This is a genomic window from Variovorax paradoxus (assembly GCA_016806145.1).
Lineage (GTDB): Bacteria > Pseudomonadota > Gammaproteobacteria > Burkholderiales > Burkholderiaceae_C > Variovorax.
Map to the genome: position 1 here is coordinate 5,303,233 of CP063166.1, position 55,864 is coordinate 5,359,096.

Below are 55,864 nucleotides of genomic sequence, written 5' to 3' on the forward strand. Positions count from 1 at the left end.
CCCACCAGGGATGCGAGGGATCGATGGCCTGCGGCGTGGCGGTCTTCCACGCACCGTCTTCCTTGTAGGCCGCGGGCAGCTCCATCGAGGGCCGCACGTAGTCGGGGCCGACGGCGCAGCCGGCGAGAAGCAGGGCGGCCAGCGCGATGGCACCGGCCCCGGATACCTTGCGCAATGAGGGAGTGGCGGCGGAAGAATCCATGATGAAGGCACTCTAGGCACCTGCATCGAACCGCTCGCTGTCGACTGGCTGACAGTTCTGACAGTTTCGAGTCGACCCCGGCTCGGCGCCCTCCCCCGCTGGGGGAGGGTTGGGGTGGGGGCACCGGGCCTGGCCGATGGCGTGGCCGTATCGAACGCCCGGAGCCCCCATCCCGGCCTTCCCCCGGCGGGGGAAGGAGAAGGGAGGGAACTCAGCGCGGCGCGTCGCCCTTGCGGTACTCGGCCGTCAGCTCGTCGAGCTTCTGCTTGAGCGCGGGGTCGAGCTTGTACTCGGCCGCCGCGAGCGTCGCGTCGAGCTGCTCGGGCCGGCTCGCGCCGAGCAGCGGCGCGGTGATCAGCGGGTTCGCCATCACCCAGGCCACGGCCAAGGTCGCGAGCGACACGCCCGCCTCGTCGGCCAGCGCATGCAGCTGCGTCACGGTGTTGAAGCTGCGCTCGTTCCAGTAGCGGTCCTGGTACATGTTGCCGGCCGTGCCGAGCGTGAAGCGCGTGTTCGCCTCGGGGCTGGCGCCGGGCTTGTACTTGCCGGTGAGCAGGCCGCCGGCCAGCGGGTTGTAGGGGATCACGCCCAGGCCTTCCTCGCTCGCGAGCGGCAGCAGCTCGCGCTCGATCTCGCGAAACAGCAGGCTGTAGCGCGGCTGCACCGAGACGAAGCGCGTGAGCCGCAGCAGGTCGGCCTTGCCGAGCGCGCGCGCGAGCCGGTAGGCCAGGAAGTTCGACACGCCCACATAGCGCGCGCGGCCCGACTTCACGATGGTGTCGAGCGCCTCGATGCTTTCCTCGAGCGGCGTCTCGCGGTCGTCCATGTGCAGCTGGTAGAGGTCGACGTGGTCGGTCTTCAGCCGCTTGAGCGAGAGGTCGATGGCATCGAGCAGGTGCTTGCGCGAGGCGCCCTGGTCCCAGGGATTGGGGCCGACCTTGTTGACCGCCTTGGTCGCGACCACGAAGCGCCGGCGGCCCGCGGGGCCCTGCTTCTCGAGCCAGTTGCCGATGATCTCCTCGGTGCGGCCCGTGGTCTCGACCGTGCCGCCCAGCGGGTAGACGTCGGCGGTGTCGAGGAAGTTGATGCCGCCCTCGGCGGCCTTGTCGAGGATGCGGTGCGACACGGCCTCGTCGGTCTGCAGGCCGAAGGTCATGGTGCCGAGCGCGAGCCGGGAGACGGTCAGGCCGGTGCGGCCCAGGCGGGTGGTGGGGATGGTCATGGAGATGCCTCGTTCGCTGGATGAAACGCGGATGAAGAAAAGACGAGCGCCTCGGGACAGCGAGGCGCGCGTTCATCTTAGTCACTGGCGCGAAAACGCGCAGGCACGGGTCATCGCCATCGGAGATGGCCCGCTTGGCGCAGGGTTGCCACGGCAGGGATGGGGATAATCGTGCCGCACTCCCCGTGTCCTCCATGTTCCTTCGCATCACCGGCCGCCTCGCGGCATCGCTCGTCCTGCTGCTGTCGGCCGCCTGGGCCTGCCTCGCGCTCTGGTACCAGTTGCCCGTGGGCGAAACGGGCAAGGTCCTCGCCGCCGTGCTGTGGGGCGGCTTCGGCCTCGCGGCCCTGGTGCTGCTGTGGCGCGGTCGGGCCGCGCGCGCGCTGCTGTCCTATGCGGTGGGCTTCGCGCTGCTGCTGGGCTGGTGGAACACCATCGTGCCGCTGCAGCAGCGCGACTGGGCCGACGACGTCGCGCGCCAGCTGGTGGCGCGCGTCGACGGCAACGTGGTCACGCTCGAGAACGTGCGCAACTTCGACTGGCGCAGCGACACCGACTACACGCCGCGCTGGGAAACGCGCCGCTACGACCTCGAGCGCCTGCGCTCGGTCGACGTCGCGGTCTCGTACTGGATGGGCCCGGCGATCGCGCACACGCTGGTGTCCTTCGGCTTCGACGACGGCCGCTTCCTCACCTTCTCGATCGAGATCCGCAAGGAGCGCGGCGAGAGCTTCTCGTCGCTCGGCGGCTTCTTCCGGCGCTTCGAGCTGAGCCTGGTCGCGGCCGAGGAACGCGACGTGCTGCGCGTGCGCACCAACGTGCGCGGCGAGGACGTCCACATGTACCGCGTGCGGCTGCCACAGGCCGAGATGCGCTCGCTGTTCCTGGCCTACCTCGACCAGAGCGCCGCGCTGCTGCGCGCGCCGAGCTTCTACAACACGCTCACGGCCAACTGCACCACCATCGTCTACGACCTCGCCAGGCGCATCGTGCCGGGCCTGCCGATGGACTGGCGGCTGCTGGCCTCGGGCTACCTGCCCGACTACCTGTACGACGTGGGCGGGCTGACGCCGGGCTACGGCCTCGAGGCGCTGCGCACGGCCGGGCGCATCACGCAGCGCGCGATCGCGAGCGATGCCACCCCGGGCATCGATTTCTCGCGCGCGATCCGGCAGGGGCTGCCGGGCGCCGAGGCCCCGTGACGATGCACGCGCGTCTTCCCGGCCTGGCGGCCCTGCTCTGCGCCGCCGCGCTGCTCGCGGGCTGCGCGGGCGTGAAGGTGGGCTCGATCTCGCCCGCCGAATACCTCGCGCAGCGCCGCGGCGACGTGCTCACCACGGGCCGGCTCAGCACCTCGGCCGAGGAGGTGCTGCGCGTGATCGGCTCCGATGCCGAGCTGTGCGGCAACGACGGCCCGGCCTGCCGCAGCGCACTGGCCGACTCGCCGGGCCTGAGCGACGAGCAGCGGCTGTCGGCGCTGTCGGAGGTGTGGCTGCAGGTGGCGATCGCGGCCGACAAGAGCGGCCGCGCCACGCAGCCGGGCTCGGCCGCCGACACGACCGCCATCGAGGCCTGGCTCGAGAGCGCGCGCCACGCCTATGCCTACCTGTTCTTCACCGCGCGCAAGCCGCGCGACCGCGCCTTCGAGGACCGGCAGACGCAGGTGCGCGACTACTACAACTACGCGGTGCAGCAGGCCATCACCGGGCTGTACCGCGGAGCGCGCCGCAACGCCGCGGCCCAGCCGCGGGTACCGCGCGTGGGCGACTGGCGCATCGAGGCCGACGTCTCGGGCCTGCGCCTGCCCGCCGATGCGCCGCTGCCCGACGAGCTGATCCCCGCCGCCTCGCTGACCTTCTCGGGCCTGCGCAACACCTACCGGCGCGACGGCTTCGGCGCCGAGCTGGTGGCGGCCGACAGCCAGCGCACCGACGAGAAGACGCCCGCGCTCGATACCGCCGACCCGCGTCCGCCCTACCGCGAGATGCCCTTCCCCGCCGTCACCGCGCTGCTGCTGTTCGATGGCGGCAACCTCGCCGAGGTGCTGGCCACGCGCACGCTGCGCATCGCGGCCTACGACCCCTACCGCACCGCCAACGTGCAGCTGGCCGGGCAGGAGGTGCCGCTGGCCGCCAACTTCACCTCGGGCTACGGCCTGTGGCTGGCCCGCTCCGACTTCGCGCTGCAGGCGCTGCGCAGCCTGTTCGGCGGCCGCGACGGGCTCACGCAGCCGCGCATCTACCTGATGCAGCCCTACGACCCCGAGCGCCGCACGGTCATCATGCTGCACGGCCTCGCGAGCAGCCCCGAGGCCTGGATCAACGTGGCCAACGAGGTGCTCGGCGACGAGACCCTGCGCCGCCGCTACCAGATCTGGCAGGTCTACTACCCGACCAATGCGCCGCTGCCGCTCAACAACTTCGCGATCCGCGAGGCCGTGACGCAGACGCTGCAGCACTTCGATCCCACGGGCCAGGCCCCGGCCTCGCAGGACATCACGCTGATCGGCCACAGCATGGGCGGCGTGCTGTCGCGGCTGATGGTGTCGTCGTCTGAGGACAAGCTCTGGGACGCGCTGCTGGCCAGCTATCCGATGCAGGGCGCGCAGCAGCGGCGCATTGAGGAGAAGCTCGCGCCCTACCTGCGCTTCGAGCCGCTGCCGCAGGTCAGCGATGCGATCTTCATCGCCTCGCCGCACCGCGGCACCGACTTCGCCAACAACCGCATCTCGCGCTGGGTCGCCAACCTGATCACGCTGCCGGTGGCGATGCTGGGGCAGTTGAGCGACATCTCGCGCGAGCTGATCCGCATCGCGCCGGGCCGGCAGGACGCGGGGCCGCTGCGCATTCCCAACAGCATCGACAACCTCAGCGACCGCGATCCCTTCGTGCGGCTCTCCTCGGGCCTGCCGATGAATCCGCGCGTGCGCTTCCACTCGATCATCGGCAACGACACGCCGGGCCTGGCGCAGGCGCTGTCGAGCGACGGCATCGTGCCCTATGCCAGCGCGCACCTCGACGGCGCGGCCTCGGAGCTGGTGATCCCGTCGGCGCACAGCGTGCAGGAGAACCCGCTCGCGATCCTCGAGATCCGGCGCATCCTGCGCGAGCAGTTGCAGCCGCCGCCGCGCTAGAAAGGAAGCCTCAGCCTTCGCAGGCCGCCACGCGCGGCCGCCGCGCATCGGCGCGCGCGCTCGCCACCGCCCAGCAGAAGACGCCCATGCCCGCGAGCGCGAGCAGCGCGCCGACCCAGCCGGTCGAGGTCCAGCCCAGGCCCGCGGCGATCGCCACGCCGCCGAGCCAGGCGCCGAGCGCATTGGCCATGTTGAAGGCCGAGTGGTTGAGCGCGGCCGCCAGCGTCTGCGCATCGCCGGCCACGTCCATCAGCCGGATCTGCAGCGCCGGGCCGATGGCCACGGTGGTGCCGATCAGGAACACGTTGAAGCCCGCGGTGTAGATGTTGTGGGCCGAGAAGGTGAACAGCGCCAGCACCAGCGCCGCATAGGCCATCAGGCCGCCGATGGTGCGCATCAGCGACTTGTCGGCCAGCCGCGCGCCGACCAGGTTGCCGACCACCATGCCGAGCCCGAACAGCGCGAGCACCAGCGGCACGCCGCCCAGCGGCATGCCGGCCACCTCGATCAGCGTGGGCTTGATGTAGCTGAACACCGAGAACATGCCGCCGAAGCCGATGGCGCCGATGCCCAGCGTGAACCAGACCTGCTTGCGCTTGAGCGCGCCGAGTTCGCGCCAGGGGCTGGCGCCCGCGGGCGCGGCGAGGTCGGGGATGTCGCGGCGCAGCAGCACCACGGCGATGAGCGCGATCACGCCCACGAACACGAAGGCCGCGCGCCAGCCGAACAGCTGGCCGAGCCAGGCCGCGATCGGCACGCCGACCAGCGTGGCGCCCGTGAGCCCCAGCATCACCAGCCCCACGGCGCGCGCGCGGCGCCCGGGCGGCGCGAGCGTGGCGGCCACCAGCGCGGCCACGCCGAAGTAGGTGCCGTGCGGCAGCCCGGTCGCGAAGCGCAGCAGGTTCAGCGAGGTGTAGCCGGGCGCCATCGCGCTCGCGAAGTTGCCGGCGGCGAACACGGCCATCAGCGCGATCAGCAAAGCGCGGCGACGCCAGCCGGCCGCGAGCACCGCGAGCACGGGCGCGCCGATGACCACGCCGAGCGCATAGGCGCTGATCACGTGGCCGGCCTGCGGGATGCTGACGGCGATGTCGTTCGCGACCTCGGGCAAGAGGCCCATGATCACGAACTCGCCGGTGCCGATGGCGAAGCCGCCGACACCGAGGGCGAGCACGGCGCGCAGGAACTGGGCCGACGAGACGGGCGGAATGGCGGGGGTGTCCGCGCCTTCGAGGGCGGATGGTGGGGCGTTCAAGGCCGGAGCTCCTGGGGGGATGCCCGGCGAGCGCGGGCAAAGCCCGATTTTAGGGTAAACCCTTAACGCGCGCTGATGAAGGCTTGCGCCCCGCCCGATACCTTTTTGCCCCTCGCCGCTCAGCGGCGCAGGAAGCGCGGCGCGCGGCGTTCGGCCATGGCCTGCACGCCCTCCTTGAAGTCCTCGCTCGCGAACTGCACCCACTGCAGCTCGCGCTCATGCCGGTTCGCCGCGGCCACCGCCTCGGCCAGGCCGCGCCGCAGGGTCGCGCGCGTCGATTCCACTGCCAGCGGGGCCGACAGCGCGATCTCGGCCGCGAGCGCCAGCGCGCTGGTGCGCACCTCGTCGGCCGGCACCAGCTGGTCGACCAGCCCGATGCGCAGCGCCTCCTCGCCGCCGATGCGGCGCCCGGTGTAGAACAGCAGCGCGGCCTGCTGCGCGCCGACCAAGCGCGGCAGCGTGAGGCTCAGGCCGAAGCCCGGATGGAAGCCGAGGCGATTGAAGTTGGCGCTGAAGCGCGCCTCGGCACAGCCCACGCGGAAGTCGGCCGCCAGCGCGAGGCCGAGCCCGGCGCCGATGGCCGGGCCATGCACCGCGGCCACCAGCGGCTTGGCGTTGCCGAACAGGCGCATGGCCTGCTCGTAGAGCGGCGCGGGGTCGCGCGCATCGTCCTTGCCGCTGAAGTCGGCGCCCGCGCTGAAGGCCCGGCCCTCGGCGGCCAGCACCACGGCGCGGCAATCGGGATCGGCATCGAGCTGCGCGAGCCGGTCGGCGAGTTCGCGCAGCAGCGCCACGTCGAGGTAGTTGAACGGCGCGCGCCGCAGTTCGAGCAGCGCCACGTGCGCATGGCCCGATTCCAGCGAAGCGAGCGCGCTCATTGCACCTCCAGCTTCGCGATGTCGACGTAGCCTTTCCACTTTTCGCGCTCCTGGCGCTCGAAGCTCGCGAGCTCGGCCAGGCTGACCTTCGCGGGCGCGAAGGCGAAACCCTCGAGCCGCGCGCGGATCGGGTCGGTGGTCACGGCCTCGTTGATCCACTGGTTGAGCTGCTGCTGCAGCGCCGCCGGCGTGGCGGCCGGCACCGCGATGCCGAGGAAGCCGCCGCGGATGCTGAAGCCCGGATAGCTCTCGGCGATCAGCGGCAGCTCGGGATAGCGCTTGAGCCGCGCATCGCTGTGCACCGCGAGCGCGCGCAACTGGCCCGAGGCCACGAAGGCATCGCCAGCCACGGTGTCGGTGAACACCACCTGGATCTGGCCCGCGATCAGCTCCGACATCGCCTGGCTCACCTGCTTGTACGGAATCGCCGCGAGCTCGATGCCGGCCTCGTGCGCGAACAGCGCCGCCGTGACCTTGGAGGTGGCGTTGAAGTGGCCGTAGTTGATCGTGCCCGGCGCCTTCTTCGCGGCGGCGACGAAGTCCTGCAGCGTCCTGTAGGGCGCGTCGGGCCGCACCAGCATGTAGGTGGAGCCGGGCCCGAAGGAGCCGACCAGCCGGAAGTCGCGCCCGGGGTCGTAGGGCAGCTTGCGGAACAGGCTGGGATTGGCCAGGTGGGTGGAGGTGGTGGCCAGCAGCAGCACCGAGCCGTCGGCCGGCGCATTGCGCACCGCCTCCACGCCGATGATGCCGTTGCCGCCGGGACGGTTGTCGACCACCACCGCGCGGCCGGTCTTGCGCGTGAGGAACTCGGCCAGCATGCGCGCCGAGATGTCGCCCGAGCCGCCGGGGCCGAAGGGCACGACGATCTGGATCGGCTTGTGGTTGTCCGCCGCCAGCGCGGCCGCGAACGGCAAGGCCGCGAGCGCGGCGAGGCACTGTCTTCTCTGCATGTCGTCTCCTGTTGTTGGTGTCGTTGGAAGGGCGCGCTCAGCCGGGAGCCTTCGCGCCAAGCGCCTCGTTGTGCTCGCCCACGCCGGGCGCGCGGTGCCGCACCCGCGGCCGCTCGCCGTCGAAGGACAGCGGCAGCCCGACGATGCGCAGGTCCTCGCCGGGAATGGTCTGGAAGATGCCGATGGCCTCGGTCTGCGGCTGCGCAAGCACCTGCGCGAAGTCCTGGATCGGCGCGCAGGGAATGCCCAGGGCCTCGAGCGCCTCGAGCCACTGCTGCGTCGAGCGCGTGCGGAACACCGCCTCGAGCGCGGGGATCAGCAGCGCCTTGTGCTGCACGCGCAGCGCATTGCTCGCGAAGCGCTCGTCGCGCGTCCATTCCTCGTGGCCGGCCGCGCGCGCGAGCTTGGCGAACAGCCGGTCGTTGGCCGCGGCCACCACGATCTCGCCGTCCCCGGTCGGCAGCGCCTGGAACACCACCACGTTGGGATTGCCGCTGCGGTGCCGCTCGGGCTGTTTCCCGGTGGCGTGGAAGCCGGCCATCATCACCTGCAGCCAGCCCAGCGCGGTCTCGAACAGCGAGGTGTCGACCACGCAGCCCTGCCCGGTCGAGGCGCGGCGCAGCAGCGCGGCGATGCAGCCCAGCGCGGCCCAGACGCCGGTGCCGAGGTCGAGCACCTGCATGCCCACGCGCGCCGGTGGTCCGCTCTCGGCGCCGTTGATGCTGAAGATGCCCGCGAAGGCCTGCACCATCGGCTCGTAGCCCGGCGCGAGGCGCATCGGCCCCTTGTGGCCGAAGGCCCAGAGCGAGCAGTACACCAGCCGCGGATTGAGCGCGCGCAACGCCTCGGCGCCGAGGCCCAGTTCCTCGAGCGAGCCGGGTCGCATGTTCTGCACGAACACGTCGGCCTCGGCCGCGCGTTCGCGCAGCCATTGCGCCTGCGCCGGGTCCTTGAGGTCGAGCGCGATGCTCTTCTTGCCGTGGTTCATGGCCTGGAAGGTGGTCGCGGTGCCACGCCAGAACGGCGGCCCCCAGCCGCGCGCGTCGTCGCCCGTGCCGGGCCGCTCGATCTTCACCACCTCGGCGCCGAGCGAGGACAGGATCTCGCCCGCGTAGGGCCCGGCGATGTTCTGCCCGAGCTCGATGACCTTGATGCCGGCCAGCGGCAGCGCGGTGCTGCTGTTCGTGTCGTCCGTCATGGTTCAGCGTCCCGTGAAACGGGGTGCGCGCTTCTCGACGAAATGCCGCACGCCCTCTTGGAAATCCTCGGTGTCGCGGCAGGCCGCGATCTCGCGGTCGGCCACGCGCGTGGCCTGCCCGAGGGTCTGGTAGCGGGCCTCGACCAGCTGCCGCTTGATGATGCGCACCGCGCGCGGCGAACTCAGCTCGGCGATCTCGGTGGCGCGTGCGAGCACCGCATCGAGAAAGCCCTCGGCCGGCAGCAGGCAGGCCAGCCCCATGCGATCGGCTTCCTCGGCCTGCAGGGTGCGGCCGGTCAGCAGCAGGTCGGCCGCATGCATCGGCCCGATCAGCCGCGGCAGCAGCCAGGCCGTGCCGTGCTCGGCCACCAGGCCGCGGCGCGCATAGGGCAGCGTGAGCTTGGCACCGGCCGCCACGTAGCGCAGGTCGGCATGCAGCGCGATGCACAGGCCCACGCCCGCGGCCGCGCCATTGATCGCGGCGATCAGTGGCTTGGCGAGCGCGCCGAGGTAGCCGTAGCGCTGCGCCGCGTCGTCGTCGGACTCGGCCTGCGGCACGGCCGGCCGGCCCGGGTCGGACAGCACCGCCATGTCCATGCCGGCGCAGAAGGCGCGGCCCGCGCCGCCGAGCACGATGGCGCGCACCGCGTCGTCGGCTTCGGCCTGCGCGACGGCCGCGCGCAACTCGGCCTCGAGCGTGGGCGTCCAGGCATTGAGCCGGTCGGGCCGGTCGAAGGTGATCGAGGCCACGCGGCCGATCGCCGCGTACCTCAGTTGCGTGAAATCCAAGCGTGTCTCCTGGTCCGTTGCGCCCCGCGATGGGCATGCGGCCAGTATTCCGGCGGGCCCCGGCGGCGACAACCTTAGAATTTCGGAGAACGAAATCATGGCCATGCCCCGCCCTTCCACCGCCGGCTCGACGCGCGCCCGCACGCAGGCCACCGGCACCTTCGTGCGCAGCACGCCCGGCAGCCATTCGCTCGAACGCGGCCTCGCGCTGCTGCGCGCCTTCCGCCATGGCGTGGACGTGCTGACCAACGCCGAGCTGGCCGACCGCACGCAGCTGCCGCGGCCGACGGTCAGCCGGCTCACGCGTTCGCTGGTGGACGCCGGTTTTCTCGCCTACGACATCGAGCAGCGCGGCTACCGCCTCACGGCCGCCTGCCTGAGTCTCGCGCTGTCCTTCCGCAGCTCGGAGGCCACGCTGGCGCGCGCGCTGCCGCTGCCGCTGATGCGCGCGCTGGCCGAGGGCCGGCGCGTCAACGTCGGCCTCGCGGTGGCCGACCAGCTCGAGATGGTCTACCTGGAGTCGGTGCGCCTGAGCCGGCTCGGGATCTTCCGGCGCATCCTCCCGGGCTCGCGGCTCCCGATCGCGAGCACCTCGCTGGGCTGCGCCTTCCTCGCCGGCATGCAGGCCGCGGAGCGCAAGGCCCTGCTGGGCCGGCTGCGGCAGGCGCACGGCGCCGAATGGCGCGTGCTGCAGCCACGGGTGGAGGCCGCGCTCGAGGCGGTGCGCGAACGCGGCTTCTGCCACGCGAGCTGGGCCGCCGGCATGACCGCGGTGGCGCTGCCGCTGCGCGCGCCTTCGGGCAGCCTCTATGCGATGAACGTGAGCTTCCCCACCGCGAAGCAAGTGTCGGCCGACGCCATCGAGGCGCACGCGCAACTGCTGCTGCGCCTCGCGGCCGACCTGCGCCGCGACTGGGCGCGCTGAAGCGTCAGATCGCGACCAACTGGCGCACGCCCTGCGCCTCCATGCCCTTGCCGAGGCCGCGCGCGATCACCTCGCCGCGCTCCATCACGAGGTAGTCGTCGGCCAGCTCCTGCGCGAAGTCGTAGTACTGCTCGCACAGCACGATCGCCATGTCGCCGCGGTCGGCCAGCATGCGGATCACGCGGCCGATGTCCTTGATGATGCTCGGCTGGATGCCCTCGGTGGGCTCGTCGAGGATCAGCAGCTTCGGCTTGGGCGCGAGCGCGCGCGCGATCGCGAGCTGCTGCTGCTGGCCGCCCGAGAGGTCGCCGCCGCGGCGCCCGATCATCTGCTTGAGCACCGGGAACAGCTCGAACAGCTCGGCCGGGATCGGCGTGCCGCCGCGCTTGTAGGCCAGGCCCATGCGCAGGTTCTCTTCCACCGTGAGGCGCGCGAAGATCTCACGCCCCTGCGGCACGAAGCCGATGCCCGCGCGCGCGCGGTCGTAGGGCGTGGCCTTGTGGATCGGCCGGCCCTCGAGCTCGATGCTGCCGCTCTTGATCGGCACCAGGCCCATCAGCGACTTCAGCAGCGTGGTCTTGCCCACGCCGTTGCGGCCCAGCAGCACCGTGACCTTGCCCAGCGTGGCCTCGAAGCTCACGTCGCGCAGGATGTGGGAGCCGCCGTAGTACTGGTGGATGTTCTTGACTGTCAGCATGGCGTGGTTTCCTCAGCGGCCCAGGTAGACCTCGATCACGCGCTCGTCCGCCTGCACCTCGTCGAGCGATCCCTGCGCGAGCACCGAGCCGTCGCACAGCACGGTCACGATCTCGGAGATGGTGCGGATGAAGCTCATGTCGTGCTCCACCACCATCAGCGAATGCTTGCCCTTGAGCGTGAGAAACAGCTCGGCCGTGCGCGCCGTCTCCTCGTCGGTCATGCCGGCCACGGGCTCGTCGAGCAGCAGGAGCTTCGGGTCCTGCATCAGCAGCATGCCGATCTCGAGCCACTGCTTCTGGCCGTGGCTCAGGTTGCCCGCCATGCGCGACACGCTGGCCGCGAGGTGGATGGTCTCGAGCACCTCGGCCAGCCGGTCGCTTTGCGCCGAGTCGAGCCTGAACAGCATCGAGGCGCGCACGCCCTTGTCGGTCTTGAGCGCGAGCTCGAGGTTCTCGAACACCGTGAGGTGCTCGAACACGGTCGGCTTCTGGAACTTGCGGCCGATGCCCAGCTGTGCGATCTCGGCCTCCTTGTGGCGCAGCAGGTCGATGGTGCTGCCGAAGAACACCGTGCCTTCGTCGGGCCGGGTCTTGCCGGTGATGATGTCCATCATCGTGGTCTTGCCCGCGCCGTTGGGGCCGATGATGCAGCGCAGCTCGCCGGGCGCGATGTCGAGCGACAGCTTGTTGATCGCCTTGAAGCCGTCGAAGCTCACGCTCACGTCTTCCAGGTAGAGGATGCGGCCGTGGGTCACGTCGACCTCGCCGGGCGTCGCGATGCGACTGAAGCCCGCCGTGCGGCCGCCCGATTCGGTGGCGCCGGTGTCGTGTGGCTGGCCCTTGGCGCGTGCGGCGCGCTCCGCGCCGGCTTCCATCAGGTCGGGCGTCATGCGCGGGCTCCCTTCGGTTCGGCATGCAGCGGCGCGGCGATCGCTTCCGGCTCCATGCCCTGTTCGGTCGCCAGCGAGCGCTGGGCTTCGGCGCGCGCCGACGATGCCGCAGCGGGCGCCGCCTTCTCGCGCGACAGCCACTGGCGCACCAGCCCCACGATGCCGTTCGGCAGGAACAGCGTGACCGCGATGAACAGCGCGCCGAGGAAGTACAGCCAGTACTCGGGATAGGCCACCGTGAGCCAACTCTTCGCGCCGTTGACGATGAAGGCGCCGATGATCGGCCCGATCAGGCTCGCGCGCCCGCCCACCGCGGCCCAGATCGCGATCTCGATCGAGTTGGCCGCGCTCATCTCGCTCGGGTTGATGATGCCGACCTGCGGCACGTAGAGCGCGCCGGCCACGCCGCACATCACGGCCGAGATGACCCAGATGCTGAGCTTGTAGGGCAGCGGGTTGTAGCCCGAGAACATCACGCGCGACTCGGCGTCGCGGATGGCCTGCAGCACGCGGCCGAACTTGCTCGCGATCAGCCACTTGGCGAACAGGAAGAAGGCCAGCAGGGTCACGCCGGTGAGCGCGAAGATGGTCATGCGCATCTCCTGCGTGGCGATCGGGATGCCGAGGATGCGCTTGAAGTCGGTGAAGCCGTTGTTGCCGCCGAAGCCGGTCTCGTTGCGAAAGAACAGCAGCATGGCCGCGAAGGTCATCGCCTGCGTGATGATCGAGAAATACACGCCCTTGATGCGCGAGCGGAAGGCGAAGAAGCCGAACACGAAGGCGATCAGGCCCGGCACCGCGACGATCAGGATCAAGGTGGCAATGAAGCTGTCGCTGAAGGTCCAGTGCCAGGGCAGCGTCTTCCAGTCGAGGAACACCATGAAGTCGGGCAGGTCGCTCTTGTAGTTGCCGTCGCGGCCGATCTGGCGCATGAGGTACATGCCCATCATGTAGCCGCCGAGCGCGAAGAAGAGGCCGTGGCCCAGCGAGAGGATGCCGGTGTAGCCCCAGATCAGGTCCATGGCCAGCGCGCAGATCGCGTAGCACATGATCTTGCCGACCAGCGCCACCGCGTAGTCGCTCATGTGCAGCGGGCTGTCGGCGGGCACCCACATGTTGAGCACGGGCGCCACCGCGCACACCACGATCAGCGCGACGAAGAAGGCCGTCCAGCCCTTGCCGCTCAGCAGCGGCCCCTTGGTGGGAAGTGCCACCCTACCCGTTCGCACTGAGCTTGTCGAAGTGCCTGCCCCGGCTTCGACAGGCTCAGCCCGAACGGTGATGGCGGTATCGAAAGTTGTTGGGGTCGTCATGCTTCCGCGCTCCGGCCCTTCATCGCGAAGATGCCCTGGGGCCGCTTCTGGATGAAGATGATGATGAAAACCAGCACCGCGATCTTCGCGAGCACCGCGCCCGCCCAGCCTTCGATGAACTTGTTGAGGATGCCCAGTCCCAGCGCCGCGTAGACGGTGCCCGCGAGCTGGCCGACGCCGCCCATCACGACCACCATGAAGCTGTCGACGATGTAGCTCTGGCCCAGGTCGGGGCCGACGTTGCCGATCTGGCTCAGCGCACAGCCCGCGAGGCCGGCGATGCCCGAGCCGAGCGCGAAGGCGTAGGTGTCGATGCGCGCGGTGTTCACGCCCATGCAGGAGGCGATCGGGCGGTTCTGCGTCACGCCGCGCACGAACAGGCCCAGCCGCGTGCGGCCGATCAGCCAGCCCATGGCCAGCAGCACCAGCACCGCGAAGACGATGATGCACAGGCGGTTCCACGGCAGCGTGACGTTCGACAGCAGCGACAGGCCGCCGCTCATCCAGGCCGGGTTCTCCACGCCGACGTTCTGCGCGCCGAACAGCGAGCGCACCAGCTGCTGCAGCATCAGGCTGATGCCCCAGGTGGCCAGCAGGGTCTCGAGCGGACGGCCGTAGAGGAAGCGGATCACGCCGCGCTCGAGCACCGCGCCCACCAGCGCCGAGGCCAGGAACGAGACCGGAATGGCGGCCACCAGGTACCAGCCGAAGGCGGCCTCGGGCAGGTACTTCTGGAAGATGCCCTGCATCACGTAGGTGGCGTAGGCGCCGATCATCATCAGCTCGCCATGGGCCATGTTGATGACGCCCATCAGGCCGTAGGTGATGGCCAGGCCCAGCGCGGCCAGCAGCAGCACCGAGCCCAGGCTGATGCCGCTGAACACGGCATTGAGGCGGTCGCCCCACACCAGCGAGCCGTCGATGCTGGCGATCGAGGCCACGATCGCGGCCTTCACGTCGGCCTCGGTCTCGTCGGCCAGGCGCTGGTTGAGCAGCAGCTTGGTGTCGGGGCTGCGGCTCTCGCCGAGCTCGCGCGCGGCCACGAGGCGCTTGGCCTTGTCGGCGCTGCTGAGCATGCTGGCGGCACGCACGAGTTCGAGCTGCGCCTTGATCTTCGGGTGGGTCTCGGCGGCCAGCGCCTTCTCGACCAGCGGCAGCCGCGATTCGTCGGGCTCCTTGAACAGCGCCTGCGCGGCCTCGGCGCGCACCGCGTCGTCCTTGCTGCCGAGCTTGAGCGCGGCCTGCGCGGCCTCGAGCGCGCCGCGCATCAGGTTGTTGTTGACCACGTCCTCGGCCGTGTCGGGCACCTTGAGCTCGGCACCGGTCACGGGGTCGTAGCCCTTGTCTTCCTTCATCACGAAGACCTTGTCTTCGGTGTACTTGACCGCATCGTCCGACATCGCCTGGATGAAGGCGGCGGTCTTGTCGTCGGCGCTGGTGACGGCCTTGTTGAGCGCCGCGATGCGGGCCTCGGAATCGCCGGCGGCGATGGCCCGGGCTTCGTCGGCGGTCAGCGCCTGGGCGGCCGTTGCCATGAACAGCATGGCGGCGAATGCGCAGTGGAGGGTTCGTCGAAGCATCTTGAGAAGGTGTTGGCATGACGCCCTCCCCCGCTGGGGGAGGGTTGGGGTGGGGGCATGCGGCGCCCGAACGGGCGCAAGGATCGAATCGACCGCCGTCGGCCCCCACCCCGGCCCTCCCCCAGAGGGGGAGGGGGATGACACTTACATCGACTTGCCAGCCGGATAGTCGGGCTTCTTGTCGTTGCCTTCGATGTACGGGCTCCACGGCTTGGCCTTGACCGGGCCCGGCGTCTTCCACACGACGTTGAACTGGCCGTCGGCCTTGATCTCACCGATGAACACGCTCTTGTGCAGGTGGTGGTTCTTCTCGTCCATCTTCGAGACGATGCCCGAGGGCGCGGTGAAGGTCTGGCCGGCCATGGCGGCGATCACCTTGTCCGTGTCGGTCGACTTGGCCTTCTCGACCGCCTGCTTCCACATGTGGATGCCGATCCAGGTGGCTTCCATCGGGTCGTTGGTCAGCGGCTTGTCCTTGTGGCCGGCGATGTTCTTGGCCTTGGCGTAGTCGCTCCACTGCTTGATGAAGGCGGTGTTGGTCGGGTTCTTGATCGACATGAAGTAGTTCCACGCGGCCAGGTGGCCGACCAGCGGCTTGGTGTCCACGCCGCGCAGTTCTTCCTCGCCGACCGAGAAGGCCACCACCGGCACGTCCTTGGCCTTCAGGCCGGCGTTGCCGAGTTCCTTGTAGAAGGGCACGTTGGAGTCGCCGTTGATGGTCGACACCACGGCGGTCTTGCCGCCGGCCGAGAACTTCTTGATGTCGGCGACGATGGTCTGGTAGTCGCTGTGGCCGAAGGGGGTGTACTTCTCGTCGATGTCGGTGTCCTTCACGCCCTTGCTCTTGAGGTAGGCGCGCAGGATCTTGTTGGTGGTGCGCGGATAGACGTAGTCGGTGCCCAGCAGCACCCAGCGCTTGGCGGCGCCGCCTTCCTTGCTCATCAGGTAGTCGACGGCCGGAATGGCCTGCTGGTTGGGCGCGGCACCCGTGTAGAACACGTTCTTCGAGAGCTCTTCGCCTTCGTACTGCACGGGGTAGAACAGCAGGCCGTTCATTTCCTCGACCACCGGCAGCACCGACTTGCGCGACACCGAGGTCCAGCAGCCGAAGATCACCGAGACCTTGTCCTGGCCGAGCAGCTGCTTGGTCTTCTCGGCGAACAGCGGCCAGTTCGAGGCCGGGTCGACCACCACGGGCTCGAGCTTCTTGCCGAGCACGCCGCCCTTGGCGTTGATGTCGTCGATGGCCATCAGCACCGTGTCCTTCAACACGGTTTCCGAGATGGCCATCGTGCCCGACAGCGAGTGCAGCACGCCGACCTTGATGGTGTCGGCGGCGAATGCGGGCACAGCGGAGATGCTGGCCAGCGCGACGGCGGCGGTGAGCGCCTTGAGAGTGAAACGACGTTGCATGTGGACTCCTGCTCCGGTGGGTTGAAACCTGTTCGCCGGCGCGGTGCCGAGCGATGGGAGGGAGTCTGCGGAATGCACCAGGAAGGAGAAATACGCCGGGTGGCGTACACGGAGGTACTCAGCCGCGTCAACGGCGCGCAGGGCTACGGCGCCGGGTACTTGCGCGCGTTCGCGACCATCTTGCTGCGCGCGGCCTCGACGGGGTCGATGCCGAGCTGGTCGGCCAGTTGCAGCAGGTAGAGCAGCACGTCGGCGATCTCGGTGCCGACCTCGGCGCGCTTGTCGGCCGGCAGCTCGCGGCTCTGTGCCTCGGTCAGCCACTGGAAATGCTCGAGCAGCTCGGCGGCTTCGACCGAGAGCGCCGCGGCGAGGTTCTTGGGGGAGTGGAAGGGTTCCCAGTGGCGCTCGCGCGCGAAGTCGCGCAGGGCGAGCGTGAGCGATTGGAGGTCGTGGGTCATGGCGGCTATTGGGGGGACACGGGACACAAACATGAAAAGCCCATTTTGGGTAATAAAATGCCCAAAATGGGTAAATCGCCGATGCCGAAGCAGCTCGAAGCACCTGTCGGACTGGCCGACGCCCTGTTCACGACCACCCAGCAGCGCGTGCTGGGCTGCCTCTTCGGCCAGCCGGATCGAAGCTTCTTCTTCACCGAATTGATCAAGCTTACCGGTGCGGGCTCGGGCGCCGTGCAGCGCGAACTCAAGCAGTTGACCGACAGCGGGCTGCTCACGATGTCGCGCGTGGGCCATCAGAAGCACTACCAGGCCAATGCGCAATCGCCGATCCACGAGGAATTGAGCAGCATCGTGCGCAAGACCTTCGGGCTCGCGGGCCCGCTGCGCGAGGCGCTGCAGCCCGTGGCCGACCGGATCGAGGCCGCGTTCGTGTACGGCTCGGTCGCGAAGAAGAGCGACACGGCCGCGAGCGACATCGACCTGCTGCTGCTCAGTGACGAACTTGCCTATCCGGATCTCTTTCTCGCGCTCGATGCCGTCTCCGCGCGGCTCGGCCGTACAGTGAACCCGACCCTGTTCACGAGGAAGGAACTGACGCGAAAGCTCAAGGATGGCGAATCCTTCGCCACGCGCGTGATGGCACAGCCCAAGCTCTGGGTGCTCGGCGACGCGCACGCCCTCCCCGCTTGACAACCTCTGCGGCCCTTCGAAGCCGCTCGCGGCCGAGGCGCCCGATGCGCGCGAGTTCGCCGGGCTGCTGCGTTCGGGCCAGGCCCGCCTGAAGGATGCGCAGGTCGCGCAGCTCTCGCTCGAGGGCCGCTTCGACCTCGTCTACAACGCGGCCCGCGCCCTGTGCCTCGCCGCCTTGCGCTGGCATGGCTACCGCGCGGGCAACCGCTTCATCGTCTTCCAGGTGCTGCCCCACACGCTGTCGCTGGGCCCCGAGGTCTGGCGGGTGCTGGCCAAGGGCCACGAGATCCGCAACCTCGGCGAGTACGAGGGCGACCTGAACGTGGACGAGCGCATCGTCCGGGACATGATCGTGGCCTGTCAGCAGGTGGCCCCGAAGCTGTCGGCGCTCCCCGCGCCCGGCAGCAGCTAGCGCGAACGCGCGCCTCGGCGGTGCAACACCGCCACCAGCAACGCCGACCCCATCAGATAGACCAGCGCCACCCCGAGCCCCGCCGCATAGGCGGCCGCATCGCCCCGCTCGCCGAGCCGCCCGTAGAACAGGATCCCGATCAGCGCCACGCCCAGCGCATTGCCCGCCTGCTGCATCATCGACAGCACGCCCGAGGCCACGCCCGCATGCTGCGGCGGCAGGCCGGCGAGCACGCTCGAGACCAGGGGCGCCATCACCAGGCCCAGACCCGCGCCCTGCACCAGCAGCAGCGGCACCATCCAGGCGAGCAGGTGGGCATGGCCTGCGAAGGCGGCGACGTTGAGGTACTGCAGCGCATGGCCGGCCGCGAGCAGCAGCGCGCCGAGCGCGATCGGCGGCTTGCCGCCGAAGCGGCGCGCGATGCGGGCACCGCCCATCGAGGCGGCGAAGAAGCCGAGCGCCAGCGCGGTGAAGACCAGGCCCGAGCGCAGCGCGCCGAGCGCGAGGCCCTGCTGCAGGTACAGCGCGAGCACGAAGTACAGCGAGGCATTGCCGACATAGAAGGCCAGCGTGGTCAGCAGGCCGTTGACGAAGCGCGCATCGGCCATCAGCACCGGCGCCACCAGCGGCGCACCGCCACGCGCGGCGAGCCGGCGCTGCTGGAAGACGAACAGCAGCGCGAGCGGCAGCGCGGCCGCGAGGCACAGCCAGCTCCACAGCGGCCAGCCCTGCTGCCGCCCCTCGACCAGCGGCAGCACCACCGCCACCGACGCCGCGGCCGCCAGCAGCATGCCGGCGGGATCGAGCCGGCTCCGGTGGCCCCCATGCGCCAGCGGCGGAATCACGCGCGGCGCCAGCAGCAGCGCGAGCAGGCCGATCGGCAGGTTGATGAGGAAGCAGCTGCGCCAGCCCAGGCCCCAGAGGTCGGCCTGGATCAGCAGCCCGCCCACGAGCTGGCCCAGCGTGGCGCCGAGGCCGAGCGTGAGGCCATAGGCGGCGAAGGCGCGGGCGCGGTCCTCGCCGGTGTGGACCAGCCCGATCATCGCGAGCACCTGCGGCTGCAGCAGCGCACCGGCCAGGCCCTGCAGCACGCGGGCCGCCACCAGCAGCTCGGCAGTGGGCGCCAGGCCGCAGGCGGCCGAGGCCAGCGTGAACAGCAGCAGGCCGGCCATGAACATGCGGCGGCGCCCGAAGAGGTCGCCGAGCCGCCCGCCGGTGATCAGGCCCGCGGCGGTGGCGAGACCGTAGCCCGCCACCACCAGTTGCAAGGTGGCGGTGCTCGCGAGCAGTTCGCGCTGCATCGAGGGCAGCGCGACATTGACGATGAAGAAGTCCAGCACCACCAGGAACGTGCCGCTGAGCATGACCCACAGGGCCAGCCGCCCGGGCCTGGCCGCGCCCGCGTTCTGGCCGGCCGTGGATGAAAGCGATGCCGCCGGAACGGCGATGTTGGACTGCGTCATGGTGGGCTCGAGTCTTGGAGGGAGGGCGCGCTGCGGCAATGACCCCGGAGGTCAAGCGATCGGACGCACGAACCCGAGCCCGAGCGCGGCCACGGGGCCGCCCGCGGCGGCGCCCCGGTGCCAATGGCACGGCGTGAAAGAGCGCCTCAGGCCTGCTTGGCCGCGTGCCTGAACTGCGCCATGGCGAAGGCCCAGGCCATCCGCGTGGCATCGGGCCCGGCCGCATCGCTGAACATGAGCTTCGACGCACCGCCGCTCCACGCATGCCCCAGCCCCGCGATCTCGCACAGCGAGACCACCGTGCGGCCCTTGCGCTTGAAGTCGGTCACGCGCATCGGGCGGCGCTTGCCGCGCTGCACGTCGCGCGCGACGCCGGGCCGCGCGCCCATGGCCGCGGCCCACACGGCGGCGCTGTTGACGGCATTGCTGGGCACGACCACGGCATCGGCATCGCCGTGCAGCACGAGCATCGGCGGCAGGGTCGCGAGGACCGCCGCGGCGCCCATCGCCTTGCCGACGGCGGTGACGGGCATCGGCGGCACGTTCTGGCCGCGCATCGCGCCGAGCGCGGTGGCCGACGACTTGGCGGCACCGGGCGCCACGCCCGAATGCATGACCACGGCGCGAAAGCGCTGCGGATAGCGCGTGGCCAGCAGCGCCGCCATGCTGGCGCCGGCCGAGAGGCCGGCCAGCGCGACGCGCTCGCGGTCCACCGGGTAGAGCATGCAGGCCTGGTCGACCGCGGCCATCAGCGTCGCGGCCTCGGCATCTGCCTTGCCGGAGCGGCGCTCGTACCAGTTCCAGCAGCCCTGGGGATGCGCGAGCCGGTCCTGCTCGGGGTAGAGCACCAGGAAGCGCTGGCGCGCCGCCAGCGCGTTCATGCGCGTGCTGGCCGCGAAGTCGCGCCCGGTCTGGCCGCAGCCGTGCAGCATGACCATGAGCGGCAGCTTCTCGCCGGGCTGCAGATGCAGGTCGGCGGGACGGAACAGGTGATAGCGCCGCGCGCCGCCGGGACCGATCGCCATGCCGCTGAGCCAGTCGCCCTTGCCGGGCGGCGGCTTGAGCCGCTTGGCCGTCGCGCGCTGCACCTGGCCCGCCACGCGCTGGCTGTTGCGCAGCGTGAGCTTCGTGAGCGCCTTCAGGTTGCGCTCGTAGGCGCGGGCGAAGACGGAAGCGGTGGAACGGCGGGCCATGGCGCAGTGTGACGCATGGCGCCGGGACGGGACAGCGATCGCCCGCTGCCCCGGCGAAGTCAGTAGACCTCGGGGACGATCATGCTGGCAGGTACCGGCTGGCGCAGGTAGTCGGCATGGCGCACGCGGGCCGGCAGTTCCACCGGCGCATGCGGCACCATCTCGTAGGGCAGCTGGCCCAGCAGGTGGCTGATGCAGTTCAGGCGCGCCTTCTTCTTGTCGACCGCCTGCACCACCCACCACGGGGCCTCGGGGATGTGGGTGCGTTCCAGCATCGTTTCCTTGGCCTTGGTGTATTCCTCCCAGCGACGGCGGCTCTCGAGGTCCATCGGGCTGAGCTTCCACTGCTTGAGCGGATCGTGGATGCGGCCGAGGAAGCGCATGTGCTGCTCGTCGTCGGTGATGGAGAACCAGTACTTGATGAGCTTGATGCCCGAGCGCACGAGCATCTTCTCGAACTCGGGCACGGTGCGGAAGAACTCCTCGTACTCGTCGTCGGTGCAGAAGCCCATCACGCGCTCGACGCCGGCGCGGTTGTACCAGCTGCGGTCGAACAGCACCATCTCGCCGGCGGCCGGCAGGTGCGCCACGTAGCGCTGGAAGTACCACTGGGTGCGTTCGCGGTCGTTTGGTGCCGGCAGCGCGGCCACGCGGGCCACGCGCGGGTTCAGCCGCTGGGTGATGCGCTTGATGACGCCGCCCTTGCCGGCCGCGTCGCGGCCCTCGAACAGGATCACGACCTTCTGCTTGCTGTGCTGGACCCAGTCCTGCAGCTTCACCAGTTCGCCCTGCAGGCGGAACAGCTCCTTGAAATAGGCCTGGCGGGCGGCCTTGTCGGTGCCGCCCGGCGCGCCGTCGAGGCCGTCGATGTTGCGGTCCTCGATCTCCAGCTCGAGCTCCTCGTCGTAGCTGTCGATGAGGTCTCGGGCGATGCGCTGCATCAGTTCTTCGTGGTCGGGAAGGGCGCTCGTCGTCGGCATGGTCAAAGGCAAGAGTGGCGGGATCCGGGAAAACCATGCTGCATGGGCCAGATGACGCCGGCGTGACGGTTTTGCGGCCGATTCCCGTAGGCCGACACGCCGTTGTCACACGGCGCGAACACCATTTCTGTCCACTACAACACTCCAGAACGCCCTCATGAACACGCTCGCCGCCCCGAACACGGACCTGCCGGCCGCGCCCGCAGGGTCCGCGGCCCACCGCCCGAAGCTCGACGCCCGGCCCGGTCCGGTCGCCCTGATCACCTTCGTCGGCCTGCTCGCCGTCGGCCTGCTCTACACGGCCTGGAGCCTGGTGAGCGACGTGTCGGACTCCGGCGCGCCCATGACCACCTGGGTGCCCTACATCCTGCTGGGCGTGGCGCTGCTGATCGCGCTGGGCTTCGAGTTCGTCAACGGCTTCCACGACACCGCCAACGCGGTGGCGACCGTGATCTACACCCACTCGCTGCCGCCGAACTTCGCGGTCGTGTGGTCGGGCTTCTTCAATTTCCTCGGCGTGCTGGTCTCCAGCGGCGCGGTGGCCTTCGGCATCATCGCGCTGCTGCCGGTGGAGCTGATCCTGCAGGTGGGCTCGGGCGCGGGCTTCGCGATGGTGTTCGCGCTGCTGATCGCCGCCATCATCTGGAACCTCGGCACCTGGTGGCTGGGGCTGCCGGCCTCCTCCTCGCACACGCTGATCGGCTCGATCATCGGCGTGGGCGTGGCCAATGCGCTGATGCACGGGCGCGACGGCACCAGCGGCGTGGACTGGGCGCAGGCCACCAAGGTCGGCTATTCGCTCTTGCTGTCGCCGCTGGTGGGCTTCGGCTGCGCCGCGCTGCTGCTGCTGGCGCTGCGCGCCTTCGTCAAGAACCGCGCGCTCTATGAAGAACCCAAGGGCAGCGAGCCGCCGCCGTGGTGGATCCGCGGCCTGCTGATCCTGACCTGCACCGGCGTCTCGTTCGCGCACGGTTCCAACGACGGCCAGAAGGGCATGGGCCTGATCATGCTGATCCTGGTGGGCACGGTGCCGATGGCCTATGCGCTCAACCGCGCCATGCCGGCCGACCAGACGGTGAAGTTCGTCGCCGTGGCCGAGGTGGCGCAGGGCGCGATGCAGCGCAGCCTGCCGACCTCGCTGCCCGCGCTGCAGCCGGCGGCCGCGCGCGACTCGCTCGCGACCTACGTGCGCACCCGCGAGTTCAACGACACGGTGGTGCCCGCGCTGGCCGCGGTCACCGGCAGCATCGCGCAGCAGGTCAGGCAGCACGGCTCGCTGGCCCGCCTGCCGGCCGACGCGGTGGCCAATGTGCGCAACGACATGTACCTGGCCTCCGAGGCGATCCGCCACCTGGACAAGAGCGGCGCCGCGCATTTCGATGCCGACACGCAGGCCCGCGTCGGCGCGCTGCGCCAGGAGCTCGACGATGCCACCCGCTTCATCCCGCTGTGGGTGAAGGTGGCGGTGGCGATCGCGCTCGGCCTGGGCACCATGATCGGCTGGAAGCGCATCGTGGTGACCGTGGGCGAGAAGATCGGCAAGACCCACCTGAGCTATGCCCAGGGCGCCTCGGCCGAGGTGGTGGCGATGGTGACCATCGGCGCGGCCGACATGTACGGCCTGCCGGTCTCGACCACGCACGTGCTGTCCTCGGGCGTGGCGGGCACCATGACCGCGAGCGGCTCGGGGCTGCAGATGTCGACGCTGCGCAACCTCGCGCTGGCCTGGGTGCTGACGCTGCCGGCGGCGATGCTGCTGTCGGGCGTGCTGTACTGGCTGTTCACGCACCTGTTCTGAAGCATCGCGCACCTTGCCGGCACTCCATGACCTGGCCGCCAATTCGTATGGCGGCGACGAAGCCGGGCTGATCTGCGGCTACCTGTTCGACCCCGGTGCGTCGGGTCCCGACGCCTCACGCGAGATCGATTCGAGCCAGGCCGCGGCCTGGCTCGACGCCCTGCCGCCCGACGAGGAACTGGCCGCCGCGCCGTCCGAAGGCGCCTACGCGGGCCCCTATGCGTGGCTGCACTTCAACCTGAGCCATGCCCAGGCCGAGCGCTGGCTGCAGCGCCATGCGCGGCTGTCGGACACCTTCTACGAGACGCTGCACGACGGCCTGCCCTCCACGCGCATCGAGCGCGCCGACGATGCGCTGATCGCGGTCATCAACGACGTGCACTTCGAGTTCAGCTTCGAGCCCTCGGACATCTCGACGCTGTGGATCGCGGTCGGCGCGCGGCTGGTCGTGACCGCGCGCAGCAAGCCGCTGCGTTCGGTCGACGCGCTGCGCACCGCGGTCAAGGCCGGCGACGCGCCGGGCTCGAGCACCGAGCTGCTCGAGCACCTGCTGCGCGCGCAGGCCGACGTGCTGGTGAAGATCGTGCGCGGCGTGACCGGCCGCGTCGACCGCATCGAGGACGAACTGCTGGCCGGCCGGCTCGACCACAAGCGCGCCCGCCTGGGCGTGATGCGCCGGCTGCTGGTGCGGCTGCAGCGGCTGCTGGCGCCCGAGCCGGCGGCGCTGTTCCGGCTGCTGCAGCGCCCGCCGGGCTGGATGGCCGAGGACGACACGCAGGAGCTGCGCGGCGCGACCGAGGAGTTCTCGGTGGTGCTGCGCGACATGCAGGCGCTGCAGGAACGCATCAAGCTGCTGCAGGAAGAGATCGCCGCCAACGTCAACGAGGACAACAACCGCAGCCTGTTCGTGCTGACGGTGGTCACGGTGCTGGCGCTGCCGATCAACATCCTGGCCGGCCTGTTCGGCATGAACGTCGGCGGCATCCCGCTGGCCGAGCACAAGCACGGCTTCTGGATCGTGGTGGCGATCGTCGCCACCTTCACCGCGGTGGCCGCCTGGGCCGCTTTCAGGAAGAAGCGCTGAGCCGCTCCACCGCTGCGGTTAATGCTATTTATCTAGTAGCAAATACGAGCACCCATGCGACCGTGTCGACAGGCCGGAGCGCCTAGAATCGACCGGTGTCCTCCATTCTCAATGCCGACCTGCACTGCCACTCCGTGGTGTCCGACGGCACACTGACGCCCGAAGAACTCGCCGTGCGCGCCGCCAGCAATGGCGTCGACCTGTGGGCGCTGACCGACCACGACGAGATCGGCGGCCAGCACCGCGCCGCCGCCGCCGCGCGCGAGAACGGCATGCGCTACCTCACCGGCACCGAGATCTCGGTCACCTTCGCGGGCGAGACCGTGCACATCGTCGGCCTGGGCTTCGACCCCGACGACGCCGCCATGACCCAGGGCCTGTACGACACCCGCGGCGGCCGCGGCAAGCGCGCGCAGGAAATGTCCGAGGGCCTGGCCAAGGTCGGCATCCAGGGCGCCTACGAAGGCGCGCTGCGGTTCGTCGGCAACCCCGAGCTGATCTCGCGCACGCACTTCGCGCGCTTCCTGGTCGAGCAGGGCCACTGCCGCGACACGCCCGAGGTGTTCCGCAAGTACCTCACCGAGGGCAAGCCCGGCTACGTGCCGCACCGCTGGGCCACGCTGAAGGACGCGGTGCACTGGATCACCTCGGCCAAGGGCCTGGCCGTGATCGCGCACCCGGGCCGCTACAAGTTCAGCGCCAACGAGGAGTACGCGCTGTTCCTCGAGTTCAAGGCGCATGGCGGCCAGGCGATCGAGGTCGTCACCGGCAGCCACACCCCGGCCGAATACGTCGAGTACGCCGACAAGGCGCTCGAGTTCGGTTTCGCCGCCTCGCGCGGCAGCGATTTCCACAGCCCCGACGAGAGCCACTGCGACCTCGGCAAGCTGCCGCCGCTGCACGCTTCGCTCACGCCGGTATGGGAACTGCTCGGCCACCGAATCCAGACCTAGCGTGAGCCAGTTGCCCGGGACCGCGACCGAAAGCGCCGCCACCCAGGCGCTGGCCCAGGCCCGCGCCGCGGCCCAGGCCGCCTCCAGCCGCGAATCCGAACGCATCCTGGCCGGCATCGGCCTCGTGGTGCTGGCCGTGGCCTGCTTCGCCACGCTCGACACCGCCACCAAGATCTCGACCGCGAGCGTGCCGATCCTCATGGGCGTGTGGTTCCGCTATGCCTTCCAGGCCGTGGCCACCACCGCCGTGCTGCTGCCGCTGCGCGGCACCGCGCTGCTGCGCACCGCCCATCCGCGCTACCAGGCGCTGCGCGGGGCGCTGCTGCTGGGCTCGAGCCTGTTCGCCTTCATGAGCCTGCGCTACATGCCGCTGGCCGAGTTCACCTCGATCGTGCTGATCGCGCCGCTGGTGATCACGCTGCTGGCGGCCACCACGCTCAAGGAGCACGTCTCGCCGCTGCGCTGGACGCTGGTGGCGGGCGGCTTCGCGGGCACGCTGGTCATCCTGCGGCCCGGCGGCGGCGCCTTCAGCTGGGCCATCCTGCTGCCGATCGGCCTGGTGATGACCAACGCCTGGTTCCAGGTGCTCACGAGCAAGCTCGCGCAGACCGAGAACCCGCTGACCATGCACTTCTACACCGGCTGGGTCGGCACCCTGCTGGCCTCGCTGGCGGTGCCCTTCGCCTGGACCGCGCTGCCCTCGTGGCACTGGTGGGCGCTGCTGTGCCTCATGGGCTTCATGGGCACGGTGGGACACTTCATGCTGATCCTCGCCTACCAGCGCGCGCCGGCCTCCACCCTCACGCCCTACCTCTATGCGCAGATCGCGTTCGCGATGCTCGGCGGCTGGCTGATGTTCTCCCACGTGCCCGATGTCGTGTCGCTGGTCGGCATGGCGATGATCGCCGTCTGCGGCGCGGCCGGTGCCTGGCTCACCGTGCGCGAGCGCCGCGTGCCGATCGAACCCGCGGAATCCTGATCAGGAGCGTTTTTCATGGCCCAGTACTTCGAAGTCCATCCCGACAACCCCCAGCAGCGGCTGCTCAAGCAGGCCGCGGCGCTGCTGCAGCGCGGCGAGATCGTCGCCGTGCCCACCGACTCCAGCTACGCGCTGGCCTGCCACCTCGACGACAGGGATGCGGTCGACCAGCTGCGCCGCATCCGCCAGGTCGACGACAAGCACCACCTGACCCTGATCTGCCGCGACCTCAGCGAGCTCGCGAACTACGCGCGCGTGGACAACAAGCAGTACCGCCTGCTGAAGGCCGCCACGCCCGGCCCCTATACCTTCCTGCTCGAGGCCACCAAGGAGGTGCCGCGGCGCGTGAGCCATCCGCAGCGCAAGACCATCGGCCTGCGCGTGCCCGACCACAAGGTGCTGCTCGAGCTGCTGGCGCTGCATGGCGCGCCGCTCTTGGCCACCACGCTGATCGCGCCCGGCGAGACCGAGGCGCTCAACGACGCCGAGGTCATCCGCGAACGCTTCGAGAAGCAGATCGCGGGCGTGATCGACGCCGGCGCCTGCCCCTCCCAGCCGACCACCGTGGTCGACCTCACGCCCATGGGCAGCGGCGACGATCCGGTGGTGGTGCGCCAGGGGCGCGGCGCGCTCTCGGTGCTGGGCCTGTGATGCGGCCTTCGTTTCTCCCTTGTTCCGTCTGACACAATCTCGCAGTGGATATCTCCAATCTGATACAGACGGTCCTGATCTATGCGCTGCCCGTGATCTTCGCGATCACCGTGCACGAAGCCGCGCACGGCTACGTGGCGCGCTACCTCGGCGACAACACCGCGGCGGTCATGGGCCGCGTCACGCTCAATCCGATGAAGCACATCGACCCCATCGGGACCATCCTGATGCCGCTGATGCTCTACTTCGCGACCTCGGGCGCCTTCCTGTTCGGCTATGCCAAGCCGGTGCCGGTCAATTTCGGCCGGCTGCGCCATCCCAAGCGCGACATGGTCTGGGTGGCGCTGGCCGGCCCGGCCTCGAACTTCATCCAGGCGATCCTCTGGGCCGTGGTCTGGGCGGTGCTCATCGGCGTCGGCGTGCAGGAGCCCTTCTTCATCAAGATGGCGCAGGGCGGCGTGCTGGTCAACCTCGTGATGTGGGCCTTCAACCTCTTTCCGCTGCCGCCGCTCGACGGCGGCCGCGTGCTGGCCGGGCTGCTGCCCAACGGGCCGGCGCAGAACTTCCTCGCCCGCATCGAGCCCTACGGTTTCTTCATCGTGATGGGCCTGGTGCTCGCCGGCATCGTCAGCAAGTTCTGGCTGATGCCGCTGATGAGCGTGGGCTACGAGGTGCTCGATCTGCTGATCGGGCCGCTGCAGGCCCTGTTGCGTTGATGTTGCGTTAGTTTCCAGTTCCGACCATGGCTTCGTCCTCCCCTTCCCCGCTGCGCGTCCTCACCGGCATCACGCCCTCCGGCACGCCCCATCTCGGCAACTACGTCGGCTCGATCCGCCATTCGGTGCGCCAGAGCGTCGCGCCCGGCGTCGAGAGCTACTTCTTCCTGGCCGACTACCACGCCCTCATCAAGGTGCAGGAGCCCGCGAAGATCCAGCGCTCCACGCTGGAGATCGCCGCCAGCTGGCTGGCCTGCGGGCTCGATCCCGAGCGCGTCACCTTCTACCGCCAGTCCGACATCCCCGAGATCCCCGAGCTCACCTGGTTCCTGACCTGCGTCACCGGCAAGGGCGTGCTCAACCGCGCCCATGCCTACAAGGCCCAGGTCGACAAGAACGCGGCCAAGGGCGAGGACGCCGATGCCGACGTCACCGCGGGCCTGTTCATGTACCCGGTGCTGATGGGCGCGGACATCCTGATGTTCAACGCCCACAAGGTGCCCGTGGGCCGCGACCAGGTGCAGCACATCGAGATGGCGCGCGACATGGCGCAGCGCTTCAACCACCTCTACGGCGATCACTTCACGCTGCCGGACGCCGAGATCGACGAGGCCGTCGCCACCCTGCCGGGCCTCGACGGCCGCAAGATGAGCAAGAGCTACAACAACACGATCCCGTTGTTCACGCCGCGCGCCCAGCTGCAAAAGCAGATCGCGAGCATCGTGACCGACTCGCGCGCGCCCGGCGAGCCCAAGGAGACCGAGGGCTCGGCGCTGTTCCAGATCTACCAGGCCTTCGCGAGCGCCGACGAAACGGAAGCGCTGCGCAAGTCCTACGCCGAGGGCATCGCCTGGGGCGACGCCAAGCAGGTGCTGTTCGAGCGCATCGACCGCGAGGTGGCGCCGCTGCGCGAGCGCTACGAGGCGCTGATGGCTGACCCCGCGCAGATCGAGCGCACGCTGCTCATCGGCGCCGACAAGGCGCGCGCGCTGTCGCGCCCGTTCGTGACGCGGCTGCGCCACGCGGTCGGCCTGCGCAACCTGGCCGACGCCGGCGATGGCGCCAAGGCGCGCAAGGGCGGCAAGGGCGCGGGCAAGGCCGGCTTCAAGCAGTACCGCGAACGCGACGGGATGTTCTATTTCAAGCTGCTCGATGCGACCGGCGAAACCCTGCTGCAGAGCCGAGCTTTCGCCTCGCCGCAGGAGGCCGGCCGTACCATCGCGGCGCTGCAGGAGCAGCGCGGCGCGGCCTTGACGACTTATGCGGATCGGCTCGAGCCGATCGCCACGGATGAAGGATTGCGCGCCGCGAGCGAGGCGCTGGAGGCACTGTCGGAGGCCACCGCCACCACCAAGGGCGGCTGATCCGGCAACCGCCACCGGCCCATCCGCCGGTGGACGAGAAGAGAGAAGACGGTGCGATCACAAAGGAAGAAAACATGAGCATATATGTCATCGACGACCACCCCCTGATGCGCGACGCGATCGTGATGGTCCTGCGGCGCCTTCGTCCGGCCGAGAACATCGTCGAGCTCGAACGGCTCGACAAGCTCGCGAGTTCCGTCGCGCAGCGCGGAGCGCCCACGCTCTTCTGTCTGGACCTGAAGCTGCCCGACACCAACGGCGTCTCGGGCGTGATCGCGGTCAAGCAGGTCTATCCCAATGTGCCGATCGCCGTCTATTCGGCCGCGCCCTCGGCCGACATGGAAGACGCCTGCATTGAAGCCGGTGCCGACACCTACATCGAGAAGTCGGCCAGCTCGGCCGAGCTGGCGGCGGCCCTGCGCGGCCTGCTGATGGCCGGCTCGGAAGAAGCCGACGAGCCGCCGCTGGCGAGCAACAGCAAGCTCTCGAAGCGCCAGACCCAGCTCATCGCCATGCTCGACAAGGGCATGAGCAACCGCGACATCGCCACCGACCTCGAGATCAGCGAACACACGGTGAAGGTGCACCTGTGGCGCCTGTTCCGCCGCCTGGGCGTGAAGAGCCGCACGCAGGCGCTGCATTACGCGCGCACGAACGGGTTGCTGTCGGGCTGAGGCCGGGCCGCAGCGTCGTGAAGGAGCCGCGCCATGTGCGCGGCTTTTTCTTTGGGGGCGGAGCCTTTCAGCCCACCGCCGCGCTCACCCGCGCCTGCGCCACCGCCTCGTCCGCATCGTGCAGCGCCACGCGGAACACGCTGCCGCTGCCCAGCCGCGAGCGCACGCTGACCGGGTGGCCCAGCACGTGGGACAGGCGCGCGACGATCGCCAGGCCGAGGCCGAAGCCGTCGGAGGTGCCGGCATGGTCGGCCACCTTGTAGAACTCGAGGAACACGTCGCGCAGGTGCTCGGGCGCGATGCCGATGCCGGTGTCCCAGACCTCCACGCGCATGCCCTCGCGGGTGCGGCGCGAGGCCAGCAGCACGCCGCCCTCGGGCGTGTACTTGATCGCGTTGGCCAGCAGGTTGCCGATCATGCGGCGCACGCGGATCGGGTCGGTGAGGAAGCTGCCCTCGGTCACGTGGACGCGGAAATCGAGCCCCTTGCTCTCGGCCACGGGGCGGTACTGCAGCTCGAGGTCCTGCAGCAGCTCGGCGATGTCCACGCGCTCGATGTGCAGCCGCACCTGGCCCGAGTCGATGCGCGCGAGGTCGAACATCGAGTCGAACAGCGCATTGACGGCATGGGTGGCGCGCACGATCTTCGGCGCCAGCTCGAGCACCAGCTCGGGCTCGTTGCGCAGCCAGTCGGCGTACAGCGACAGCGCCAGCACCGGCTGGCGCATGTCGTGCGCGGCGCTCGCGAGGAAGCGGTTCTTCATCGCCACGGCCGCCACCGCCGCCTGCCGCTGCTGGGTCAGCGACTTGATCAGGATGTGGTTGTGGAACAGCAGCTCCAGGCTGTTGCGCGCGGTCTCGTGGATGTGATGGCCGGCGCGCAGCAGCAGGTACCAGTGCAGCGTGGGCAGGATCGGCAGCAGGAAGCCGTACTGAAACTGCGGATGCTCGAGGTTGATGACCACCAGCCGCACCAGCACCGAACCGAGCACGGTGGCGAACAGCGTGTTGACGAAGCGCTTGAGCAGCGGCGGGTGCAGCGCCAGCCCGTTGAGCGGCGAGGTCGCGACGCCCGCGATCACCAGCCAGCTGATGAACTGGTTGACCTGCGGCACGCGCTCGAAGAACAGCAGCACCGACAGCCCCCAGACGAAGGCGCTGGCGGTCCAGACGAAGGCATAGCGGTCGGCGTACTGCTGCTGCGCCAGCGCGCTGCGCCCGACGTAGCGCACCGCGTACACGCGCGCGGCCCAGGCTCGGCAGGCCATCGAGATCAGGCCGGCGGTGAGCCAGGTCAGCACCTCCCAGCGCGGCAGCGCCGACCAGTTGAGCGCCGCCATGCCGACCATCAAGGTGCCCGACACGAGGTAGGAACCGCGCGCCGAGCGCATCAGGCTGCGGATCAGCTCGCCGCGCACCCAGGCCTCGGCCTCGTCGGCGGAGGCCGGCACGGGCGTGAGGCTGGTGATCGAGGCGGCGGTGGCCATCAGGCAGCGCCTTTTCTGCGGTAGCGGGCCAAAACCATGGATGAGGGGTGCGGGTGGATCCGGCGGCCGGAACGGCGTTCCGGCCAGTCCGGCGATCTTACCGGGCCGCAGGCCGGTGTTTCACGCCGTAACAACCATCCGCGATGCCGCGGCCCTTGAGGCACGATGGCATCCCCTCGCTTTTCGGGCCTGCCGCCATGCTTTCCCACGTGTTCCTCGGCGTGAGCGACTTCGAGCGCGCCTTCGGCTTCCATGCCGCCGTCATGAACGAGCTCGGCCATGCGCTGCGCTTTCGCGACGACAGCCGCCCCTGGGCCGGCTGGCAGCGCCCCGACGCGCCGCGCCCGCTGTTCCTGATCGGCGCGCCCTTCGACGGCGAGGCGCCGGCGGTGGGCAACGGCCAGATGGTCGCGCTGCTGGCGGCCGACCGCGCCACGGTCGATCGCGTCCATGCCGTGGCGCTGGCCCACGGCGGGCGCTGCGAAGGCCCGCCCGGGCTGCGCCCGCACTACCACGCCAACTATTACGGCGCCTACTTCCGCGATCCCGACGGCAACAAGCTCTGCGTCTGCTGCCACGACCCTGCATAGCTAGAAGGCCCGCTCCTGCACCGTCGCGTGCGGGTGCAGCGGATGCGTCAGCGTGTCCGCGATCAGCCGCAGCGCGTCGTCGCACTCCTCGCGCGACATCGGCCCGCCGAGGCAGATGCGCACCGCGTCGGGCGGATCGCCGTCAGTCGAGAACGCCGCGCTCGCAACCACGCCCACGTTGCGCGTGCGCAGGAAGGAGGCGAACTCGACCGGGCTCCAGCCCGGCGTGAGCGGCAGCCAGGCATGGAAGCCCTCGGGATGCGCCTGCAGCCCGTGGTCGCCGAGGTGGCGCGCGGCCAGCAGCTGGCGCGCGGCCGATTCGGCGCGCACCGCCTGCAGCATGGCGTCGGCCGTGCCGTCCTCGACCCACATCGTGGTCAGCGCATTGGTGACCGGCGAGGCCATCACCGTAGTGGCGCGCAGCGCGCCCGCGAGCCGCTGCGACTGGCGCGCGGTCGGGGCGCAGACGTAGGCGCTGCGCAGCCCCGCGCCGAAGCACTTCGAGAAGCCGGTGACGTAGTAGGTGAGCGCGGGCGCCAGCGTGGCGAGCGTGGGCGGCATCTGGCGCGGCAGCATGCCGTAGGCGTCGTCCTCGATGATCGGCACCGCGTAGCGCAGCGCCACGTCGGCCAGCGCCTCGCGCCGCGCGCGGCTCACGGTGCCGGTGGTGGGGTTGAGCAGGGTCGGGTTGCAGTACAGCGCCTTGGGCTTCAGGGTCTTGCAGGCGTGCTCGAAGGCATCGGCGATCGGGCCGTCGTCGTCGAGCTGCAGCGCATGCAGCTGCACGCCGAGCTGGGCCGCGATGGCCTTGATGCCCGGGTAGGTCAGCGACTCCACGCACACCAGCTCGCCGGGCCGCGCGAGCTGCGAGATCAGCGCGGTCAGCACGCCGTGGATGCCGGGGCACACCAGGATGCGGTCGACGCCGGCCTCGGGCACGTGCGGGCGCAGCCACTGCATCGCGGCCTCGCGGTCGTGCACCGTGCCGCCGAAGTCCTGGTAGCGCAGCAGCTCGTAGAGGTCGGCCTGCGCGAAGGCCTGCGCGGCGCCTTCGTGCATGCGCGCCACCAGGTGCTCGTCGCGCGGCTCGGGCGGCATGTTCATCGTCATCTCGGCGCCGCTGCCGCCGCGCAGCCGCAGGCTCGGGCTGCCGGTGCGGATGAAGGTGCCGGTGCCCGCGCGCGAGTCGATCAACCCGCGCTTGCGCGCCTCGGCATAGCCGCGCGCCACGGTCGTGTAGTTGAGCTGCAGGTCCGCCGCCAGCTCGCGCAGCGTGGGCAGCCGGTCGCGCGCGCCGAGCCGGCCGGTGCGGATGTCGTCGGCGATCAGGTCGGCCAGCAGCAGGTAGGCCGGCTTGGCGCTGGCGCGCAGCTGCTTGCGCCAGTGCAGCGTGACCGGGGCGGCGGGGGCGATCGGGGCGGTGTCGGAGGCGGCCACTTGATTGCATCCATTGATTGCATCGGGGGACCGATCAACCCGCAGGAAACGTGCCCGTCGCCAGCGGGTCCCGAGGGCCGGCGATGCCTCCAACGGGTGCGATCAACCCCCTTGATCGGGTGCATTGATCGCACGCGGAACGCTTCGCCACGGTGCGGCGCGGCCTGCCGCGGGCCGCGCGCGACCCGCTCGCGGCACCCGCGCGGAAATTTTTTCGCGCCCGCATGCGGCACCGCTGCGCCTTGATCGCAACTTGATTGCATCACCGGCTCCGCGCCCTGGCACATGGCGTGCGAAGAAGGAGGGGCGCAGACGCTGCTGCGTTCCTCTCCTTCATCCCTTTCACCGGAGTACCCCATGCCCACCGTGACCCGTCCCCGCAACGAAAAAGGCGAGTTCCTCGTCGACTACGAAGAGAAGGTGTTCGAAGACGTGAAGGCCGAACCCGGCGAGAAGGCGCTCGTGACCTTCCACACCGTGGCCTTCGAAGGCTCGATCGGCTTCGTGAACCTGCTGCAGGCCACGCGCCTGCGCCGCAAGGGCTTCGAAACCTCGATCCTGCTCTACGGCCCCGGCGTCACGCTGGGCGTGCAGCGCGGCTTTCCGACCCTGGGCGACGAGGCCTTCCCGGGCCACCAGAACTTCAACAAGCAGATCGCGACCTTCATCGGCGAGGGCGGCAAGGTCTACGCCTGCCGCTTCGCGCTGCAGGCCCTCTACGGCCACGGCGAAGGCGCGCTGATCGAAGGCATCAAGCCGATCAACCCGCTCGACGTGCTCGACCTGATCCTGCTGCACCGCAAGGCCAACGCCTTCATCCTCGACACCTGGACGCTGTGATGCCCACCCCCGTTGCTTGCTCACTTCGTGTAGCCGCCTCCCCCCTCGAGGGGGCAACACCAGCGGCCCGGCAAAGCCGGTTCCGCGGTGTTTCCCGAACGGGCCTCGCTGCGCTCGCCGCGGCATCGCGCTGAGGTGCGGCGATGGGGACCTCCAATTCTTCCCGCATCGTCCGCGCCGCGGCGATCCAGATCGCGCCGGACTTCGACCGTCCCGATGGCACGCTCGATCGGGTGTGCAGCGCGATCGACGAGGCCGCTTCGAAGGGCGCGCAGCTCGCGGTCTTCCCCGAGACCTTCGTGCCCTACTACCCCTACTTCAGCTTCGTGCTGCCGCCGGTGCTGCAGGGCGCGCCGCACCTGCGGCTGGCCGAGCGCGCGGTGGTCGTGCCCGGTCCGGTCACGCAGGCCGTGGCCGAGCGGGCACGCGCACGCGGCGTGGTGGTGGTGCTCGGCGTCAACGAGCGCGACCACGGCAGCCTCTACAACACGCAGCTGGTGTTCGATGCCGACGGCACGCTCGTGCTCAAGCGCCGCAAGATCACGCCGACCTATCACGAGCGCATGGTCTGGGGCCAGGGCGACGGCGCCGGGCTCAAGGTGGTCGACACCGCCATCGGCCGCGTCGGCGCGCTGGCCTGCTGGGAGCACTACAACCCGCTGGCGCGCTACAGCCTGATGGCGCAGCACGAGGAGATCCACTGCGCGCAGTTCCCGGGCTCGCTGGTGGGCCCGATCTTCGCCGAGCAGATGGAGGTCACGATCCGCCACCACGCGCTCGAGTCGGGCTGCTTCGTGGTCAACGCCACCGGCTGGCTCAGCGACGAGCAGATCCGCAGCGTCACGCCTGACCCCGACCTGCAGAAGGCGCTGCGCGGCGGCTGCCACACGGCCATCGTCTCGCCCGAGGGCCGGCATCTCGCGCCGCCGCTCACCGAGGGCGAAGGCATGGTGATCGCCGACCTCGACATGGCGCTGATCGCCAAACGCAAGCGAATGATGGATTCGGTCGGCCACTACGCGCGCCCCGAGCTGCTCTCGCTCGCCATCGACGACCGACCCGCGGCCACCACCGTGCCGATGCACACCCTTTCTTCCCACCCACGGAGCCCCGACCATGACGACGACCGCCGCCCTCGCACCGAATCCCGCACCGAATTCCGCGCCGGTGGACAGCCGCCAGCTGATGACGGAGCTCCAGTCCTTCGGGTTGCGGCTGGCTGACCCCGGCGCGGGTGCCGCCAGCCGCCGCGGCGGCGCCGGCCCCTCGGACCACAAGGCCGTGCTGGTCGACGGCCACACGATCATGGTGCCGGTCCACACCGCGAGCGCCTGGCATTCGCCGTTCACGGCCGAGGCGCCGAACGCGCAGGGCGTGAGCCGCGTGATGCGCGGCAGCATCCCGATCGCGAACATCGCCTTTCCGCGCCAGCCGCGCTTCTACGGAATGCAGACCTTCGACGGCGTGCCCTACTCGCACATCGCCACGCTGCACGGCAGCGACGTGCTCGCCACCACCGTGCTGCAGACCTGCATCCGCTACGAGAGCCGGCGCAAGAGCTGCAAGTTCTGCGCGATCGGCCAGTCGCTCGCGGCCGGCCGCACCGTGGCGCACAAGACGCCGCAGCAGCTCGCCGAGGTGGCGCGCGCGGCCGTGCTGCTCGACGGCGTGAAGCACATGGTGCTGACCACCGGCACGCCCAACGCCACCGACCGCGGCGCGGCGGTGCTGTGCGAGAGCGCCTTCGCGATCAAGGCCGCGGTCGACATCCCGATCCAGGGCCAGTGCGAGCCGCCCGACGACGACCGCTGGTTCCAGCGCATGAAGGCCGCGGGCATCGACACGCTGGGCATGCACCTGGAGGTGGTCACGCCCGAGGTGCGCGAACGCATCATGCCGGGCAAGGCCAGCGTGCCGGTGTCGCGCTACATGAGCGCCTTCGAGGCCGCGGTGGCGGTGTTCGGCCGCGGCCAGGTCAGCACCTACATCCTCGCGGGCCTCGGCGATTCGCGCGAGGCCATCCTCTCGATCTGCGACGAGCTGCTCGCGCGCGGCGTCTACCCCTTCGTCGTGCCCTTCGTGCCGATCAGCGGCACGCCGCTCGAGGACCATCCCGCGCCCACGCCCGAGTTCATGAAGTCGCTGCTCGAGCCGCTGGGCCGGCGCGTCGCGGCCGCCGGGCTGCGCTCGGCCGACATCAAGGCGGGCTGCGGCAAGTGCGGCGCCTGCTCGTCCCTGTCCGTCTACGAGGCCTGAGATGAAGACCGCCGAAGCCTGGAGCGAGCTGCCGCTGGCCTACGCGCCGGTCGAATACCTCGTGCGCGAGGCCGCCCAGCAATGGGAACGCGACGAGGCGATGGCGCTGCGCCGCGCGGTGTTCTGCATCGAGCAGGGCATCTTCGCGCGCGACGACCGCGACGCGATCGACGACCACGCGCTGCTGCTGGTGGCGATGTCGTGCAACGCCGGCATGCCCGAGCAGGTGGTGGGCACGGTGCGCATCCACCGCGGCGCGGCAGCGGGCGAATGGTGGGGCTCGCGGCTCGCGGTGCACCCGGCCTTCCGCAGCCAGGGCCACCTGGGCGCCACGCTGATCCGGCTCGCGGTGTCGCGCGCCCATGCGCTGGGCTGCACGCTGTTCCTCGCGCAGGTGCAGCTGCAGAACGAGCCGCTGTTCGGCAAGCTCGGCTGGACCACGCTCGGCCAGTGCGAGGTGCAGGGCCGGGCGCACGCGCGCATGCGCGCCGACCTCGGCGTCTATCCGCCCTGCCACGATCCGGTCAGCGGCTTCGTCACGCGCGCGAGGGTGGCGCGATGAGCCGCGCCGCCGAGATCGCCGAGGCGCTGCGCGCCACGCGCGGCTTCGCCCACAAGCGCGACATCAGCGACGTGGTGGCCGCGCTGGGCCGCTCGCTGCCCGGCGGCCACGCAGCGCTCGCGCAGGCCGTGCCCGTGGGCGACGACTGCGCCGCCATTCCCGACGGCCGCGGCGGCTTCCTGCTGTTCGCGATCGAAGGGCTGGTCGAGGACTTCATCGTGCGCATGCCCTGGTTCGCGGGCTATTGCGGCGTGATGGTCAACGTGAGCGACATCTACGCGATGGGCGGACGCCCGACCGCGGTGGTCGACGCGCTGTGGAGCAGCGGCATGAACCCGGCCGACCAGGTGCTCGGCGGCATGGCCGAGGCCGCGGTGCGCTACGGCGTGCCGATCGTCGGCGGCCACAGCAACAACCGCAGCGAGCGGCCGCAGCTCGCGGTCGCGATCCTCGGCCACGCGCGCCGGCTGATCACGAGCTTCGATGCACGGCCCGGCGACCTGCTGGTGATGGCGGCCGACCTGCGCGGCGCCTACGAGGAGCCCTTCCCCTACTGGAACGCCTCGACGCGCGCGCCGGCCGCGCGGCTGCGCGCCGACCTCGAGCTGCTGCCCGCGCTCGCCGAGGCCGGCCTGTGCCGCGCCGGCAAGGACATCAGCATGGCCGGCGCGGTCGGCACCGCGATGATGCTGCTCGAATGCTCGGGCGTGGGGGCGACGATCGAGCTCGACGCGCTGCCCCGGCCCGAGGGCGTGCCGCTGCTGCGCTGGCTGTCGTCGTTCCCGAGCTACGGCTTCGTGCTGAGCGTGGCGCCCGCGCAGCTCGCGCGCGTGCTCGCGCGCTTCGCGGCGCGCGACATCGCCTGCGGCGTGATCGGCACGGTGGACGACGGCCGCGCCGTGCGCCTGCGCGCCGACGGCGAGGAGGCCCTGCTGTGGGACTTCGGCCGCGATGCCTTCATCCAGCCGCCGGCGATGTCGGCCGGTGCCCGCGAAGCCGCCGCCGCGAGGACCACGCCATGCCCGTGACGCACTTCCGCGTGCGCTGGCCCGATGCCGGCGAATCGCGCTGCTACTCGCCCTCGAGCGTGGTGCGCGAGCACTTCGCGCCCGGCGAACGCTATGCGCGCGACGAGTTCCTGCGGCGCGCGCGCGAGGCGCTGGGCATCGCCTCCGAGCGCGTGCGCACCCGCTACGGCTTCGCCTGCTCGCAGGCGATGGACCAGCTCGCCGAGATCGAGCGCATCGCCGCGCGCTTCGAGCCGGGCGCCGAGGTCACCGTGCTGGCCTTCGACTGACCCTCCATTCACACACGCGACCCAGCGAGAAAGCGAGACTCCCCATGTCCCACCCCACCCATCCCGAGCATCCCTACGGCGGCCGCAGCCACTACAGCGTGGCGATCGTCGGCGGCGGCCAGGCCGGCCTGTCGCTGAGCCACTGCCTGCAGCAGCGCGGCATCGACCACCTCGTGATCGAGAAGCGCGGCCTGGTCCACAGCTGGCGCACGCAGCGCTGGGATTCGTTCTGCCTGGTCACGCCCAACTGGCAGTGCCAGCTGCCGGGCTGGTCCTACCAAGGCGACGATCCGCACGGCTTCATGGTCAAGGACCAGATCAACGACTGGCTCGCGGGCTTCGTGGCGCAGGTGAAGCCGCCCGCGCTCGAGGGCGTGACGGTGCAGCGCGTGGCCTTCGTGCCCGAGAGCGGCGAGCGCGGCCGCTACGAGGTGCACACCGATGCCGGCCTCTACACCGCCGACCAGGTGGTGGTGGCCTCGGGCGCGTATCACAAGCCGATCGTGCCGCGGCTGGCCGAGAAGCTGCCGGCCTCGGTGGCGCAGTACCACTCGGCGCAGTACCGCAATCCCGCGCAGCTGCCCGCGGGCGCGGTGCTGGTGGTGGGCTGCGGCCAGTCGGGCGCGCAGATCGCCGAGGACCTGCACCTGGCCGGGCGCAAGGTCTACCTCGCGACCGGCGACGCGCCGCGCTGCGCGCGCTTCTACCGCGGCCGCGAGGTGGTCGACTGGCTCGCCACCATGCAGTACTACGACATGCCGGTCGGCGCCCATCCGCTGCGCGAAGGCGTGCGCGACAACACCAACCACTACCTGACCGGCCGCGACGGCGGGCGCGACATCGACCTGCGGCGCTTCGCGCTCGAAGGCATGGAGCTGTTCGGCCTGCTGACCGACCTGCACGACGGCGTGCTGCAGTTCCAGCCCAACCTGGGCGCGCACCTCGACCATGCCGACCGCGTCTACAACAACATCAACGCCTCGATCGACAAGTACATCGCCGCCAACGGCATCGAGGCGCCGCCGCCCTCGGTCTACACGCCCGTGTGGGAACCGCCCGAGGAACGCACCCGGCTCGACCTCGCGGCCGCGGGCATCACCAGCGTGCTGTGGTGCATCGGCTTCTCGCCCGACTTCGCCTGGGTCGACGCGCCGGTGTTCAACGGCCGCGGCCACCCGGTGCACCAGCGCGGCGTCACGCGCGAGCCGGGGCTGTACTTCCTCGGCCTGCCGTGGCTGCACACCTGGGGTTCGGGGCGCTTCTCGGGCGTGGCGCGCGACGCGGAATTCCTCGCCGAGGCGATCGATGCGCGGCGCGCCGGGCTGCGCGCGGCACCGGAGCTCGCGCCGCCCCATCTGCAGGCGGCCTGAGCGCGCAGCTCCGGCGTCAGGCGGCCATGCCCGCGAGCGAATCGGCCACGTCGATCGCGCGCGGCAGCGCGGCGCGCACCGCCTCGATGAAGTGCCGCAGCTTGGCCGACTGGAAGCGCGTCTGCGGATAGACCAGGTACACCGGCAGCGGCGGCGCCTGCCATTGCGGCACCAGCCGCAGCAGCCGGCCGCGCGCGATGTCGTCGTTGAGCAGCCAGGCCGAGCCCATGCAGGCGCCGAGCCCCAGCACGGCCGCGTTGCGCAGCGCGTAGAGGCCGTCGGTGCTCAGGCGCGGGCGGATCGGCACGCGGCATTCCTCGCCGGTCGTCACGTGCGAGAGCCGCAGCTCGGTGCGGTAGAAGGTGCGCAGCGCCAGCCAGGGCAGCGCCGCGAGCTCGGCGGCATGCGCGATCGGCGGCCGGCCTTCCATCAGCGCCGGCGCGACGGCCACGATGCGCGGGATCTCCGACAGCTTGAGCGCCACCACCGAGGGGTCGTCGATCTCGCCGACCTGGATCGCGCAGTCGATGTTCTCGGTGATGAAGTCGGGGCGCCGGTCGTGCAGCAACCATTCGACGTCCACGCGCGGATGCTCGCGCAGGTAGCGGTACAGCGGATGCATCAGCAGGTCCTGCCCGAGCGCATGCGGCGCGATCACGCGCAGCGTGCCCTCGGCCGCGCGGCCGGCGCCGCGCAGCTCGTCCTCGAAGGCGGCCCAGTCGGCCAGCAGCTCCTTCGCGCGCTCGAAGCAGCGCTCGCCGTCCTCGGTGAGCTTCATGCCGTGGGTGGAGCGCCGCAGCAGGCGCAGGCCGAGCGAGCGCTCGAGCGTCTGCAGCCGCCGGCTCACGGTGGGCTGGCTCATGCCGAGCTGGGCCGCGGCGGCCGACAGGCTGCCGGCCTCGACGATGCGCACGAAGGTCTGCATGAGCTCGACACGGTCGGCCGGGGCGCTGGCGACCGGGACGGCGGGCGTTTCGGGGGCGGAATTCGGGGTCATGGCGAGATTCTGAGCCTTGTATGCGTCGAACGTATATACGTTGTTCGCTGCCGAGGACTACCGTTCGAGCGTTTCACCCTGCAAACTCCGCGCACTTTCCGCCGAATCCAAGGGTAAATACCATGTCTTCCATTCAATCAGCGCATGCGGGCACCCCGCCGCTGGCCCCGGCCGCCCCGGCCCTGCCCGCCTCGCTGGTGCTGCTGCTCGCCAGCGGCGCCGGCTTCGCGGTGGCCGCCCTCTATTACAACCAGCCGATGCTGGGCGCGCTCGCGGCCGACATCGGCGCGCCGACGCGCACGGTCGGCTTCGTGCCGACGCTGACCCAGCTCGGCTACGCGCTGGGCATCCTGTTCCTGGCGCCGCTGGGCGACCGCTACGACCGGCGCCGCATCATCCTCGCCAAGGCGGCCGTGCTGTGCGTGGCGCTGCTGCTCGCGGGCGCCTCGCCCTCGATCGGCATGCTGCTGGCCGCGAGCCTGGCGATCGGGCTGGCCGCCACCATGGCGCAGGACATCGTGCCGGCCGCCGCCACCCTGGCGCCCGAGGCCAGCCGCGGCAAGACCGTGGGCACGGTGATGACCGGGCTGCTGTTCGGCATCCTGCTGTCGCGCGTGGTCAGCGGCTTCGTGGCCGAGCACTTCGGCTGGCGCACGATGTTCGTGGCCGCCGCCGCCAGCATCGCGCTGATCGGCGCGGCCGCCTGGCGCGGCCTGCCGCGCTTCAAGGCCACCACGCACCTGGGCTATGGCGCGCTGCTGCGCTCGCTGGCCACACTGTGGCAGCGCCATGGCGCGCTGCGCCGCGCGGCCTGGGCGCAGGGCCTGCTCTCGATCGGCTTCAGCGCCTTCTGGTCCACGCTGGCCGTGATGCTGCACGGCGAGCCGTTCCACCTCGGCAGCACCGCGGCTGGCGCCTTCGGCCTGGCCGGCGCGGCCGGCGCGCTGGCCGCGCCGCTCGCGGGCCGGCTGGCCGACCGCCGCGGCCCGGAGCTGGTGACGCGGCTGGGCGCCGCGCTGGTGGTGGTCTCGTTCGCGGTGATGGCGCTCGCGCCGCTGCTGGCCCCGGGCGCGCAGCTCGCGGTGATCGTGGTGGCGGTGGTCGGCTTCGACCTCGGCGTGCAGGCCACGCTGATCGCGCACCAGACCATCGTCTACGGCATCGAGCCGGGCGCGCGCAGCCGGCTCAACGCGGTGCTGTTCACGGCGATGTTCATCGGCATGGCGATCGGCTCCGCGGTGGGTGCGCTGGCGCTCGCGCAATGGGGCTGGGCCGCGGTGACGGCGCTCGCCATCGCCTCGTCGGCCGCGACGCTCGCGGTGCGGCTGTGGCCGATGTCGGGCCGGGCCTGAGACTGAGACCGGTCCGCGCTCAGGCCGGCGCCGGCGCCGCCGCCGGCATCGAGAAGCCCTTGCGCAGCAGCGCCGCCGCCAGCCGCGCGCAGACCGCGCGGTCGGGCGCGCCGAGCACCACGGCCATCAGGCGCCGGCCCTCGTGCGCCGCGGTGGCGATCTGGTGCGCGCCCGTCGCGGGCGAGAAGGCCGCCGCCAGGCCGTCGACGCCGCGCACCGTGCCCAGCAGCAGGTTGACGTTGGGCACCGCCTGTTCCCAGGGATCGAGCCGGGTCTTGCTGGCGATGGCGACGAGCGCCGGATGCTCGCGCATCAGCCGCGCGGCCAGCCGCAGCACGTCGACGGCATGGCTGCGCGCGCTCTCGTCCTGGCCCGCGGGACAGGCGAAGCGGGTGTCGCGCAGGCCCCAGGCCACGGCCTGGCGGTTCATGGCCTCCACGAAGGCCTCGGTGGTGCCGCTGTGCCAGGCGGCGAGCGCGAAGGCGGCGCTGTCGGACGAGGCGATCAGCACGGCCTCGAGCAGGCGCTGCACCGACAGCCGCACCATGGCCTCGGCGCCGACCGCGACCGGCGTGCGCTCGGCGCGCCGGTCGCGCCGCTCGGCGACCAGCTTGCGCTCCACCAGCATCGCGGTCGCGAGCTTGGCGAGGCCGGCCGGCGGGTAGCTGCCGGCGGCGGGCTCATGGCCCAGCAGCCGGTCGGCCGCGAGGTCGTAGAGCGCCCAGCTCGCGGCCGGCGGCAGGGCCGGCGCGGCCTTGTTGCGCGGCGCCTCGGCGGGCGCGGACGACAGCACCCGCGCGGCTTTCCAGTCGAGCCCCGCGGCCTGTTCGAGGTCCGGCGGCAACTGGTCCGCTGCGACGATGCGGTAGGGCGGGGCGGGGGGAAAGGGCTTCAATCGGCGGGGTCCGGCGTGGGGTCGGCGGCGTGGTGCGTGCCGCCGGCATTGTCCGTTGCCGACGCGCGCCGCGTCAGACGGCGAGGGCCTGTTCCACGTCCTGCGTCTTGCGGCGCGCGAGCGCGAGGTTCGACTTCGACTTGTCGAGCACCAGGTAGACGAACAGGCCTTCGTGCTTCTGCAGCGGGCGGATGATGTGGTACTGGCGGCCGAGCGTGATCAGGATGTCCTCGATCACGTCGTTCAGGCCGAGCGCGCGCATGGTCTTGTTCTTGGCGCGCACCACTTCGGTATTGCCCGCGGCCGCCACTTCGAGGTCCACGCCCGAGCCGACCTGACCGAGGATCATGCCGCTGCCGGAGTCGACCAGCGCCGCGCACAGCGCGCCGTCGATCGTCATCAGTTCGTCCATGGATTGCTTGATATTTGCCATCGCTGTCTTTCGTAGTCCATCGCCCTGAGGATCGGCCGCCACCCGGGCGAGTGATGAGCGGCGGCCGGTTGGTAAGTCGGCGTCGAGAGAGAGAAGGCCCGCGCCTCAGGCGCGCTGCAGCGCCAGCGTCGCCTGCTTGGCGAAGTACAGGACCTGGCCGATGACCGCGTCCTTGCCCGCGACCACGCTCACGATCAGGTCGGCCTCGTCGTGGCGCGCCTGCAGCATCAGGATGTGGCCCAGCGCGGATTCGATCGCGACGTTCTCGCAGCGGCCCAGGCCGCTCTCCTCGCCGGCCACCGCGCCGAGCGCGGCCAGCGAGCTCGCGATGGCCGACAGGCGCGCGACCTGCGCGGTGTTCTCCACGCGCGCGGCCAGCTCGAGGCCGTCCTCGGTCGAGATCACGACGGCCTTCACGCCCTTGATCTCGCGCATGAGCGTGTCGACGGCGGACTCGGCGGCGTCCTTGATGCGGGGTGGGATGTTCATGTCGGAAGAAAAAAGAAGGGACGGCGGTGCTCAGGCTTCGAGCTGGACCAGGAGGAGTTCGAGCAGCTGCACCACCTGCCGCGGATCGGTCACGTTGGCCGGCAGCACCGGGCACAGCACGCCCTTGTCCTGCATGCGCTGGGCATAGGCGTCGAGGCCGGGCTCGGGATGGGTCTCGGTGCGGCCCACCGCGACCACGCAGGCGGTCTTCTCGATGAGCTCGGCGAAGCCGTCGAGGTAGACCTCGAGGTCGGCCAGCGGATCGGGGCGGCTGTTGTCGACCAGGATCACGAGGCCGAGCGCGCCGCGCGCGAGGATGCGCCACATGAAGTCGAAGCGGATCTGGCCGGGCGTGCCGTACAGGCGCAGCTTCTCGCCGTTGTCGAGCGTGAGCTCGCCGTAGTCCAGGCCCACGGTGGTGGTGGCCTTGGCGACCGAGGCGTCGCTGTTGCGCACCTCGGTGCGGACCGGCGCGATCTCGCTCACCGCCGCGATGGCGGTGGTCTTGCCGGCGCCCATGGTGCCGGTGAAAAGGATCTTGTGCTCCACGCTCAGTCGGAATCGGTGCGGGTCATGGGAGGCGGATCGCGGCGCATCAGGCGCGCGATCCCGAGGACAGCAGCCCGAGGCGGCTGCGGATGCGCGCGAGCAGGCCGGGCTGCACGGCCTCGCGCGCCGGCGGCGGCGCCTCGCTGCCGGCATGCACCTGCGAGTCGGGCCAGATCGATTCGGGCGCGCGCGAGGGAGCGCCACCACTGCCCGCGACGAAGCCGGCGCGCTCGAGCGCGGCGATGAACTCGGCGCACTCCTGCGCGCCGGCGTTCGAGCGCTGCTGCAGCGCCGCCAGCGTGGACGGGCGGCTCGCGAGCAGGGTCGCGAGCTTCATGCGCACGGGCGAGTCGAGCAGCGCCACCGAGGGCCAGCGCAGCAGCCGGTATTCCTCGCCGCGCGCGCCACGTTCGGCCGACGCCGCCAGGCCGAGTTCGCGTGCATGGACCACCATCGCGCCGAGCCGGTTGAGCATGGCCTCGAGCGCATCGGCATGCAGCGGCAGCCGCAGGAAGGGGCCGCGCGGCGGCGGGGTGTCGCCGACCGTGAGCAGCGGCACCGGCGGGGTCGGCGCATCGACCGCCTCGGCCGACAGCGCCACGGCCCGGTCGCCCACCACGCGCAGGTCGGCGTGCTCGACCTGCCAGGCCCAGTGCTGCTGGGTGCGGTGGTCGAGCAGCCGCACCAGCGACTTGAAGAGCAGTTCGTCGCGGGCCGGCAGCCCTTCGATGCTGAAGCTCAGCAGCGGCCGGCGGGCGCGGGGCGAGGCGGCGGAACCGGTCATGGGCGGTCCACGGGTGGCCGGCCGGCAGCCGGCAAGAATTGCACCAAATTGGGGCTTTGGCGCGGTGCAACTGGCAATTCAAGCGCTTCCATCGATGAAACATCCCTGGAAAGCCTCGCGGCCTGCCTTTGATTGAATGCCTAAGTGTTAAATAGTGTTTCTCGCTAAAAATATAACACTCGTTGCAATTAAACACACTAGATTACAAATCCCGACTAAGTCCTACGGGAATCGGTGGAAGAGGAAACGAGGGCCCGGACCGCGGGCGGCAAGCGCTCAGGAACGCAGGCTGGTCCAGAGAAAGGCCAGGGTCGCCAGCGCCATGACCGCGGTCGCGGCCCAGCCCAGCACCCGCCAGTGCAGCGGCAGCACCAGCTCGCCCATGAGGCGGCGGCTGCCGGCGGCCCACATGACGCCGACCATGATCGGCACCGACATCAGCGAATTGAGCACCGCCGCCCACACCAGCGCTTTCATCGGATCGACGCCGCACAGGCTGATGCCGATGCCGCAGGCCATGGCGGCCGCGAGGATGCCGTAGAAGGCCGGCGCCGCGCCCACCGGCTGCTCGAGCCCGCGCCGCACGCGCAGGAATTCGGCGCAGGCATAAGCGGCGGAACCGCCGAGCACCGGCAGCGCCAGCAGGCCCGTGCCGATGATCCCCAGCGCGAACAGCGCGAAGGCCGCGCTGCCGGCCACCGGGCGCAGGGCCTCGGCCGCCTGCGCGGTCGAGCCCACGTCGGTCTGGCCATGGGCATGCAGGGTGGCGGCCGAGGCCACGATCATCGAGAAGGCGATCGCGTTGGAGAAGCCCATGCCGACCCAGGTGTCGAAGCGCAGCCGGCGCAGTTGCGTGCGCGCCTGCGCGGGATGCGTCCTGAGCGCATGGTCCTGCGGAACGCGTTCGATCTCCTCCACCTCCTGCGCCGCCTGCCAGAAGAAAAGGTAGGGGCTGATCGTGGTGCCGAGGATCGCCACCACCATCTGGATGCTCTCCGCATCCCAGTGCAGGCGCGGCAGCAGCGCGCCCGCGAGCGCGGCCTTCCAGTCGACGTGCGCCACCAGCGCCACGCCCACGTAGGCCAGCAGCGAGAGCGTGAGCCACTTGAGCACGCGCACGTAGCGGTGGTACGGCAGCCAGGCCTGCAGCGCCAGCGACAGCAGGCCGAAGCCCAGCGCGTAGAGCGCCTCGGGTCCGCCCAGGCCCAGCCGCGCGACCTCGGCCATGGCGCCGATGTCGGCCGCGAGGTTCACGACATTGGCGACCAGCAGCAGCACGACCGCGAGCAGCACGACCGGGCGCGGCCACAGAGTGGCGAAGGCCGAGGTCAGGCCGCGGCCCGTGGTGCGGCCGATGCGCGCGCTCGCGAGCTGGATGCCCACCATCAGCGGATAGGTCAGCAGCAGGGTCCAGCCCATGCCGTAGCCGAACTGCGCGCCGGCCTGGGTGTAGGTGGCGATGCCGCTGGGATCGTCGTCGGCGGCGCCGGTGATGAGGCCGGGGCCGAGGCGGTTCAGGAAGCCGTGCCTGGCGGGAGGCTCGGCGCCTTCACTGGCGCCGGCGGTGTCTTCGTCCTGCTCGTCCTGCTCGTTAGGCCTCGGCATGGAGTGGCTCGGTGGCTCCGGGACATCGACCGTAGTGCCCGGTCCCGCTGCCCCCTGTAGGACGCTGCTGCAACTTGGCTGCGTCTTCGTGCCGAGGGTGGGCTGGCGGCGGCAGGGCCCATGGCCCCCGCGCCTTCGAATATTGGACGACCCTAGGCTCGAGGAACCGCTGCAAGCCAGCGGGTGCCGAAGCGACCTCTACCAACGCCGAAAGACCGTCGAAGCCAGTATCGTTCGCGAAACTTAAGCCGGGCTGAATGCCACGACGGTCGCTCAGGAAGGCCGCTGCAAACGCACCGCCGTGGCGATGGCCTTGTCGAGCAGCTCGAGGCCGAGGTCGATCTCGCTGTCGCTGATCGTCAGCGGCGGCGCGATGCGGAACACGCCACCCATCGAGGGCAGCTTCACGATGTTCATGCTCAGGCCCAGCTTCATGCACTCGCGCGTGACGGCCTCGCCGAGTTCGAAGGCCGGCTCGCGCGTGTCGCGGCTCTTGACCACCTCGAGGCCCAGCAGCAGGCCGCGCCCGCGCACGTCGCCGATGCATTCGTGGCGCGCCTGCAGCCGTCGCAGCCCCTGCTGCAGCCGTTCGCCCGCGACGCGCGCGCGCTCGACCAGGCCGTCGCGCTCGACCACCTCGAGCACCTTCAGGCCGACCGCCGCGGGCAGCGGATCGGAGACGTGCGTGGTGTAGAACAGGAAGCCGCGCGCATGGGCCTCGTCCTCGATCGCGGCGGTGGTCACCATCGCGGCCAGCGGCAGGCCGGCGCCCAAGGTCTTCGACAGGGTCAGGATGTCGGGCGCCACGCCGTCGCGGTCGCACGCGAACATCAGCCCCGTGCGGCCCACGCCGGTCTGCGCCTCGTCGACGATCAGCAGCATGCCGCGCTCCTCGCACTTCTTCTTGAGCGCCGCCATGTAGCCGGGCGGCAGCTCGAGGATGCCGCCGCTGCTGAGAATGGGCTCGGCGATGAAGGCCGCGAGCGCGCCGGTCGACTGGCGGTCGATCTGCTCGAAGCCATCGTCGAGCTCGCGGCGCCAGTCGAGTTCGCCCTCCTTCGTGGCGAAGCGCGGCCGGTAGGCATTGGGCGCCGGGATCGCGAACGAGCCGACTGCCGCCGGGCCGTAGCCCTTGCGGCCCGCGCTGTAGGTCGCGGCCGCCGCGCTGCCGGTCATGCCGTGCCACGACTGCGTGAAGGCCACCACCTCGTGGCCGCCGGTCACCAGCCTGGCCATGCGCAGCGCCGCCTCGTTCGATTCGGCGCCGGTGCTCAGCAGCAGGCAGCGTTCGAGCGCACCGGGCGCATGGCGCGCGATCTCGGCGGCCAGCGCCACCACCGGGCGCGACAGCATGCCGCTGAACAGGTGATCGAGCGTGCGCACGTGCTCCGACACCACCGAGACGATCTCGGGATGCGCATGCCCGAGCAGCGCGCTCATCTGGCCCGAGGTGAAATCGAGGATGGCGCGGCCGTCGGCGTCGTAGACGAAGCAGCCCTGCGCGCGCTCGATGATCAGCGGCTCGAAGCTGCCGCCGTAGCGCACGAGATGGCGCTGTGCCTGTTGCCAGAACTGGGGGTCGTCGTTCCTGCTCATGGGGTGCTTCCCGATCAAAATGCCCACGTTACGCGGCGCCCCGCGCGCATGGAAGCGAATTGTTTTGAGATCAGCTATCAAGGGAACTCATGCCGTGAGCCAATCGCTGGACATCGACCTGCTGCGCAGCTTCGTCGCCATCGCCGAGACCGGCGTGCTGGGCCAGGCGGCCCTGCGCGTGGGCCGCACGCAGTCGGCGCTGAGCATGCAGATGCAGAAGCTCGAGGGCATCGTCGCGCAGCCGCTGCTGCACCGCACCGGCCGCGGCGTCACCCTCACCGCGACCGGCGAACGCCTGCTGGTGCGCGCCAACGAACTGCTGCGCCGGCATGACGAGGCACTGGCCGAACTGCGCGGGCAGCAGCTGTCGGGCGTGCTGCGCTTCAGTTGCCCCGACGACTACGCGGTCGTGTTCCTGCCCTACCTGCTGCGGGGCTTCGCGAGCCTGCACCCGGGGGTGCAGCTCGAGGTCATGTGCGCGCCCACGCCGCGGCTGCACGAGCTGCTGGCGCGGCATGCGATCGACCTCGCGCTGGTGTCGGTGGCCGCCGATGCCGCGGGCGCCGAAGTGATCCGGCACGAGCCGCTGGTGTGGGTCGCGCAGCACGGCAGTGCCGCCGTCGCCCTCGACCCGCTGCCGCTCGCGCTCGGCGCGCCCGATGCGCTCGACCACCTGCTGCCGCGGCGCGCGCTCGAGGCCGCGGGCCGCGCCTACCGGCTCGCCTATGCGAGCAGCAGCCTCTCGGGGCTGGTGGGCATGGCGCGCTCGGGCCAGGCCGTGACAGTACTCACGCGCACCGCCGTGCCCGAGGACCTGCGGATCCTCGACGCGGACGACGGCTTTCCCGAACTGCCGGGTGTGGGCGTCACGCTGGCACTGGCGCGCGAGGCACCGAGCGCCCTGACGACCGCCTTCGCGGCGCATGTGAGAAAGTTTCTGCCCGCGGCCTGAGAGGCGCGCCCCTCATCTTCGACCGAAATGGTTGAAGTCCAACCGAATTGGTTGATAATCCGGTGCTCCATCCCCAAGGAACACCGCATTGACCTTCCTCCACGCCACCCTGTCGGTCCTCAAGCAGCACGGGAGAGCGCTCGCCGTGCTCGGTCTGGTGGTCGGCGGGCTGGCCGGGGTCGGCGTGTCCTTCGCGGCCTTCATGCCCGAATTGCGCGTGTCGGTGAGCATGGGCTACGGCGTGTTCGCACCGAAGCTCAGCGGCTTGATCGGCGGCCTCTGAGGCGCCGCTGCGGGCCGGAAGACTAGGCGCGCTTGCGCGCCGCGCGCTGCGGCTTGCCGCCATGGCCGAGCGCGTCCATGGCCGCGTCGACGATGGGCGTGCGCCATTCGCGCTGCAGTCCCACGTGGGCCGCGACCATCGCCGAGGCGCCGAGGCCCGAGAGCGCGCTCGTCACGCGCACGATGCGCTCCATGGTGGTGGTCTGCAGATCGATGCCGAGCGCCTTGTAGACCATCAACGCCATCTCGGTCAGCGCGGGATCGGTGCCCTTGCCGTTGTCGGCCAGCCGGTTCGCGAGCGCCGACACGCCGGGCCACTCGTAGGTCTGGTCGACCGAGGCCTCCACCACCACGCGTTCGCGCGCCGCGCCCGGCGGCAGGTGTTCGACCGCATCGAGCAGGGCCTGCGCCTGCTCGCGGCAGGTCTGCAGTGCCGCGTCGTAGATCGCCTGCTTGCTCGGGAAGTGATGCAGCAGCCCGGCCTTCGAATAGTTGACCGCGTCCGCGATCTGCTGGAGCGAGGTGTGGGCAAAGCCGTGCTTGGCGAACAGGCCCGCGGCGCGGTCGATGATCTCGGCGTCGATCTGGGAGCGGGTGGGCTTGGGCATCGGCCCGCAGTCTATCGCAGGCGCTTACCGGATCGGTCGGTAATCGACTGAATCGGTAGACCTCGATCCTTGCTCAGAGTCCCTGCCCGAGCTCCGAGACCAGGCGCGCCGACAGGTAGAGCCGGCGCGGGATGGACGAGGCCAGCACGTACTCCCCGGCATCGGCATGCTGGTTGCCGCCGGGCAGGCCCAGATTCTCGAGCACCGGCTTGCCCGAGAGCGCGGCCCAGCCCGCGTCCGAGCCGCCGCCGGTGCGCACGTTGGCGGCCACCAGCTTCGCGCCCACTTCGGCGTAGATGGCGACGGCCTTGTTCATCACGCCCCGGGCGGCGTCCGTGGCGTTGTACGGCGGGATGAGGCGCGTCACCTGGAGATCGATGCGCGCTCCTTCGAGGCGCTTCTTCTGCGCACGCTCGGCGAGCGCGGCCTCCAGCAGCGGTAGATCCTCGTTGCGGCCGTAGCGCATGTCGGCCGAGACGACCGTGAGGTCCGGAATGATGTTGGTGGCGCTGCCGCCCTTGATGGTCGTCCAGTTGAACAGCCGCTCCTGCTGCGGGTCCTGCAGGTCCTGGGTTCGCAGGATCAGGTCCGCGGCCTCGGTCATGGAATTCACCGCCGTCGGGGACGCGGCTCCCGCATGCGACGCCTTGCCGTGAACCCGTGCCTCCACGACCGCCACGCCCGAGGTGCCGGTGACGAAGAACTCCTGGCCCTCGTAGATGAAGCCGGTTTCGTACGACAGCACGATGTCGCTCTGCGCCGCGAGCTTCTGGATCAATTCGTTCGACCCGAGCGAGCCCTTTTCCTCGTCGGTGTTGAACATCACGGTGATGGTGCCGAATTGCTGGAAGTTCTGCGCCTTCAACAAGGCCAGCGTATGCAGGATGGTCGCGATGCCGCCCTTGGCATCGGCAATGCCGGCGCCGAGCACCTGGTCGTCTTCGATACGGAATGGCGCCTTGGCCAGCGAGCCGCGCACATAGACCGTGTCCATGTGCGCCATCATCAGGATATGCCGGCCGCCGCTGCCCTTGAGTTGGCCGACGATGATGTCGCCGACCACGCCGTTGGTGGCGGGGGTCCTCGAGACCTCGGCACCGAGTGCCTTGAGACGCCGTTCGAGGTAATTGCCCATTTCGGGAATCCCGATCGCGTCATTGGTGCCGCTTTCGATACCGACCAATTCCTCGAGCGTCTTGAGCACCGCGGGCTGTTCGTCCTTCGTTCTCTGGTCCAGCGTGCTGCTGTAGAAGAACGCGTTCGCATTGCCGTCCGAACAGCCGCTGGTGACAATTGCGAGCAGCAATGTCAAATTAATGATCATCGACCTGAATGTCATCTCTTCCCCCTTGATCAGCAAAAATATTGGAGTCGCCGCAATAGCGGTGGCGATGCTATGAATGCGGCGAATCCGGGTCAATGCTTTTGCTATTTCGGAGAAATTATTCTTTCGCTATTTATTAATTGGAATCAGGTAAAGAATTCGATGGCTTTGCAATCGACACGCCGATGAGCACGCTCACCACCGGGCGCCCAGCATCGCCGCCGAAATGGCGACCGCCACGGCCGTCGACGCCGCCAGTGCGATCCAGGTCCAGCGCCCTGCCCTGGCCTCGCTCGCGCCATGTCCGAGCAGGACGACGCGCAGGCCGCAGGCCAGGTGTCCCAGCAGCATGAACACCGCGATCGCGTAGTGGGGAATCAGCCGCACGCTCCATGCGTCGCCCGTCAGCCCGGCCGGCGCGCTCACGGCCCAGGCCCAGTTGGTGTCGATGCCGAAATGCCGGGCCAGCACGAACACCGAGTTGACATGCGAGGCCACGAAGAAAGTCAGGTAGATGCCCGATGCCAGTTGCAGCACATCGAAGAGATTCGCCTTCCTGCGCGTCTTCGGCAACCACAGCGCCAAGCCCGAGAGCAGCTGGAATGCCATCGCGAGCAGCAACGCGGGTTCGATCCAGGCATGGCGATAGAGCTTGCGCAACTGGAGCATCAGCGACTGGTGCGCGTGGTCGCCCAACCAGGCGACGAGATGGTTGAACAGGTGGGGCGCGAGGAAGGCGACGATCAGCGCGGCCGCCGAGATGCCGTGGGTGACTCGCAATGCCGCGAGTCCGCGCGTGGCCTGCATGCCTGCCGGGGCAGCGGCTTCATCGACGGCGTCCACGTCGGAGCGCCGCGTGAGTTGCAGCATCGCGACCCATGCCGCCGCGGCCGTCCAGAGCCCGGTCCAGACCGCCGCATCCCCGCCCTCGATCTTCATCAGGTACAGCAGCACCCCCATGAACGTGAACAGCGGCGGCGCCGCCACCGTGAGGTACGCGAAGCGGCGCGCGCTCAGCGAGCGCACCGTTGGATGCGGCGCGTGCCCCAGCCGCCACGCGAAAGCGAACCCCAGTGCGCTGACCGCGAAGGCCGATGCCATGGCAAGCACGGCGAGCACCGGACTGCCGTCGTGTGCATTGAAGCGTTGGTAGAACGCCGCGAGCAGATGCGGATAGGCGAGCACCGCGGCGAATGGCGGCAACCATGACCAGGCGAGGTCCGACCTGGAAGCGGAAAGAGCGGGGCGATGAAGGGCGAGCGCCATGGCGATGAGATCCGTCTGAAACGGTCATCGTAGGAGTCACCCTGGCATGAATTGGCATGCCCGAAGGCAATCCCATGTCCAGCTTTGATCACCAATGCCCGGCCGCGACGCGCCGATGTGTGCGAACGCGCACCGACGTCGGCATGCCCGTGGCCCATGATGCGCTGGCGCCCTCGCCGACCAGCTTTCCCCCGCGCCGCTCCACCCGACCCATCGACCATGAAGAACCCCGCCCCCACCCTTTCGATGCCCGATGCACTGGCCTCCGGATTGGCCGCCAGCTACACCGGCGTGCTGTCGTTCATGGCGGTCGCCGAGGAACTGAGCTTCATGAAGGCGGGCCACCGCCTGGGCCTCGGCCGCTCGGCCGTGAGCCGCAACGTGCAGCGGCTCGAGACCCAGATGAAGACGCGGCTGCTGCAGCGCTCCACGCGCAATGTCGCGCTCACGCCCGAGGGGGAGATGTTCTACGAGCTCAGCCGCCCGGGGGTCGAGCAGATCATGCAGGCGATGCAGCAGGTGCACGAGCTGCAGGACGGGCCCGCGCGCGGGCAGCTGCGCGTGTGCTCGACGATCGGCTTCGGCCGCCGGATCGTCGGCCCGCTGCTGGCCGATTTCTACAGGCTGCATCCCGGCATCGATGTCGAACTGATCCTCGACGACCGGATCACCGATTTCACCGCCGACCGCATCGACCTCAGCTTCCGCAACGGCCGCCTCGCCGACAGCAGCATCATCGCGCGCCAGCTCGCGCCCATGGAGATGATGGTGTGCGCATCGCCCGCGTACGCCGCGCGCCACGGCCTGCCCGAAACGCTCGAGGACATCGAGCGCCACGCGTGCATCCAGTTCCGTCTCGGATCGGGAGGGCTGTACGAATGGGAGTTCATGGAGCCGCCCGCGGGGGACGAGAGAGGCGCGCGCCGGGTGCGCAAGCTCATGCCGAAGGGCAGCCGGATCTACAGCGATCCGGAATTGGTGGTGGGCGCGTTGCGGGATGGCCTCGGCATCGCCCAGGTCGCGGGCTACCAGGTCGCCGAGGATCTGCGCGCCGGCCGGCTGGTCCGTTGCCTCGATGCCCATGCGCCCCAGGGGCGGGCGCACTACCTCTGCTATCCCAGCCGCGAACACATGCCGATGCGGATCCGGGCGTTCGTGGAGTTCTATGTGCGGCGGGTTTCGGGCATGCGGGCGGAGCTTGGGTTGACGCCTGCCTAGGCGAGACCGAGGTCGAGCGGCAGGCACCAATGAGAAAGGGTCAGTAGCCTGATGGCCACTGACCCTTGAATCATTGGAGGAGAGGGAGGGAGGCTAACATTCAACATCCACGCGGTTTTCAGAACGTTTTGGCAAAGAATGCCTACAAAAATGCCTACAGCTACCATGCGTGTTTCGTCGCGTAAACCCAACGCATCTTGTCTCGGCAGTTCAAGGCCTCTGTGAACGGCAGCGCCGACTACAAAGTCAGTAGTTCCCCGGAGACCACAGGCCTCAAAAGCCCTCGCTAGAGCGCGAACAAACCGATACAGTTTCGTCGTCCAGAAACTTGTAAATATGACAAGAGACGAATTCATTGCCGCTCTAAAAGAGCATGGGCCCAAACACGTTTATCACAATTGCCTTATGAGCAATGACGTCTTTCTATTCGCTCAATCTTTCGATGGGCCTTCAGAAGTCGTATATCACGAATTTAAAGGCAAAGTCTCGACCGCACTCGATATGGCAGCACCTAACATTGCCATCGTCGGAAGCGCAAAGACCGGCTTCAGCCTAACTCCGGGGCGCGATTTAAACCCATTTAACTCAGAATCTGATTTAGACCTCGTATTAGTTTCGGCGAGATGGTTTAAGTATCTTTGGGACGCAAGCCTCGAATACATGCACAGCTATTCGGGACAAACATACGCAACTACCGCCAAGGAAGTATTCCGCCATTTTATTTCCATCAAGGTCGAAGAAATATCAGGCGAGAAACTTGATTTTTTTAAGGACTGGATCGTCCGTGCCGACGCTTTGCGCAAGGAGCTCCAGCTAGAGTTTAAACTGCCGAGCGAAATCAATTACAGAGTATACGAAGACTGGCATTTCGTAGAAAAATATCACCTCGCCGGAATAAACCAACTTCAAGGTGAACTATGACAATAGTCTCCAATATGGATACCGAGAGTCGCCCAATCAAGTGGGTGTTCGATGAGTTTAAAAAAGGCAACTTGTTTGTTGATGAATCTTTTCAAAGGAATTTTACTTGGATTAGAAAAGATAGAATTTCGCTATTGGAAACAATCATTTTGGGCTATCCCATTCCCGAAATTTACCTTTGGGAAACTCAAACCGACCCCACTACCGGCGACACAAAATACAGCGTAGTCGACGGTCAGCAAAGAATAAGAACCATCGGGCTTTTTATCGAAGGCAAGCTTAAGCTTACGGACTCGGGCTTAGAGTTCCCCGAAGCCAGCTATCGGGGTCAATCATTCGAAGACCTTGACCCCAAAACGAGATCCGATATTTGGGCGTACAAGATTTCGGTTCGATTCGTAAATTCTGCCGTGCAGCGCGACGACATCGTGAAGATGTTCTTGCGACTAAACAAGACATCCAACGCACTTAACCCTCAAGAGTTGAGAAACGCCGAATTTAACGGAGAATTTCTCAAAACTTCCGAGAGAGTTGCAGAACTGGAATTTTGGAAAAGGTGGAACCTCTTTAGCGACACGGAAATCCGGCGCATGCAGGACATCCAGTTCGCAAGTACCCTACTCATTTTTATGAGAAGTGGCTTCGAAGACGAAACAACTCAGTCTGCAATTAACAAGATGTACGACTTGTACAACGAGTCCTACCCTGAAGCAGAAAATGATATTGCCAGCATTGAAGTAGCTTTGTCGATTCTGGACGAAATACTAAGCAGAAGCGAATACCTCCGAACACCTTGGAAGAAAAAAACTCATCTCTACACTGTGTTCACAGTTGCGACGTGGCTTGCAAAAATTAATGTCACCGATTGGAGCGCCGTAGCGACAGCCCTCGAAA

The 55,864-nt window shown here is 69.5% G+C and carries 55 protein-coding genes and 1 pseudogene (2 of these 56 running past the window's edge); 27 read left to right on the forward strand and 29 right to left on the reverse strand.

Translation table 11 applies throughout. The features are described 5' to 3' along the window. Both INQ48_24640 and INQ48_24645 read right to left on the reverse strand, forming a co-directional pair. Positions 1-202: the start of an efflux transporter outer membrane subunit gene (locus INQ48_24640; GenBank protein QRF56503.1), read on the reverse strand. 1,304 nt of this gene lie to the left of the window's left edge; 202 of the gene's 1,506 nt are visible here — the first part of the coding sequence; its start codon is at positions 200-202; its stop codon lies beyond the left edge, outside the window. A gap of 211 nt (positions 203-413) precedes the next feature. Next, complete coding sequence (locus tag INQ48_24645) at positions 414-1,424, reverse strand: aldo/keto reductase (GenBank protein ID QRF56504.1); 1,011 nt, start codon at positions 1,422-1,424, stop codon at positions 414-416. Positions 1,425-1,618: 194 nt separating this feature from the next. Here INQ48_24645 and INQ48_24650 point away from each other — a divergent pair, with 194 nt between their 5' ends. After that, positions 1,619-2,626 carry a DUF4105 domain-containing protein gene (locus tag INQ48_24650; GenBank protein QRF56505.1) on the forward strand — a complete coding sequence of 336 codons (1,008 nt, stop codon included), beginning with the start codon at positions 1,619-1,621 and terminating at the stop codon, positions 2,624-2,626. Positions 2,627-2,628: 2 nt separating this feature from the next. Next, positions 2,629-4,557, forward strand: a complete 1,929-nt coding sequence (locus INQ48_24655; GenBank protein ID QRF56506.1) for an alpha/beta fold hydrolase — start codon at positions 2,629-2,631, stop codon at positions 4,555-4,557. A gap of 10 nt (positions 4,558-4,567) precedes the next feature. Here INQ48_24655 and INQ48_24660 read toward each other — a convergent pair whose 3' ends face one another. The 5 genes from INQ48_24660 to INQ48_24680 all read right to left on the reverse strand — a co-directional run bounded on the left by INQ48_24660 (position 4,568) and on the right by INQ48_24680 (position 9,726). Then, on the reverse strand, positions 4,568-5,812 hold the full coding sequence (locus INQ48_24660) for an MFS transporter (protein ID QRF56507.1): 1,245 nt from the start codon (positions 5,810-5,812) through the stop codon (positions 4,568-4,570). A gap of 119 nt (positions 5,813-5,931) precedes the next feature. Beyond that, a complete protein-coding gene (locus INQ48_24665) occupies positions 5,932-6,690 on the reverse strand; it encodes an enoyl-CoA hydratase/isomerase family protein (protein ID QRF56508.1) in 759 nt (252 codons plus the stop codon). Next, positions 6,687-7,640 carry a tripartite tricarboxylate transporter substrate binding protein gene (locus tag INQ48_24670; GenBank protein QRF56509.1) on the reverse strand — a complete coding sequence of 318 codons (954 nt, stop codon included), beginning with the start codon at positions 7,638-7,640 and terminating at the stop codon, positions 6,687-6,689. Before INQ48_24670 ends, INQ48_24665 begins: the two co-directional genes overlap by 4 nt. 37 nt (positions 7,641-7,677) lie before the next feature. Beyond that, positions 7,678-8,838, reverse strand: coding sequence for a CoA transferase (locus INQ48_24675; GenBank protein QRF56510.1), 1,161 nt, complete (start codon positions 8,836-8,838; stop codon positions 7,678-7,680). A 3-nt stretch (positions 8,839-8,841) separates the two neighbouring features. Next, positions 8,842-9,726 carry an enoyl-CoA hydratase/isomerase family protein gene (locus INQ48_24680; GenBank protein QRF60880.1) on the reverse strand — a complete coding sequence of 295 codons (885 nt, stop codon included), beginning with the start codon at positions 9,724-9,726 and terminating at the stop codon, positions 8,842-8,844. A gap of 4 nt (positions 9,727-9,730) precedes the next feature. Here INQ48_24680 and INQ48_24685 point away from each other — a divergent pair, with 4 nt between their 5' ends. Beyond that, positions 9,731-10,552 carry a helix-turn-helix domain-containing protein gene (locus tag INQ48_24685; GenBank protein QRF56511.1) on the forward strand — a complete coding sequence of 274 codons (822 nt, stop codon included), beginning with the start codon at positions 9,731-9,733 and terminating at the stop codon, positions 10,550-10,552. A gap of 4 nt (positions 10,553-10,556) precedes the next feature. Here the strand turns inward: INQ48_24685 and urtE are convergent, their stop codons facing one another. From urtE to INQ48_24715, 6 genes are all read right to left on the reverse strand, one after another. Then, positions 10,557-11,249, reverse strand: a complete 693-nt coding sequence (gene urtE / locus INQ48_24690; GenBank protein ID QRF56512.1) for an urea ABC transporter ATP-binding subunit UrtE — start codon at positions 11,247-11,249, stop codon at positions 10,557-10,559. Positions 11,250-11,261: 12 nt separating this feature from the next. Continuing rightward, on the reverse strand, positions 11,262-12,140 hold the full coding sequence (gene urtD, locus INQ48_24695) for an urea ABC transporter ATP-binding protein UrtD (protein QRF56513.1): 879 nt from the start codon (positions 12,138-12,140) through the stop codon (positions 11,262-11,264). Next, positions 12,137-13,369, reverse strand: a complete 1,233-nt coding sequence (gene urtC, locus INQ48_24700) for an urea ABC transporter permease subunit UrtC (GenBank protein QRF56514.1) — start codon at positions 13,367-13,369, stop codon at positions 12,137-12,139. The genes urtD and urtC overlap by 4 nt, the downstream gene beginning before the upstream one ends. An 80-nt stretch (positions 13,370-13,449) precedes the next feature. Then, a complete protein-coding gene (gene urtB / locus INQ48_24705; GenBank protein QRF56515.1) occupies positions 13,450-14,997 on the reverse strand; it encodes an urea ABC transporter permease subunit UrtB in 1,548 nt (515 codons plus the stop codon). Between the two features lie 180 nt (positions 14,998-15,177). Next, on the reverse strand, positions 15,178-16,446 hold the full coding sequence (gene urtA, locus INQ48_24710) for an urea ABC transporter substrate-binding protein (protein ID QRF56516.1): 1,269 nt from the start codon (positions 16,444-16,446) through the stop codon (positions 15,178-15,180). A gap of 143 nt (positions 16,447-16,589) precedes the next feature. Beyond that, the gene (locus tag INQ48_24715) at positions 16,590-16,904 is read right to left on the reverse strand and encodes a nucleotide pyrophosphohydrolase (protein ID QRF56517.1); all 315 of its coding nucleotides are present in this window, start codon (positions 16,902-16,904) and stop codon (positions 16,590-16,592) included. A gap of 66 nt (positions 16,905-16,970) precedes the next feature. On the opposite strand from INQ48_24715, the gene INQ48_24720 reads away from it, so the two are divergent. Next, on the forward strand, positions 16,971-17,594 hold the full coding sequence (locus INQ48_24720) for a nucleotidyltransferase domain-containing protein (GenBank protein QRF56518.1): 624 nt from the start codon (positions 16,971-16,973) through the stop codon (positions 17,592-17,594). Further along, positions 17,587-18,006, forward strand: a pseudogene (locus tag INQ48_24725) (hypothetical protein). Before INQ48_24720 ends, INQ48_24725 begins: the two are co-directional and overlap by 8 nt. On the opposite strand, the gene INQ48_24730 reads toward INQ48_24725, so the two are convergent. The 3 genes from INQ48_24730 to ppk2 form a co-directional block, all read right to left on the reverse strand. Beyond that, positions 18,003-19,469 carry an MFS transporter gene (locus tag INQ48_24730; GenBank protein QRF56519.1) on the reverse strand — a complete coding sequence of 489 codons (1,467 nt, stop codon included), beginning with the start codon at positions 19,467-19,469 and terminating at the stop codon, positions 18,003-18,005. The pseudogene INQ48_24725 and the gene INQ48_24730 overlap by 4 nt on opposite strands. Before the next feature lie 146 nt (positions 19,470-19,615). Beyond that, entirely contained in the window at positions 19,616-20,662 is a 1,047-nt protein-coding gene (locus INQ48_24735; GenBank protein ID QRF56520.1) for a PHB depolymerase family esterase, read from the reverse strand. A gap of 59 nt (positions 20,663-20,721) precedes the next feature. Then, entirely contained in the window at positions 20,722-21,642 is a 921-nt protein-coding gene (ppk2, locus tag INQ48_24740) for a polyphosphate kinase 2 (GenBank protein ID QRF56521.1), read from the reverse strand. A gap of 157 nt (positions 21,643-21,799) precedes the next feature. On the opposite strand from ppk2, the gene INQ48_24745 reads away from it, so the two are divergent. The 8 genes from INQ48_24745 to INQ48_24780 all read left to right on the forward strand — a co-directional run bounded on the left by INQ48_24745 (position 21,800) and on the right by INQ48_24780 (position 29,861). Next, positions 21,800-23,440, forward strand: a complete 1,641-nt coding sequence (locus INQ48_24745; protein QRF56522.1) for an inorganic phosphate transporter — start codon at positions 21,800-21,802, stop codon at positions 23,438-23,440. 13 nt (positions 23,441-23,453) lie between these two features. Continuing rightward, entirely contained in the window at positions 23,454-24,524 is a 1,071-nt protein-coding gene (locus INQ48_24750) for a transporter (protein ID QRF56523.1), read from the forward strand. Between the two features lie 95 nt (positions 24,525-24,619). After that, the gene (locus INQ48_24755; protein QRF56524.1) at positions 24,620-25,477 is read left to right on the forward strand and encodes a PHP domain-containing protein; all 858 of its coding nucleotides are present in this window, start codon (positions 24,620-24,622) and stop codon (positions 25,475-25,477) included. 1 nt (position 25,478) lies between these two features. Next, positions 25,479-26,456, forward strand: a complete 978-nt coding sequence (locus tag INQ48_24760; protein QRF56525.1) for a DMT family transporter — start codon at positions 25,479-25,481, stop codon at positions 26,454-26,456. Positions 26,457-26,471: 15 nt separating this feature from the next. After that, on the forward strand, positions 26,472-27,107 hold the full coding sequence (locus INQ48_24765; GenBank protein ID QRF56526.1) for a threonylcarbamoyl-AMP synthase: 636 nt from the start codon (positions 26,472-26,474) through the stop codon (positions 27,105-27,107). A 44-nt stretch (positions 27,108-27,151) separates the two neighbouring features. After that, positions 27,152-27,823, forward strand: a complete 672-nt coding sequence (locus tag INQ48_24770; protein QRF56527.1) for a site-2 protease family protein — start codon at positions 27,152-27,154, stop codon at positions 27,821-27,823. A gap of 26 nt (positions 27,824-27,849) precedes the next feature. After that, on the forward strand, positions 27,850-29,187 hold the full coding sequence (locus INQ48_24775) for a tryptophan--tRNA ligase (protein QRF56528.1): 1,338 nt from the start codon (positions 27,850-27,852) through the stop codon (positions 29,185-29,187). A gap of 74 nt (positions 29,188-29,261) precedes the next feature. Next, positions 29,262-29,861 (forward strand): response regulator transcription factor, encoded by a 600-nt coding sequence (locus tag INQ48_24780; protein QRF56529.1) that lies wholly within the window; start codon positions 29,262-29,264, stop codon positions 29,859-29,861. 67 nt (positions 29,862-29,928) lie between these two features. Here INQ48_24780 and INQ48_24785 read toward each other — a convergent pair whose 3' ends face one another. Further along, on the reverse strand, positions 29,929-31,347 hold the full coding sequence (locus tag INQ48_24785) for a HAMP domain-containing histidine kinase (GenBank protein QRF56530.1): 1,419 nt from the start codon (positions 31,345-31,347) through the stop codon (positions 29,929-29,931). Positions 31,348-31,544: 197 nt separating this feature from the next. Here INQ48_24785 and INQ48_24790 point away from each other — a divergent pair, with 197 nt between their 5' ends. Further along, a complete protein-coding gene (locus tag INQ48_24790) occupies positions 31,545-31,937 on the forward strand; it encodes a VOC family protein (protein QRF56531.1) in 393 nt (130 codons plus the stop codon). Here the strand turns inward: INQ48_24790 and INQ48_24795 are convergent, their stop codons facing one another. Continuing rightward, the gene (locus INQ48_24795; protein QRF60881.1) at positions 31,938-33,350 is read right to left on the reverse strand and encodes a PLP-dependent aminotransferase family protein; all 1,413 of its coding nucleotides are present in this window, start codon (positions 33,348-33,350) and stop codon (positions 31,938-31,940) included. It lies immediately after the preceding gene. A 381-nt stretch (positions 33,351-33,731) separates the two neighbouring features. Here INQ48_24795 and INQ48_24800 point away from each other — a divergent pair, with 381 nt between their 5' ends. From INQ48_24800 to INQ48_24830, 7 genes are all read left to right on the forward strand, one after another. Further along, a complete protein-coding gene (locus INQ48_24800; protein QRF56532.1) occupies positions 33,732-34,214 on the forward strand; it encodes an MSMEG_0572 family nitrogen starvation response protein in 483 nt (160 codons plus the stop codon). Positions 34,215-34,357: 143 nt separating this feature from the next. Beyond that, positions 34,358-35,437 (forward strand): Nit6803 family nitriliase, encoded by a 1,080-nt coding sequence (locus INQ48_24805; GenBank protein ID QRF56533.1) that lies wholly within the window; start codon positions 34,358-34,360, stop codon positions 35,435-35,437. Beyond that, positions 35,400-36,470: an MSMEG_0568 family radical SAM protein gene (locus tag INQ48_24810; protein ID QRF60882.1), complete on the forward strand. Its 1,071-nt coding sequence runs from the start codon at positions 35,400-35,402 to the stop codon at positions 36,468-36,470. Before INQ48_24805 ends, INQ48_24810 begins: the two co-directional genes overlap by 38 nt. 1 nt (position 36,471) lies before the next feature. Continuing rightward, positions 36,472-37,032: a GNAT family N-acetyltransferase gene (locus tag INQ48_24815; GenBank protein QRF56534.1), complete on the forward strand. Its 561-nt coding sequence runs from the start codon at positions 36,472-36,474 to the stop codon at positions 37,030-37,032. Further along, positions 37,029-38,060 carry a sll0787 family AIR synthase-like protein gene (locus tag INQ48_24820; protein ID QRF56535.1) on the forward strand — a complete coding sequence of 344 codons (1,032 nt, stop codon included), beginning with the start codon at positions 37,029-37,031 and terminating at the stop codon, positions 38,058-38,060. The genes INQ48_24815 and INQ48_24820 overlap by 4 nt, the downstream gene beginning before the upstream one ends. Next, the gene (locus INQ48_24825) at positions 38,051-38,329 is read left to right on the forward strand and encodes an MSMEG_0570 family nitrogen starvation response protein (protein QRF56536.1); all 279 of its coding nucleotides are present in this window, start codon (positions 38,051-38,053) and stop codon (positions 38,327-38,329) included. The genes INQ48_24820 and INQ48_24825 overlap by 10 nt, the downstream gene beginning before the upstream one ends. A gap of 44 nt (positions 38,330-38,373) precedes the next feature. Next, entirely contained in the window at positions 38,374-39,699 is a 1,326-nt protein-coding gene (locus INQ48_24830; protein ID QRF56537.1) for an MSMEG_0569 family flavin-dependent oxidoreductase, read from the forward strand. A gap of 16 nt (positions 39,700-39,715) precedes the next feature. On the opposite strand, the gene INQ48_24835 is transcribed toward INQ48_24830, so the two are convergent. Further along, on the reverse strand, positions 39,716-40,696 hold the full coding sequence (locus tag INQ48_24835) for a LysR family transcriptional regulator (protein ID QRF56538.1): 981 nt from the start codon (positions 40,694-40,696) through the stop codon (positions 39,716-39,718). 122 nt (positions 40,697-40,818) lie between these two features. On the opposite strand from INQ48_24835, the gene INQ48_24840 reads away from it, so the two are divergent. Beyond that, a complete protein-coding gene (locus INQ48_24840; GenBank protein QRF56539.1) occupies positions 40,819-42,048 on the forward strand; it encodes an MFS transporter in 1,230 nt (409 codons plus the stop codon). A gap of 19 nt (positions 42,049-42,067) precedes the next feature. Here the strand turns inward: INQ48_24840 and INQ48_24845 are convergent, their stop codons facing one another. From INQ48_24845 to INQ48_24875, 7 genes are all read right to left on the reverse strand, one after another. Continuing rightward, positions 42,068-42,943, reverse strand: a complete 876-nt coding sequence (locus tag INQ48_24845) for a D-alanyl-D-alanine carboxypeptidase (GenBank protein ID QRF56540.1) — start codon at positions 42,941-42,943, stop codon at positions 42,068-42,070. Positions 42,944-43,016: 73 nt separating this feature from the next. After that, on the reverse strand, positions 43,017-43,376 hold the full coding sequence (locus INQ48_24850) for a hypothetical protein (protein ID QRF56541.1): 360 nt from the start codon (positions 43,374-43,376) through the stop codon (positions 43,017-43,019). Positions 43,377-43,481: 105 nt separating this feature from the next. Further along, on the reverse strand, positions 43,482-43,865 hold the full coding sequence (locus INQ48_24855) for a roadblock/LC7 domain-containing protein (GenBank protein ID QRF56542.1): 384 nt from the start codon (positions 43,863-43,865) through the stop codon (positions 43,482-43,484). Between the two features lie 30 nt (positions 43,866-43,895). Beyond that, positions 43,896-44,384 (reverse strand): ATP/GTP-binding protein, encoded by a 489-nt coding sequence (locus tag INQ48_24860; protein ID QRF60883.1) that lies wholly within the window; start codon positions 44,382-44,384, stop codon positions 43,896-43,898. Positions 44,385-44,460: 76 nt separating this feature from the next. Further along, entirely contained in the window at positions 44,461-45,159 is a 699-nt protein-coding gene (locus INQ48_24865) for a hypothetical protein (protein QRF60884.1), read from the reverse strand. 315 nt (positions 45,160-45,474) lie between these two features. Next, the gene (locus INQ48_24870; protein ID QRF56543.1) at positions 45,475-46,803 is read right to left on the reverse strand and encodes an Nramp family divalent metal transporter; all 1,329 of its coding nucleotides are present in this window, start codon (positions 46,801-46,803) and stop codon (positions 45,475-45,477) included. A gap of 273 nt (positions 46,804-47,076) precedes the next feature. Then, on the reverse strand, positions 47,077-48,399 hold the full coding sequence (locus tag INQ48_24875; GenBank protein ID QRF56544.1) for an aspartate aminotransferase family protein: 1,323 nt from the start codon (positions 48,397-48,399) through the stop codon (positions 47,077-47,079). Positions 48,400-48,493: 94 nt separating this feature from the next. Here INQ48_24875 and INQ48_24880 point away from each other — a divergent pair, with 94 nt between their 5' ends. Further along, positions 48,494-49,351 carry a LysR family transcriptional regulator gene (locus tag INQ48_24880; GenBank protein ID QRF56545.1) on the forward strand — a complete coding sequence of 286 codons (858 nt, stop codon included), beginning with the start codon at positions 48,494-48,496 and terminating at the stop codon, positions 49,349-49,351. An 88-nt stretch (positions 49,352-49,439) separates the two neighbouring features. Then, on the forward strand, positions 49,440-49,634 hold the full coding sequence (locus INQ48_24885; protein QRF56546.1) for a hypothetical protein: 195 nt from the start codon (positions 49,440-49,442) through the stop codon (positions 49,632-49,634). 22 nt (positions 49,635-49,656) lie between these two features. On the opposite strand, the gene INQ48_24890 is transcribed toward INQ48_24885, so the two are convergent. The 3 genes from INQ48_24890 to INQ48_24900 all read right to left on the reverse strand — a co-directional run bounded on the left by INQ48_24890 (position 49,657) and on the right by INQ48_24900 (position 52,831). Next, the gene (locus tag INQ48_24890; protein ID QRF56547.1) at positions 49,657-50,241 is read right to left on the reverse strand and encodes a TetR/AcrR family transcriptional regulator; all 585 of its coding nucleotides are present in this window, start codon (positions 50,239-50,241) and stop codon (positions 49,657-49,659) included. A gap of 73 nt (positions 50,242-50,314) precedes the next feature. Beyond that, positions 50,315-51,565 carry a M20/M25/M40 family metallo-hydrolase gene (locus INQ48_24895; protein ID QRF60885.1) on the reverse strand — a complete coding sequence of 417 codons (1,251 nt, stop codon included), beginning with the start codon at positions 51,563-51,565 and terminating at the stop codon, positions 50,315-50,317. Between the two features lie 195 nt (positions 51,566-51,760). Beyond that, positions 51,761-52,831, reverse strand: coding sequence for a hypothetical protein (locus INQ48_24900; GenBank protein QRF56548.1), 1,071 nt, complete (start codon positions 52,829-52,831; stop codon positions 51,761-51,763). Positions 52,832-53,077: 246 nt separating this feature from the next. Here INQ48_24900 and INQ48_24905 point away from each other — a divergent pair, with 246 nt between their 5' ends. The 3 genes from INQ48_24905 to INQ48_24915 form a co-directional block, all read left to right on the forward strand. After that, entirely contained in the window at positions 53,078-54,049 is a 972-nt protein-coding gene (locus tag INQ48_24905; protein ID QRF56549.1) for a LysR family transcriptional regulator, read from the forward strand. 405 nt (positions 54,050-54,454) lie between these two features. After that, on the forward strand, positions 54,455-54,970 hold the full coding sequence (locus INQ48_24910) for a hypothetical protein (protein QRF56550.1): 516 nt from the start codon (positions 54,455-54,457) through the stop codon (positions 54,968-54,970). Continuing rightward, positions 54,967-55,864: the 5' portion of a DUF262 domain-containing protein gene (locus INQ48_24915; protein ID QRF56551.1), read on the forward strand. The gene runs 356 nt beyond the window's last position; only the first 898 of its 1,254 coding nucleotides appear in the window; the start codon lies at positions 54,967-54,969; the stop codon falls past the right edge of the window. The genes INQ48_24910 and INQ48_24915 overlap by 4 nt, the downstream gene beginning before the upstream one ends.

Coding starts and splice junctions, on each gene's coding strand:
- INQ48_24790 (QRF56531.1), top strand. CDS start 31,545: ATGCTTTCCCACGTGTTCCTCGGCGTGAGCGACTTCGAGCGCGCCTTC.
- INQ48_24800 (QRF56532.1), top strand. CDS start 33,732: ATGCCCACCGTGACCCGTCCCCGCAACGAAAAAGGCGAGTTCCTCGTC.
- urtA (QRF56516.1), bottom strand. CDS start 16,446: ATGCAACGTCGTTTCACTCTCAAGGCGCTCACCGCCGCCGTCGCGCTG.
- INQ48_24780 (QRF56529.1), top strand. CDS start 29,262: ATGAGCATATATGTCATCGACGACCACCCCCTGATGCGCGACGCGATC.
- INQ48_24840 (QRF56539.1), top strand. CDS start 40,819: ATGTCTTCCATTCAATCAGCGCATGCGGGCACCCCGCCGCTGGCCCCG.
- urtD (QRF56513.1), bottom strand. CDS start 12,140: ATGACGCCCGACCTGATGGAAGCCGGCGCGGAGCGCGCCGCACGCGCC.
- INQ48_24810 (QRF60882.1), top strand. CDS start 35,400: ATGACGGAGCTCCAGTCCTTCGGGTTGCGGCTGGCTGACCCCGGCGCG.
- INQ48_24835 (QRF56538.1), bottom strand. CDS start 40,696: ATGACCCCGAATTCCGCCCCCGAAACGCCCGCCGTCCCGGTCGCCAGC.
- INQ48_24895 (QRF60885.1), bottom strand. CDS start 51,565: ATGATCATTAATTTGACATTGCTGCTCGCAATTGTCACCAGCGGCTGT.
- INQ48_24815 (QRF56534.1), top strand. CDS start 36,472: ATGAAGACCGCCGAAGCCTGGAGCGAGCTGCCGCTGGCCTACGCGCCG.
- INQ48_24775 (QRF56528.1), top strand. CDS start 27,850: ATGGCTTCGTCCTCCCCTTCCCCGCTGCGCGTCCTCACCGGCATCACG.
- INQ48_24665 (QRF56508.1), bottom strand. CDS start 6,690: ATGAGCGCGCTCGCTTCGCTGGAATCGGGCCATGCGCACGTGGCGCTG.
- INQ48_24785 (QRF56530.1), bottom strand. CDS start 31,347: ATGGCCACCGCCGCCTCGATCACCAGCCTCACGCCCGTGCCGGCCTCC.
- INQ48_24715 (QRF56517.1), bottom strand. CDS start 16,904: ATGACCCACGACCTCCAATCGCTCACGCTCGCCCTGCGCGACTTCGCG.
- INQ48_24745 (QRF56522.1), top strand. CDS start 21,800: ATGAACACGCTCGCCGCCCCGAACACGGACCTGCCGGCCGCGCCCGCA.
- urtE (QRF56512.1), bottom strand. CDS start 11,249: ATGCTGACAGTCAAGAACATCCACCAGTACTACGGCGGCTCCCACATC.
- INQ48_24905 (QRF56549.1), top strand. CDS start 53,078: ATGCCCGATGCACTGGCCTCCGGATTGGCCGCCAGCTACACCGGCGTG.
- INQ48_24680 (QRF60880.1), bottom strand. CDS start 9,726: ATGATTTCGTTCTCCGAAATTCTAAGGTTGTCGCCGCCGGGGCCCGCC.
- INQ48_24735 (QRF56520.1), bottom strand. CDS start 20,662: ATGGCCCGCCGTTCCACCGCTTCCGTCTTCGCCCGCGCCTACGAGCGC.
- ppk2 (QRF56521.1), bottom strand. CDS start 21,642: ATGCCGACGACGAGCGCCCTTCCCGACCACGAAGAACTGATGCAGCGC.
- INQ48_24675 (QRF56510.1), bottom strand. CDS start 8,838: ATGACGGACGACACGAACAGCAGCACCGCGCTGCCGCTGGCCGGCATC.
- INQ48_24870 (QRF56543.1), bottom strand. CDS start 46,803: ATGCCGAGGCCTAACGAGCAGGACGAGCAGGACGAAGACACCGCCGGC.
- INQ48_24765 (QRF56526.1), top strand. CDS start 26,472: ATGGCCCAGTACTTCGAAGTCCATCCCGACAACCCCCAGCAGCGGCTG.
- INQ48_24685 (QRF56511.1), top strand. CDS start 9,731: ATGCCCCGCCCTTCCACCGCCGGCTCGACGCGCGCCCGCACGCAGGCC.
- INQ48_24820 (QRF56535.1), top strand. CDS start 37,029: ATGAGCCGCGCCGCCGAGATCGCCGAGGCGCTGCGCGCCACGCGCGGC.
- INQ48_24830 (QRF56537.1), top strand. CDS start 38,374: ATGTCCCACCCCACCCATCCCGAGCATCCCTACGGCGGCCGCAGCCAC.
- urtB (QRF56515.1), bottom strand. CDS start 14,997: ATGCTGTTCATGGCAACGGCCGCCCAGGCGCTGACCGCCGACGAAGCC.
- INQ48_24645 (QRF56504.1), bottom strand. CDS start 1,424: ATGACCATCCCCACCACCCGCCTGGGCCGCACCGGCCTGACCGTCTCC.
- INQ48_24670 (QRF56509.1), bottom strand. CDS start 7,640: ATGCAGAGAAGACAGTGCCTCGCCGCGCTCGCGGCCTTGCCGTTCGCG.
- INQ48_24805 (QRF56533.1), top strand. CDS start 34,358: ATGGGGACCTCCAATTCTTCCCGCATCGTCCGCGCCGCGGCGATCCAG.
- INQ48_24910 (QRF56550.1), top strand. CDS start 54,455: ATGAGCAATGACGTCTTTCTATTCGCTCAATCTTTCGATGGGCCTTCA.
- INQ48_24875 (QRF56544.1), bottom strand. CDS start 48,399: ATGAGCAGGAACGACGACCCCCAGTTCTGGCAACAGGCACAGCGCCAT.
- INQ48_24825 (QRF56536.1), top strand. CDS start 38,051: ATGCCCGTGACGCACTTCCGCGTGCGCTGGCCCGATGCCGGCGAATCG.
- INQ48_24720 (QRF56518.1), top strand. CDS start 16,971: ATGGGTAAATCGCCGATGCCGAAGCAGCTCGAAGCACCTGTCGGACTG.
- INQ48_24890 (QRF56547.1), bottom strand. CDS start 50,241: ATGCCCAAGCCCACCCGCTCCCAGATCGACGCCGAGATCATCGACCGC.
- INQ48_24855 (QRF56542.1), bottom strand. CDS start 43,865: ATGAACATCCCACCCCGCATCAAGGACGCCGCCGAGTCCGCCGTCGAC.
- INQ48_24730 (QRF56519.1), bottom strand. CDS start 19,469: ATGACGCAGTCCAACATCGCCGTTCCGGCGGCATCGCTTTCATCCACG.
- INQ48_24655 (QRF56506.1), top strand. CDS start 2,629: ATGCACGCGCGTCTTCCCGGCCTGGCGGCCCTGCTCTGCGCCGCCGCG.
- INQ48_24860 (QRF60883.1), bottom strand. CDS start 44,384: ATGGGCGCCGGCAAGACCACCGCCATCGCGGCGGTGAGCGAGATCGCG.
- INQ48_24900 (QRF56548.1), bottom strand. CDS start 52,831: ATGGCGCTCGCCCTTCATCGCCCCGCTCTTTCCGCTTCCAGGTCGGAC.
- INQ48_24650 (QRF56505.1), top strand. CDS start 1,619: ATGTTCCTTCGCATCACCGGCCGCCTCGCGGCATCGCTCGTCCTGCTG.
- INQ48_24850 (QRF56541.1), bottom strand. CDS start 43,376: ATGGCAAATATCAAGCAATCCATGGACGAACTGATGACGATCGACGGC.